The organism is Asanoa sp. NPDC049475, from assembly GCF_040676915.1.
GTDB lineage: Bacteria > Actinomycetota > Actinomycetes > Mycobacteriales > Micromonosporaceae > Asanoa.
In genome coordinates this window covers 380057-437727 of the sequence record NZ_JBFAPY010000004.1, presented here as the reverse complement: position 1 = coordinate 437727, position 57671 = coordinate 380057, and the positions used below count along the sequence as shown (strand labels likewise).

The following is a 57671-nucleotide window of genomic DNA, read 5'->3' as shown; positions in this document are numbered from 1 at the left end:
GCGGCGGACCAGCGGCGGCGCTTCCACGTCGTCGAGGCACCGGCGCACCGCGTCAACCGGGCGGGCGCACATGGCCGCGTCGACGTACTGGATCGCGGCCAGCCCCACGACCGGCCAGACCGGGTCGGCGATGATGGTCATGCTCACAGGACGAGAGCGCCCGGCGAGATGTGACATAGGTTCGTCGGTGTGCGGTGGGTGATCGTGGGTGCGGGCGCTGTCGGCGGAGTGGTCGGCGGTCGCCTGGCAGCGGCAGGGCAGGACGTGGTGCTGGTCGCGCGCGGCGCGCACCTGGACGCGATCCGCCGAGACGGCCTGAGACTGCACTCGCCGGAGGGCCGGCAGACCCTGCGACTGCCGACGGTCGGCGCGGTCACCGAACACGAGTGGCGCCCCGGTGACGTGGCGGTGCTCGCGGTCAAGGGCATGGACACTCCTGACGTGCTGCGCCCGCTGGCCGCGGTCGCACCGCCGGAGACCCCGGTGCTGTGTCTGCAGAACGGCGTGGCGAACGAGCGCGCCGCCCTGCGGCTCTTTCCCAACGTCTACGGCGTGTGGGTCATCCTCCCCGCCACCCACCTCGCGCCGGGCGTGGTGGTGGCCCACAGCGCGCCCACCCCCGGCGGCCTCGACCTCGGCCGTGTCCCCGGCGGCGTGGACGACACCGCCACCGCGTTGGCCGCCGGCCTGCGCGAGGCGGGGTTCGTCTCGGAGCCGCGGGCCGACATCATGCGCTGGAAGTACGTCAAGCTGCTGATGAACCTGGGCAACGCGATCCAGGCCCTCTGCGGCCCCGAGGCCGAGGGCATCGACGAGGTGGACGCCCTGCTGCGCGCGGAGGCCACCGAGGTGCTGCGGGTGGCCGGCATCGACGTGGCCACCGCGGAGGAGGACGCCGAACGCCGCAAGGGCCTGCTCACCATCAAGCCGGTCGAGGGCACCCCGCGCGGAGGTGGGTCGAGTTGGCAGAGCCTCGCGCGCGGCACGGGCACCGTGGAGGCCGACTACCTCAACGGCGAGATCGTGCTGCTGGGCCGCCTGCACGGCGTCGCGACGCCGGCGAACGAGCTGGTCCGTCAGCTCGTCAACCGCGCGGCGCGCGAAGGCACCCGCCCGGGCGCCCTGACCCCCGCCGAGTTCCTGGACCTAGTCGGCTGACACCGCGTAGGTCAGGTAGGCGAACGGGCCGACCTGCTCCGCCGCCGTGAGGCTCAGGCGGCGCGAGGTTAGTCGGCGGGGTAGCAGCGGTGCGCCGCTTCCCAGGGTCACCGGTGTCACGCCCAGGATGATCTCGTCCAGCAGGTTGGCGTCGGCGAACGCGCCGACCAACTCGCCGCCGCCGACCAGCCAGATGTCGCGGTCGCCGGCCGCCGCTGTCATCGCCGCGTGCACCGGACGGACGTCGCCCGAGACGAAGGTGAGATCGACGCCCGGGACCTTCGGTAGGTCACGGTGCGTGAACACCCAGGCCGGACGGTCCGCATACCACTCCTGCCATTTCGACGGGTTCTCGAGCAGCTTCTCGTGGTCGAGCATCCACTCGTAGGTCGTCGAACCCATCGCCATCGCGCCGATCTGGGCGATGAACGGGCCGAAGCGGTCGTCGCGGTCCGTGACTTCGAAGAGCCAGTCGAGCGAGTTGTGCTCGTCGGCGATGTAGCCGTCGATGGAGGTCGCGGTGTAGTAGCGGGTAGCCATGCGGACACGACATCACAGGGGTACGACAAGAAATGCTCAGAGCGGCGAGGGGTCCGACCGCAACCGGCTGTAGAGGTAGCCGTTCCGCCAGGCGCCGTCGCGGAACTCGCATGCCCGGACCACGCCCTCGAGCTGAAAACCGGCCTTGACCAGCGAGCGCTGCTCGGCCAGGTTCTCCTCGTGCGTGCCGGCCTGGATCCGCTGCACCGGCGAGTGGGCGAACAGATAGTCACAGAGCATCGCCTGGGCCTGCCAGCCGATCCCGCGGCCCCGGAAGTCCGGGAGCAGCGCGATGCCGATCTCCCAGTAGGGCCCGCGCCCCGCGTACAGGCCCTCGGTGAAGCTCACGAACCCGGCCCGCTTGCCGGCGGCGTCCACGACCAGCCGCCCGTCGCGCTCCCCCAGGAAACCGTCCTCGGCGTACCGCTTCGCGACGCCCTGGACGTCCCGGAAGCCCCGCCAGTCGAGCCCGATCAGCCCCGGCTCGACGCAGAACCGGCGCAACATGTCGAGGTCCTCTTCGCCGGCCACCGGCCGCAGCCGGATCGCGATGTCGGTCACCACCATCCGGCCATCCTGCCGGCCGGTGACGCACTTGTGTGACCCTGCACGCGTGGAGGCATGGCTGCAGCGCGGGTACGGGGTCCGGTTCGACTGGGGTCCCGAGGGGGCACGGAGGCTGGCGCCGGGCAGCACCTGCGCCGTGGTCGTCGACGTGCTGTCGTTCACCACCTCGGTGTCGGTGCTGGTCGACGCCGGCACCAGGGTGCGTCCCCGCGCCTGGCACGCCGACCCCGACGAGAGCGACGTGGGCGTGCCGGTCGCCGTCGGGCGCCGCGCGGTCACGCCGGACCGTCCCTGGTCGCTGTCGCCGGCGGCGTTGCGCCGCGCCCCGCGTACACCGGAGCTCGTCCTGCCCTCACCCAACGGCTCCGCCATCGCGGCCGCGATCAAGGACCACTGCGGCCTCGTCGCCGGCAGCCTGCGCAATGCCGCCGCGGTCGGACGGTGGTTGCGGCGATCCGGCGTGGGTACGCCCGAGCGCCCGCTGACCGTGATCGCCGCGGGGGAGCGGTGGCCGGACGACAGCCTGCGGCCGGCGGTGGAGGACCTGCTCGGCGCCGGCGCGGTGATCGCCGCCCTGGGCGCAGCCTCCCTGTCGCCGGAAGCGGAGACCGCGCTGCGGGCGTACGCCGGAGCCGACCTGACCCGCACCATCATGGACAGTGCCTCGGGCCGCGAGCTCGCGGCGATCGGCTTCGAGGAGGACGTCGCGATAGCGGCGGAGGTCGACGCCTCGGACGCCGTGCCGGTGTTCCGGGACGGCGCGTTCAGCGCAGCAGACCCCGGATCGGGTGCGGGCTGAGCTTGACGCGGATGTCGCGCATCGCGGTGCGGCGGGTGGCCGGGTCGAGGCGGTCCAGGAACAGCACGCCGTCGAGGTGGTCGGTCTCGTGCTGCAGGCACCGGGCCAGCTCGTCGGTGCCGACCACCTGCGCCGGCCGCCCGTGCTGGTCGACGCCGTGCCCGACCGCGTGCAGCCGCCGCGTGGTGTCGTAGTAGAGCCCCGGAATCGACAGGCAGCCCTCCGGGCCGGTCTGCCCCTCTGAGGAGGGGAAGTCCAGGGTGGGGTTGACCAGATGTCCGCGTACGCCGTCGACGTCGAACACGAACACTCGCAGCGGCACCCCGATCTGCGGCGCGGCGAGGCCGGAGCCGCGCTGGTCGCGCAGGGTCTCGCTCAGGTCCCGGACCAGCGTGCGCAACGACTTGTCGAAGTCGGTGACCGGGTCGGCCGCCATCGTCAGCACCGGATCACCGAAGAGCCGCACCTGCCGCACGGTCACGGTCGCCACCATCCCTCGCTCTTGACTTTGCAAAGCTTTGCAAACAGCAGGGTACGATGCGATGCGTGATCGGGCAAGAGACGGAGATGGCGTTGCGACACCCGCTGCGGGTGGCGCTGATCGACCTGTTGACCACCGCGGGCTCGGTGACCGCCAACGAGGCCGCCCGCCTGCTCGGCGAGAGCTCGGGCGCCTGCTCGTTCCATCTGCGACAGCTGGAGCGCTACGGCTACGTCGAGCCGGTGGCGGGCGCGCATGGGAGGGCACGCCCGTGGCGCCTGACCACACCGCCTCCCGCGCCGAAGCCGACCCAGGGCCTCGGGTCGCTGGCCCGGGAGCTGGAGGACGAGGGCTACCACCGCTGGCTGGCACGCCGCCACACAGCACCGGAACGCTGGCGCCGCGACGAGGCGTTCAGCGAGGTGCTGCACCTGACCCCTGACGAGCTCGCGATAGTCGCGGCCCAGATCAACGCCGTGCTGGCGCCCTACACGGCCCGAAAACGCCCCCGGGGCAGCGGCGCGGTCGGCGTGGTCGCCCGCGTCTTCCCGCTGCTCCCGGAGCCGGACGCGTGACGCACCTGAAGGCACGCGACCGGGAGCCGGACGCGTGATCGAGCTGACGCACGCCGGCGCGGCCGTCCCCGCGTCTCGGTCGCATGCCGAGGCGGGCTCGTGATCGACCGGGCGGTCGCGCGCCACCGGCCCGACCGCGACAATTGCCGTCCGCTGTTCGCTTCGGAGGTGCCGGCGTGATCGAGGTTCTGCATACGAGCGCTGCCGGTGCGGCCGCGTTGGGTGCGGCGTACCGGTTGCTCGAGGAGGTGTTCGCAGGGGACTTCGGCGCCGAGGACTGGGAGCATTCGCTCGGCGGGATGCACGCCTTCGTGTGGGAGCGGGACACGCTTGTCGCCCACGGGAGCGTGGTCCAGCGCCGCCTCGTTCACAACGGGCGGGCGTTGCGGTGCGGATACGTCGAGGGGGTCGGCGTGCATCCGGAACATCGCCGCCGCGGTTATGGCGGCGACGTCATGGCCGCGCTCGAGGCGGTCATTCGCGAGGCGTACGACCTGGGCGCGCTCGGGACCACCGACGAAGGGGAGCCCTTCTACCGCTCCCGCGGCTGGCTGCCCTGGATCGGCCCGCTCGCCGCACTCACCCCCGACGGTGTGAAGGACACCCCCGACGAGCAGGGTGCCGTCTACGTCTTCCCAGGCGTCATGCCGCTCGACCTGTCCGCCCCGCTCACCTGTGACTGGCGCGACGGCGACGTCTGGTAGCCACCCTCCAGATAGAACCCACCCCCGCTGAGGGACGCGGCGGCGCGCACCCTACGGGCCAGCCGCGGCCGCAGGTGCCCGTCCAGGTCGGCCAACGCCACGAAGGCGAAACCCGACAGCTCGTCGGGCGGCAGCACGATGCGGGCGAGACCGACGCCGACAGCGTGCCGCCGTCGTACAGGAACATCAGCCCCGCGTCCCACGGTGGGTCCGCCGCGACCCAGTCGACCACCAGCAGCCGGCCCACCGGGAAGTCGAACCCCAGTTCCTCGCGCACCTCGCGCCGCGGCCAGATCGAAAGTCACCCCGAAATTCTCACGGGGCATGTCGAGAACAGCCTCGCAGCCACTACGTACCGGGTAGAGACGATGACAAGGAGAGTGTGATGTCCGAGCTTCGTACCCTGGTGTCCGGTGTCGCGATGGGTGAGTCGCCGCGGTGGCGGGACGGGCGGCTGTGGTTCTGCGACTGGGGCGCCGGCCAGGTGGTCCGCGTCGAGCCCGACGGCGCCACCACCGTCGTCGCCGAGATCGACGACATGCCGATCTGCATCGACTGGCTGCCCGACGGCACGCTGCTCGCCGTGTCGAGCCGCCAAGGCCTGCTGCTGACAGTCGAGGACGGCAAGACCGAGCAGCACGCCGTCCTCGGCGAAGGGCGGTGGAACGAGATCGTCGTCGACCGGCGGGGCAACATCTTCGTCAACGACATCGGGTACGACTTCCCGGAGGGCGAGTTCCGGCCCGGCCGCGTCTGCGTGCTGACCCCCGGCGCGGAGAAGCTACGCGAGGCCGCGGGCGGGCTCGCGTTCCCCAACGGGATGGCGGTCCGGGGCGACACCCTGATCGTCGCGGAGTCACACGCCGGCCGGCTCACCGCGTTCGACATCGCCCCGGACGGTGGGCTCAGCGGTCGACGGGAGTTCGCCGCCGTGGAGGGCTCGGCTCCCGACGGCATCTGTCTCGACGACGACGGGTCGGTGTGGTTCGCCGACGTGCCCAACCAGCGCTGCGTGCGGGTCGCCGAGGGCGGCGCGGTCCTGGCCACGGTGGACGCCGACCGCGGCTGCTTCTCCTGCGCGCTCGGCGAGAACGACACCCTGTTCATCACCGCGAACCGGTGGGGTGCGGACGGCGCGGCCGACGGCGTCGTCTACGCGACCGACGTCAACAACCGGGCGAGCACGTCCAGCGCCGCGGGATAACGGCTCTCGCTCGGCGTCCCGTACCCGACGATCAGCCCTTGTGGGTGGTCACCGGGTGCGTGCCAGTGGCTGCCGAGGTCGCCCAGCGCCAACCCGCGCCGGGCGGCCTCGGCCAGCACCTCCGACTCAGACGAAGACGAAGACGAAGGCAGCGGCACCAGCGCGTGCAGCCCGGCCGCGACACCGCGCACCGGGGCGCCGCGCAGGCGGGCCAGCAGCAGGTCGCGCCGCGCCCGGTAGCGGGACCGGGCCGCGCGCACGTGCCGGTCGTACTCGTGGCTGGTCAGCAACGACGCCAGGGTGAGCTGGCCGATCACCTCGCTGTGCAGGTCGATGTGCCGCTTGGCCTCTACCACCGGCTCGACCAGCCGCTCCGGCAGCACCACCCAGCCCAGCCGCAGCGCCGGCCCGAGCGTCTTGGCCGCCGTGCCCACATAGGCCACCTGCTCAGGCGCCATCCCCTGCACCGCACCCACCGGCTGGCGGTCGTAGCGGAACTCGCCGTCGTAGTCGTCCTCGATGACCAGCCCACCCCAGTCCACGACCGTCCGCCGCCGCGCCGGGGCGAGCGCCGCGCCCAAAGGGAACTGGTTGGCCGGCGTCAGCACCACGGCATCCACAGTGGACTCCAACAGGTCGGTGCGCGCGCCGAGCGCGTCGACCGGCAGCGGGACGACCCGCGCACCGGCCCGCCGGACCACCGCGCGGTGGAACGCCAGCCCCGGATCCTCCATCGCCACCACCCGGTGCAGCCCGGCCAGCAGGGCGAGTGCCTGCACGTAGCCGGACGTGACCACGATCCGGTCGGGATGGGCGAGCACGCCGCGTACCCGGCCCAGATAGTCGGCCAGCGCGCCCCGTAGCGCGGGATGGCCGCGCGGGTCGCCGTAGTCGTAAGTGGCGGGCGGCGTACCCGACAGCGCCCGCCGGGTGGCCCGCAGCCAGGCCGCCGTCGGGAAGAACGACACGTCGGGGCTGCCGGGCCGCAGGTCGAACCGGGGCGGCACCTCGGGTGCCAGCGCCGGGGCGACGGGGGAGGGCGGCGGCAGCGCGGCCACGGTCGTGCCGGACCCGGTTCGCGCGGTCAGATAGCCCTCGGCGACGAGCTGGTCGTAAGCGGCGGCGACCGTGTTCCGGGCGATCCCGAGCTCGGCGGCCAGTGTCCGGGTGGCTGGCAGTCGGCTGCCCGGGGCGAGCCTCCCCGACCGGATCGCCGTGCGGAGGGCGCGCTCCAGGCCGGCCCGCCGGCCGCCGGCAGGCACGTCCAGGTGCAGGTCGACGCCCCAATCGGCCCAATCAAACGCCACGGTATTGGACCTTAGCGCGGGTCCAATCCTCGCCTAACGTCATGGACATGACCACGACGACGATCCGCCTCGCGGCCGACAAGCTCGCGCCGCACATGAACAAGGCGATGAACGCCCTCGACGCCGCCTCCCGCAAGACCACGCTGGAAGCGCCCCTGCTGGAACTGGTGCGGGCGCGGGCCTCGCAGCTCAACGGTTGTGCCTACTGCGTCGACACCCACAACGCCGACGCTCGCGCCGGAGGCGAGACCGAGCGCCGGCTCTACGCCCTGCCGGTCTGGTCGCAGACGCCGTTCTTCACCCCCCGTGAGCGGGCCGCGCTCGCGCTCACCGAGGCGATGACCCGGCTCACCGACGGCCCGGTGCCCGACGAGGTCTTCGGCGCGGCCCAGGCCGAGTTCGACGAGACCGAGCTCGCCGAGCTCGTCTGGTCGATCACCGTGATCAACGCCTGGAACCGGGTCGCCGTCACCACCCACGCCTGGCCCCTGTCGTGACCCGTGCCGACGCGCTGCGGGCGCTGCACCGGCCAGGCGATCCGCTGGTGCTGCCCAACGCCTGGGACGCGGCGTCCGCGCGTGCGGTGGAGGCGGCGGGCTTCCCGGCGGTCGCCACGAGCAGCGCCGCGGTGGCGCTCAGCCTCGGCTACGCCGACGGCGAGGCCACCCCGGTGCAGGAGATGCTCGACGCGGTCGCCCGGATCGCCCGCGCGGTCGGTGTCCCGGTCACCGCCGACGTCGAGCGGGGGTACGGCCTGCCACCCGCGCAGTTCGCCGAGCGCCTGCTGGCCACCGGCGCAGTGGGCTGCAACCTCGAGGACTCGAACCCGCGTACGAAGCGACTGGTCGATGTGGACGAACACGCCGACTTCCTGGCCGCCGTGCGGGAGGCGGCCGGCACCGACCTGGTCGTCAACGCCCGGGTGGACGCCTACCTGCGCGTCCCGACAGGTCCGCTGCCGGTGGCACTGGAGCGCGCGCGAAGGTTCCTGGCCGCCGGCGCCGACTGCGCGTACCCGATCGGCGCCACCACGAACGAGGACATCGCCTCGCTGAGCGGGGCCGGCCCCGTGAACATCCTGTTCACCCCGGCCACCCCGCCCCTGGCCGAGCTCGCCGCCCTCGGGGTCGCCCGCGTCAGCTTCGGCGACGGCATCCACGAGGCGCTGGCCGCCGAGCACACCCGCATGCTCGGCGCGATCGTGGCAGGGGCGTCGCCGTACCCGGGATGAGCGTTACGGTGGCTGGGTGACCGACGTGCGCGAGCCCCGGCATGACCTGGCCGACCCGAAGCTCCTGTTGTTGGACTTCCTCGACTACTACCGGGTGGTCGTCGGGCGCAAGGTGGTCGGCCTCGCGCCGGAAGATCTCAGCCGCAGCCGGCTGCCGTCCGGGTGGACCCCGCTGGAACTGCTCAAACACCTGGTCTACATGGAAGAACGCTGGATGCGCTGGGGTTTCGCGGCCGAGCCGGTGCCGCACCCGTGGGGCGACCAGGACGCGGACGGAAAGTGGCAGGTCGGTCCGGAGGAGACGGTCGACCTGCTGCTGGCGGCGATGGACCTCGCCGGTGCCCGCACCCGCGAGATCGCCGACCGCGCCGCGCTCGACGACCGGGCCGCGGTCGGCGGGCGGTTCACCACCGAGGCCGAGTGTCCCTCGCTGGGGTGGATCCTGACGCACGTCCTCCAGGAGTACGCCCGGCACGCCGGTCACCTGGACGTCGCGCGCGAGCTGATCGACGGCTCCGTCGGCGAATAGGACACTTTAGAGGGCCGTCGTCGGCCGGCCGACACCACAGCGCGCGCCGCGGTCGTACCGTGCGGTGCGTGACCCTCCGGCTGGCGACGTTCAACGTCGAGAACCTGTTCGCGCGCGCCAAGGCGCTCGATACCGAGGAGCGCGAAGAAGGCCAGCCGGCCCTCTCCGCCTTCGAGACCTTCAACCGCATCGCGGCCAACCCGGTCTACTCCGACCAGGACAAGGCCGAGATGATCGTGGCGCTGACGACCCTGCGCGTGCTGATCGAGACCCCGCAAGGGCTGCGCCTCAACCCGAACCAGTTCGACGACGCGTGGGCGCTGCTGCGGGAGAACCGGGGCGACTTCCTCGCCGCGCCGGCCAACGCGCCGCCGCGCATCGTCGCCAACGGGCGGGGCGACTGGCTGGGCTGGGTCGAGCTGACCGTCGAGCCGGTCGACGAGACGTCCACCCGGATGACCGCCAAGGTGATCACGGACCTGGCGCCCGACCTGCTCTGCGTGGTCGAGGCCGAGAACCGCCCCGCCCTGGCGAGGTTCAACGACGAGCTGCTTGGCGGCCGGTTCGCGCACTGCATGCTGGTCGACGGCAACGACCCGCGCGGCATCGACGTGGGGCTGTTCTGCACCGACAAGGTCAAGGTCCGCTGGGTGCGCAGCAATGTCGACGTGCCCGACCCCAAGCGCGAGGGCAAGCGCCTGTTCAGCCGCGACTGCCCGATCTACCAGCTCCGGCTGCCCGGCGGGGAAGACCTGTTCCTGCTGCTCAACCACCTCAAGAGCCAGTCGTTCAGCAGCGGCGACCCGGATCCCCTGCGCACCCGGCAGGCGCAGGAGGTGCGGTCGATCTACGACGGCCTGCGGGCCGAGGGCGCCGACTTCGTGGCGGTGCTCGGCGACCTCAACAAAGGCCCCGACGGTGACCGGCACCCGACGTTGGAAGCCCTGATCGGACCCGAATCGCCGTTGGTCGACGTGTACGGCCACGAGAAGTTCAGCCAGCTCTTCGGCGACAAGGACCTCGACCACGAGCGGCCGGGCAGCTTCCAGTCGTGCTCGCTGAAGAACCGGCTCGACTACATCCTGCTCTCGCCGGAGCTCGCCGCGAAGGTGTCCGACGGCGGGGTGTTCCGCAAGGGGCTCTGGGGTACGCCCAGCAACCTGAAGCCGCCGAAGCTCTGGAGCGTCTACCCGGAGATCACGGCGGGGCGCCATGGTGCCTCGGACCACGGAGCGGTCTGGGTCGACCTCGACCTCTAGAGATCTTCGGCCAGGTAGCGCTGGATGGTCGGGGCGACCCAGGCGACGAGCTCGTCGCGGCGTAGGGCGACCACCGGAGCGAAGCGGAGCACGTACCTGGTGAGTGCCAGCCCCAGGATCTGACTGGCGGCCAGGCCGGCGCGTTGCTCCGCTGTCGGTCCGGTGGCACCGCGCGCCGCGCGGGCGACCACCGGGCCGAGCTGGCTCGCGAAGATCTCGCGCATGCGCTCGGCCGCTGCCGGGTTGGTCGTGCCGGCCCGGAGCAGCGCGATGAGCGTCTCGTCGCCGTCCCACCGGTCGAAGAAGTGCGCGACCACGATCTCGCCGAGCGCGTGGTGGGGAAGTCCGGCGAGGTCCGGCAGCCGCAGGTCGAAGTCCGCCGCGGCCGCGAAGAGCCGCTCCTTGTTGCCGTAGTAGCGCATCACCATCGACGGGTCGATGGCGGCGTCCGCCGCGATGGCCCGGATCGTAGCCCGCTCGTAGCCGTCGGCCGCGAACCGCTCCCGGGCCGCACGCAGGATCGCCGCCCGGGTGGCGTCGGAGCGCCGCACGCTGTCCGTCATGCCAACAAGCGTAGGCCAACACCTGTTGACCCCGGGCACCACCCCGGCGTACCGTTGCCAACAGGTGTTGGCCAACGGTTGTTGGCATTGATGGAGGGGGTTGTCGTGCTGCCGAACGAGACTGACGTGCTGGTGGTGGGTGCCGGCCCGGTGGGGCTGGCCACCGCGGTCACCCTGGCGATGCGGGGGATCAGGACCACCGTCGTCGACCGGGCCGCAGCGGGTGCCAACACGTCCCGGGCGGCCGTCGTGCACGCGCACACGCTCGAGGAGCTGGATCGGATCGGGGCGGCCGAGCCATTGGTCCGGCAGGGGGTGCGGGCGCCGCGGTTCACGATCCGCGACCGCGACCGGACGCTGGTGCCGGTCCGCTTCGACGACCTGCCGACGCGTTTTCCGTACGCGTTGATGGTCCCGCAGTCCGTCACCGAGGCGGTGCTGCTCGACCGGCTCACCGACCTCGGCGGTCGCGTGCTGCGCCCGCACCAGGTGGTCGACCTGACCGTCGAGGACGGGGGCGCGAAGGTCGCCTTCGCGGACGGCACGAGCTGCCGCGCGCGCTACGTGGTCGGAGCTGACGGCATGCACAGCACGGTCCGGCGGCTCGCCGGGATCGGCTTCGGGGAGGCGGGCGAGGCGGGGGAGTCGTTCACCCTGGCCGACATCCGGGTCGACACCGACCTGCCGCGCGACGAGGTGGTGCTCTTCTTCTCGGGCACCGGCATGGTGGTCTGGGCGCCGCTGCCGGGCGACGTGGTGCGGATCGTGGCCGCCGTGGAAGAGGCGCCGGAGGTTCCGGACGCGGCCTACATCCAGGCCCTGCTCGACTCGCGTGGCCCGGCCCGGAAGCGCTCCGTGGTCCGCGAGGTCGTCTGGGGATCCCGTTTCCGGGTGGACCACCGGGTCGCGGACCGGTTCCGGTCCGGCCCGGTGCTGTTGGCCGGCGACGCGGGCCACGTGCACAGCCCGGCCGGTGGCCAGGGAATGAACCTGGGCCTGCACGACGCGATCGCGCTGGGCGAGAGCCTGGCCCGCGTGCTGGCCGGCGAGCCGGAGTCGGTGCTGGACGACTACGCGACGGCCCGCCGACCGATCGCGGAGGAGGTGGTCACGTTCGCCAACCGCCTGACCCGCCTGGCAACGGCGCCGGCACCGGCGCGCCCGATCCGCAACACGGTCCTGGCCGCACTTTCAGCCCTTCCCGTGTTCCGACGCAAGCTGGCCTGGCGCCTGTCCGGCCTGGTCTACCGCTGAAAAGGCCGACGGCAACACCGAGACCCCGGCGCGTGCCTTGGATGTACGGGCCGGACACTCGGGCCGCGGCGGAAGGAGCGGATCCGCAGGCTGCGGCGGACAGGGGCCAGACCCAGGCGGGCTGCGGCGGCCAGCGGCGGCACCCAGGCGGGCTGTGGTGAGGGGTCAGACCCGCGCGGGCGCTGCGGTGAGAGATCAGGGCCGCGCGGGTCGCGGTGAAAGGTCAGAGCCGCGCGGGCGCCGCGGTGGGAGGGCAGGCCCGCGCGGGTCGCGGTGGAAGGGTCAGGCCCGCGCGGGCGCTGCGGTGGGAGGGCAGGCCCGCGCGGGTCGCGGTGAAAGGGTCAGACCCGAGCCGGCTCCGCGGCCGGCTCCTCGGCGACGGTGGTGGCGGCGGCGCGGTTGGCGGCCAGGTGGGCGCGGACCGAGTAGGTGACCGCGGCCGCCCAGGTCAGCCAGATGACCGCGTAGATCGAGTAGCGCACCCCGTCCGAGGCGTCGATCCAGTCGCTGCGGAGCAGAGTCCGGACGTTGGTCAGGATGATCACACCGCCGACCGCGGAGCCGAGTACCCGCGGCGGTACGTGGCGGACCAGCCAGGCGGCGATCGGCGCTGCGATCACGCCGCCGGCCAGGAGGGCGCCGACCCAGGCGAAGTCGATCTCTTCGGAGCCGATGCCGATGATGAAGCCGATGCTGGCCGCGATCGCTACCAGGAACTCGCTCGTGTCGATCGAGCCGATCGTCTTGCGGGGCTCGAGCCGGCCGCTGGCCAGGATCGCCGGCGTGCCGACCGGGCCCCAGCCGCCGCCGCCGGTCGAGTCGACGAAGCCCGCGACCAGGCCGAGCGGGGTCAGGAAACGCTTGCGGAGGGGCTTGCCGAGGTTGGTCTTGGGTAGGCCCGAGACGGTGAACCGGGTCAGGATGTAAAGGCCGAGCGCCAGCAGGATCAGCGACATGACCGGTGCGGCGGTCTCGGTCGACAGCTTGGACAGGAACGTCGCGCCGGCGAAGGCGCCGATCGCGCCCGGGATGCCGATCTTGGCGACGACCTTCCAGTCGACGTTGCCGAAGCGCCAGTGGGACGCGCCCGAGACGAGCGTCGTGCCGATCTCGGCGAGGTGGACGGTGGCCGACGCCGCGGCCGGGTTGGTGCCGATCGCCAGGAGGAGGGTCGTCGACGTGACGCCGTAGGCCATGCCCAGGCTGCCGTCGACGAGCTGGGCACCGAGCCCGACCAGCGCCAGGAGGACCAGCTTGCGCACCGCGGCCACCGCCTTTCCCTAGTATGTCGATAGAGAATATGTGTCCCATCGAGAAACGAGCAAGGTACGTCCCAGGGAACAGGAAGAGCCCCGCCGCAGGCGCCCCGAAATCCGCGCCGAGGCCCGATGATGGGCAGATGGGTGCCTACGCCGACGCGTACCGGACGAGCCTCACCGACCCGAGCGCCTTCTGGAAGGCCGCCGCCCACGACATCGATTGGTTTCGACCGCCGGTCACCGTGCTCGACGACAGCGCGGCGCCGTTCTACCGCTGGTTTCCCGACGGCGTGCTGAACACCTGCTTCAACGCCGTCGACCGGCACGTCCGGGCGGGACGCGGCGACCAGGCGGCGATCGAGTACGACAGCCCGGTCACCGACAGCCGGCGCACCCTGACCTATCGCGAGCTCCAGGACCAGACCGCGCGCTTCGCCGGCGTACTCCGGCATCTCGGTGTCGACCGCGGCGACCGCGTAGTGATCTACATGCCGATGGTGCCCGAGGCCGTGGTCGCCATGCTGGCCTGCGCCCGGCTCGGCGCCGTGCACTCCGTCGTGTTCGGCGGGTTCGCGCCGCGCGAGCTCGCCGCCCGGATCGACCACGCCCGACCCAAGGTGCTGGTCACCGCCTCGTGCGGCATCGAGGTCAAGCGGGTCGTCGAGTACCTGCCGATCGTCGAGCAGGCGCTCCGCGAAGCCACCCACGCGCCGCGCAGCGTGGTGCTGCTCCAGCGCCCGCAGGGGCCGGCCACCCCGCGGGCCGGGCGCGACGTCGACTGGCACGACGCGCTCGGCGAGGCGGAGCCGGTCGACTCCGTGCCGGTGGCCGCCACGGACCCGCTCTACATCCTCTACACCTCGGGCACCACCGCCCGGCCGAAGGGCGTGGTGCGCGACAACGGCGGCCACGCGGTGGCGTTGCGGTGGAGCATGCGACACGTCTACGACACCCATCAGGGCGAGACGATGTGGACCGCTTCAGACATCGGATGGGTCGTCGGGCACAGCTACATCGTGTACGGGCCGCTGCTCGCCGGCTGCACCTCGGTGCTCTACGAGGGCAAGCCCGTCGGCACCCCGGACGCCGGCGCGTTCTGGCGGGTGGCGTCGGAACACCGCGTCAAGACGATGTTCACCGCGCCGACCGCATTCCGGGCGATCCGCCGCGCGGACCCGGACGGCGCCTTCCTCGACCGCTACGACCTGAGCCGGCTCCGCTATCTGTTCCTGGCGGGCGAGCGGCTCGATCCGGACACGTACAACTGGGCGCGGGAACGGCTCGGCATCCCGGTGGTCGACCACTGGTGGCAGACCGAGACCGGCTGGCCGGTCGCCGCGAACCCGATGGGCCTCGAACCCCACGAGCCGCGCCCCGGATCGGCCACGGTCCCGATGCCCGGGTACGACGTGCGGGTGGTCGACGACGACGGTCGGCCGGCGCGGGAGGGGCAGATCGTCATCAAGCTCCCGCTGCCGCCCGGCACGCTGCCCACGCTGTGGCAGGACGACGAGCGCTACCTGGCCTCCTACCTGAGCACCCACCCCGGCCACTACCTGACCGGCGACGGCGGGTACGTCGACGACGACGGCTACCTGTTCGTCATGGGCCGCACCGACGACGTGATCAACGTGGCCGGCCACCGGCTGTCCACCGGCGCGATCGAGCAGGTCGTGGCCGCCCACCCGGCGGTCGCGGAGTGCGCCGTGATCGGTGTCGCCGACCAGCTCAAGGGTCAGGTGCCCAGGGCGCTGGTGGTGCTCAAGGCCGGCGCCGAGCCGGCCGACCTGGACGCCGAACTCAAGGCCCTGGTGCGGCAACGGATCGGCGGGATCGCCGCGCTGAGCCGGGTCGACGTGGTGGCCGCCCTCCCGAAGACCCGCTCCGGCAAGGTCCTCCGCAAGACCATGCGGGGTCTGGCCGACGGTGTCGACGAGCCGGTGCCGGCGACGATCGAGGACCCCGCGGTGCTCGACGCCCTCCGCGCGATCCTGAAAAACGGCTAGCGCGTCGAGCGGGCCGGCGTCGGCGGACGGACCGGCAGCTCCGGCGCCGCGTTGTTGAGCGGGACCTCGGGGCCGCGGATCAGGCCCAGCTGCACCGCCTGGCGGGGGAGGAACGCGTGCAGCAGCCAGTCGCCGACCACCCGGATCCGGTTGCCCGGCAGCGACAGCAGGTGGTAGCCGCGGGTCACCACCATGCCCGGGATGCCCGAGACGTGGATGCCGAGCGGGTTGGCGGTCGCGTCGACGCCGCCGAGGTCGACCACGAAGCCCAGGTCGCGGTGCCGGTAAGGCTTGCGCTTCCCCGTGCCGTACTCCGCGGCGATGTTCGCCGCGACCTGCTTGCCGTGCCGCACCGCGTGCTGTGCCGTCATCGGGGTCGCCCGTCCCGGGTGCTGCGGGTCCGGCACCGCGGCCGCGTCGCCGATGGCGTAGACGCGCGGGTGGCCGGGCACGTTGAGGTATTCGTCGACCACGATCCGGCCCTTGTCGGTGGGCAGGCCCAGGTCCTCGACCACCGGGTCGGGACGCACGCCGACGCACCAGATCAGCGAACGGGTCGGGATGTAGCGGCCGTCGGTCAGGCGCACGCCGTCGAAGAGCGCCTCCTGCACCGAGGTGCCCAGGACCACCTCGACGCCGCGCTCCTCGAGCACCCGGTGCGCGTCCTTGGACATCCGCTCGTCGAGCTCCGGAAGCACCCGTTTGGCCAGGTCGAGCAGCATCCACTGGGGCTTGATCGGGGTCTTCTTCTGCTTGGCCAGCAGGTCCGTGAACTGCACGCCGTGCGCGGCCACCTCGGTGCCGGTGTAGCCCGCGCCGACCACGACGAACGTGCAGCGGGCGGTGCACTCTCCGGGATCGGCCTCGGTGAGAGCCATCTCGAGCTGGCGGACCATGTGGTCGTGCAGGAACAGCGCCTCGGGCACGCCCCGGAAGCCGTGGGCGTGGTCGGCGACGCCGGGGATCGGCAGCAGCTTGTTGACGCTGCCGAGCGCTATCACCAGCCGGTCGTACTTGACGTGGCCCTCGCCGCCCTCGGGGTTGGTGTAGTGCACCCGGTTCTCCCGCAGGTCGAGGGCGTTGGCCTCGCCGAGCACGAGCCGGACCCCGGGCAGCTTGGCGGTCAGGGAGACCGCGATCTGCCGAGGCTCCAGCACCCCCACCGCGACCTCCGGCAGCAGGGGCACGTAGAGCAGATAGTCCGTCGGGTTGATCAGCGTGATGTCGGCGCGGCCGCGGGCCAGCCTGACCAGCTTGTGCGCTGCGTGATACCCGGCGAAGCCGCCGCCGACGATGACCACCCTGGGACGAGCCATGCCACCCACGTTAGTGGCCCTTGGGAGGTCCGGCACGCTATGTGCCTAAATCGGCCCGCGTGCTGATACCTCCGATGTCTTACGGCCGGGTAATACAGAACGCTCGGGAAAGACATCGATGCTCGGGGATTGACGGCCGAAGACATCCAATGTTAAATCCTTGTCACAGATGAAGGTCGATGCCCATTTCGGCGGATGGGCACCGGACGAAACGATCTAGAAGGGATCGTGTCGGATGAAGGTGCGTTCGCCGATCTGGCGACCGACGCTGCGCGCCAGCGTGCTCCTCCTTGTGCTGACCGGCGGCCTCGTCGTCGCCGGGCCGGGTCCCGCTTCCGCGGCACCCACCGACGCCGCGTACAACGCGGGCACCGGTGCTCTGAACGTCGACTATGCGAACTACCTGTCCAAGCACGACATCGTCTACAACCGGCCCAACACCAACCCGCTGCACGGCCTGACCGTCGGCAACGGCCGGACCGGCGCGATGATGTGGAACCAGAACGGCCTGACCGCTCAGGTGTCCGGTGTGGACCTGGCGGAGCAGTCGACCTACGCGGCCGGCAACCTCAACCTGTTCACCTCGCCGCAGTTGGACGCCGGCTACACCACGTTCCAGCAGCGCCTGTCGCTCTACGACGGCACGCTCACCACCAGGTACGACAGCAACCGCACGGTGACCGTGCTCGGCGCGCCCAACTCCGAGGTGATGGGCATCCACGTCGAGGACTCGCGGCCCGGCGTCACGAGCATCGGGCTGGACCTGTCGCTCTGGGACATGAACACCGTCCAGAACATCGCAGACGTGCCCAACCTGACGACCTGGAGGACCGTGAGCACGTTCGCGGACTCGACCGGCGTGGGTCTGTCGCGCGGCCAGGCCGACCCCAACAACTTCGGCTACACGTTCGCGGCGACCGTCGAGGGCGCGGCCTACACCTCGCAGACCGTCAACGGCACCCGGGTGCGGCTGAACATCACGCCGACGTCGAGCTACACGATCTGGTTCACCGCTGCCAGCCGGATCAACTCGCCGAGCTTCAACTCGGTGCAGCAGGCGAAGAACCAGCTGGCCGCCGTCAAGGCCACCGGATACACCAGCACGCTGAACGCGTACAAGAACTGGTGGCACGCCTTCTGGGCGAAGTCGTTCGTGCAGTACGGCGGCAGCGCGGACAACGACTACCTGGAGAACGCCTACTACCTGTTCACCTACATGATCGCGGCCGGCGGCTACGGGAACTACCCGGTGCACTTCATCAACGGCAACTTCCGGGCCACGCAGGACAACTCGAAGTGGTCCAACGGCTACTGGTACTGGAACCAACGCGACGTCTACAACTCGTTCTACAGCTCGAACCACACCGACCTGATGCGGACGTTCAACAACCTCTACTCCCGCAACTACGGTGCGATGAAGAGCTACACGCAGACGCGGTACGGCACCGACTCGCTGTGGGTCCCGGAGACGATGGGCTGGGACGGCAACGCCCGCGGCACCATCAACAGCGACTACGTCAACGACACGTACTCGACGGGCACCGAGGCCGCCTACAACATGTACCTGTACTACCGGTACACCAATGACACGGCCTACCTGCAGAACGTGGCCTACCCGTTTATGCGTGACGCGGCGCGGTTCTACCAGAACCGGCTGTCCCGCAACGGAGCGCAGTACTACATGGCCAGCTCCAACGCGCACGAGACCTACTGGGACGTGAAGAACGCGCTCACCGACCTGGCGGCGATCCGGCTGCTCTATCCGTTGACGATCCAGGTGTCCACCCAGCTCGGGCTCGACAGTGGACTGCGGGCCGGCTGGCAGGACGTGCTCAACAACCTGGCTCCGTACCAGATCTCGAACGGCGCCTATCTTCCCCACGACCCGCCGAGCGCGCAGGTCCGCAACGGCGAGAACGTGGCGCTGGAGCTCGTCTGGCCGTACGACCAGAGCGGCATCGGCTTCCCCGACCAGCAGACCAGCGTCAACACCTGGAACGTGCGGCCATTCCCGTACGGCAACGTCTGGGCCAACGACCACGTGCACGCCGCCCGGCTCGGCCTCGGGCCGCAGGCACAGGCCGGCATGAGGACGATGCTCCAGAAGTACCAGAACTACCCCAACGGCATGACCAACAACACCAACGGGGTGTACGAGTACATCGGCATCCACCTCGCGGCGATGAACGAGTCGCTGATGCAGTCGTACAACGACAAGATCCGGGTGTTCCCCGCGATCCCGTCCGACTCCGGCTTCGTCGGCAAGTTCACACTGTTGGCCAAGGACGGCTTCCTGGTCAGCGCGGAACGCGAGGCGCAGGAGACCAAGTACGTCGGCGTCCGCAGCCTGCACGGCAAGCAGGCGCGGGTGGTCAACCCGTGGGGCACCCAGCAGATCCGGGTGCGCCGCACCAGTGACAACGCCATCATCACCACGGTCTCGGCGGCCGAGGTGACGTGGGCGACCGCGGCGAACACGAGCTACGTGGTGGAGCGGGTGGCCAAGCCGCTGACGTCCTACTCGGCGACCACGCTGACCGGCACCGCCAACCAGGGTGCGAAGTCGCTGTCCGGCACCGCCTCCACGTTCGGCCTCGGGCCGGCCGGGCAGGGCGGTCTGGTCAACGACACCGACCTGACCTACGGCGCGAACTGGTACCACACCACCGCCCGCGGCTACGGCGACTACAACGACGACACCCACCACAGCAACACGGTCGGTGCGGAGGCGTCCTACACCTTCACCGGCACGGGGGTGGAGTACCTCTCCGAGCGGTTCAGCGACATGGGGAACGTCGACGTCTACCTCGACGGCACGTTCCAGGACAACGTGAACCTCAACGTGAGCGGTGCACGGCAGGCGCAACAGGTGGTGTGGAGCCGCACCGGGTTGACCAGCGGCCAGCACACGATCCGGATCGTCAACAAGACGACCTCGGTGGGCATGATCGACGCCCTGCGGATCATCACCGGTGGTGGCTCCAACCCGACCGGGGGCACGGCGTTGCGGGCGGGGGCCAACAACCTCTACGTGACCGCCTCGGGGACGACCCCACTGATCGCCAGCGCGGGGTCGATCGGCGGGAACGAGCGGTTCGACGTGGTCGACCTCGGCGGTGGCAACGTGGCGCTGCGGTCCCGGGCCAACAACCAGTTCGTCTGCGCGGAGAACGCCGGCGCCAACCCGCTGGTCGCGAACCGGCCGTCGGCTGGTTCCTGGGAGACGTTCGCCCGGGTCAACAACGCCGACGGCACGATCAGCCTGCGGGCCACCGTCAACAACAAGTACGTCGTCGCGGAGAACGGCGGTGCGGCCAGCCTCATCGCCAACCGTGACGCGATCGGACCGTGGGAGAAGTTCACGCTCGTCGCGGGCTGAACCCACTGCGGGGGCAGGGGAATGGCACACCCTGGCCCCACCACCCGTATCAACCCACTACCCGTCCCAGTCGAGCATCGGCGGCCCGGCTCCTAGCCAACCCATCGCACATGGAGGAGCAGAGTGTTGAGACGTTTGGTGGCAGCCCTCGCCGGGCTTGCCGTGGTGCTGGTCGCCGCGTTGTACGCGGCGCCCGCCTCGGCGGCGCCGGTGACCAAGGTGCTCGTGTTCTCCAAGACAGCCGGTTTCCGGCACTCGTCGATTCCCAACGGCATCGCGGCGATCCAGACTCTCGGGTCGCAGAACGGCTTCACGGTGACGGCCACCGAGGACGCCGCCCAGTTCACCACCAGCAACCTGGCGCAGTACCAGGCGGTGGTCTTCCTCTCCACGACCGGTGACGTGCTCAACGCGACGCAGCAGACCGCGTTCCAGTCGTACATCGCGAGTGGCAAGGGCTACGTGGGCGTGCACGCCGCGGCCGACACCGAGTACGACTGGGCCTGGTACGGCGGCCTGGTCGGCGCGTACTTCTCGTCGCACCCGGCGATCCAGCAGGCCAACGTGCTGCGCCAGGAGACGGGCCACCCGCTGACCTCGTTCCTGCCGGCGACCTGGACCCGCACCGACGAGTGGTACAGCTACCGGACCAACCCGGAGCCCAACGTGCGGGTGCTGCTCAAGCTCGACGAGAGCAGCTACTCGGGCGGGACCATGGGCGGCAACCACCCGATCACCTGGTGCCAGAACTACGGCGGCGGCCGCGCGTTCTACACCGGGCTCGGGCACACCGAGGCCTCCTACACCGAGGCCAACTTCACTCGGCTGCTGCTCGGCGGCATCCAGTGGGCGGGCGGCGCGACCACCGCGGACTGCACACCGCGGTCGGCGCCGCCGGTGAGCGGCACGGCAGTGCGGGCCGGGGCGAACAACCTGTTCGTCACCGCCGGCTCCGGCAACCTGATCGCGAACGCCTCCGCGGCGTCCACCAACGCGCAGCGCTTCGACATCGTCGACCTCGGCGGTGGCAACGTCGCCCTGAAGTCGCGTGCCAACGGCATGTACGTCTGCGCGGAGAACGCCGGCGCCAACCCGCTCATCGCCAACCGGGCAGCGGTCGGTGGCTGGGAGACGTTCGCGCGGGTCAACAACTCCGACGGCACGGTCAGCTTCCGTGCCCAGGCGAACGGCCGTTACGTCGTGGCCGAGAACGGCGGTGCCGCGGCCCTGATCGCCAACCGCACCACCATCGGCGCCTGGGAGAAGTTCACCCTCGTCACCAGCTAGCCCTCATCCACGGACCCACGGTCCGCACGGCCGATGATCGGCCGTGCGGACCGCGGTCCGCGACTGCTCCGTACCCCTACCCAGCACGGGAGCATCCACATGCGACGTACGTCCCTGCGCCGCAGACCGCGCCTCTTGAGCGCGCTCGGCGCCGCCCTGCTCGCGGCGGCCAGCCTGACGGCGTTGACCGTCACTTCCACACCGGCGGCCGCCGCGCCGCCCGCGACGAGCCTGTTCGAGAAGGTGAAGCTGGACGGCGGCACCTCGATGGGCGAGCCGATCGAGCTCGCCGTCGCGCCGGACCAGAAGGTCTTCTACATCAACCGCGGCACGTCGTCCGGCGGCGGCCAGGTCCGGCTCTACAACCCCACCACGCGGACCACGACGGTGGCCCTGACGATCGCCCTGGACGCCCGCTTCGAGGACGGCCTGATCGGCATCACGCTCGACCCGGCCTTCGCGACCAACCGTTGGCTTTACCTCTTCTACTCGCCGGCCCAGTCGACGCTGGTCAACCGGATCTCGCGGTTCACCTTCAACGCGAGCACGAACGTCATCGACCCGGCGTCCGAGGACATGATCATCGAGTGGCCCACCGAGCGGCGACTGTGCTGTCACTCGGCCGGCTCGATGACCTGGGACACCGCCGGCAACCTGTACTTCGCGGTCGGCGACAACACCAACTCCGGTGGCGACTCGGCCGGCATGGCGCCGATCGACGAGCGCACCAGCCGCGACGCGCAGTACGACGCCCAGCGCACGTCGGGCAACACCAACGACCTGCGCGGCAAGATCAACCGGATCAAGCCGACGACATCGGGCACGTACACGATCCCGAGCGGCAACCTGTTCGCCCAGGGCACCGCGGGCACCCGGCCCGAGATCTACATCATGGGCACCCGCAACCCGTACCGGATCTGGGTCGACAAGAAGGCCAACAACACCCTGTACTGGGGCGAGGTCGGTCCGGACGCGGGCGCGACGATCGCCAACCGGGGTCCGGCGGCCTACGACGAGTTCAACCGGGCGACCGCGCCGGGCAACTACGGCTGGCCCTACTGCGGCGGCCCGAACGTCGCGTACAACGACTGGGACTTCGCGGCCAACGCGCCGCGGGGCTGGTTCCCCTGCGGGGGCTCGACCGGCCCGGTCAACAACTCACCGCGCAACACCGGGCTCCAGCAGTTGCCGCCGACCAAGCCGGCGCTGGTCTGGGAGCAGCACGGCGGCAGCAAGGAGTGGCCGGCCCTGGACAACCCCGGCGGCTGCGGCTCGCCGAACCACACCGAGGTCTACCACTACGACCCGAACCTGGTCTCGGACGTCAAGTGGCCGGCCTACTACGACAACAAATGGTTGATCTCCGAGTACTGCCGCAACTGGATCAAGGAGGTCCAGTTCAACAACGGCAACCCGTCGACCGGCACGCCGACGGTCATCGAGCCGGTGCTCGCCGGGATGCAGCTCGTGCACCCGATCGACATGGAGTTCGGCCCGGACGGGTCGCTCTACTTGCTCGAGTACGGCAACGGCTACTTCTCCGGCGACGTCGCGGCCGGGCTCTACAAGATCAATTATGTCGCCGGTGGACGCGCGCCGGTCGCCGTCGCCTCCGCCAACCGGGACAACGGCCTGGCGCCGCTGGCCGTCACCTTCTCCAGCGCTGGCAGCACCGATCCTGACGGGGATCCGCTGACCTACCAGTGGGACTTCGACAACAACGGCACCGTCGACTCGACCGCAGCGAACCCGTCGTACACCTACACGACCAACGGCGACAAGCGGGCGCGGCTGACCGTCAACGACGGCACCGGCCGCACCGGCACCACGCTGCTGCCGATCGTGGTCGGCAACAACCGGCCCACGGTCACGCTGGGCGGCCTGCCGGCCGGCGGCATGATCTCGTGGGGCGAGAACGTCACCTCGACCGCGACGGCGACCGACGCGCAGGACGGCACGGTCCCCTGCGCCAACGTCGTCATCCGGGCGGCGCTCGGCCACCAGGAGCACGCGCACGAGGAGGGCCAGGGCACCGGCTGCGGGTTCACCGTCAACACCGGCCCGGTGCACGCCGGCCCTGACTCGACGCTGTTCTTCGTGCTCCGGTCCAGCTACACCGACCAGGGTGCGTCCGGCAGCGTCCCGCTGACCGGCGAGAAGGAGATCACCCTCTGGCCCAAGCAGTGGCAGGCCGAGCACTACGTCACGCTCAACGGCCCGCAAGTGATCAACGCGTCCGGGGCCGAGGGTGGCAAGCGGCTCGGTGACATCCAGAACGGCGAGTACGTGCGGCACCACGCCGTCAGCCTCAAGGGGATCACCCAGCTCCGGGCACGGGTCTCGTCCGGAGGCGCCGGCGGCACGATCTCGTTCCGCTACGACTCGACCAGCGGCACCGAGGTGGCCCGGGTCGCGGTGCCGAGCACCGGCAGTTGGGACACGTACACGGACATCACCGTCCCGGTGAACAAGCCCGACGACAACACCCACGACCTCTACATCGTGTTCACCGGTGGCAGCGGGGCGTTCCTCGACCTCGACAGCTACACGTTCCTCGGTGCCGGCGTCTCGACGCCGGTCAGTGGCGGGCCGCGCACCGGCGCGATCCGGGCGCTCGGCAAGTGCGCCGACGTCAACGCGGGCGGCACCGCCGACGGCACGAAGATCCAGGTCTGGGACTGCAACGGCGCGACGAACCAGACCTGGACGGTCGGCACCGACGGCACGATCCGGGCGCTCGGCAAGTGCATGGACGTGCAGTCCAGCGGCACGACCAACGGCACGAAGATCCACCTCTGGACGTGCAACGGCACCGGCGCCCAGCAGTGGGTCACCGGCGCCAACGGCAGCCTGCGCAACCCGCAGGCCAACAAGTGCCTGGACATCCCGGGGTCGAACACCACCAACGGAACCCAGCTTCAGATCTACGACTGCAACGGCACCGGCGCCCAGAACTGGACGCTGCCGTAAGGCCGGAGCGCACAGCCGCGCGGGGTCCGGTCGCGCCGACGGCCGGGCCCCGCGCCCTACCCCCTTTGGAGTAAGCATGCGCATCCGCGCCCTCGCCGCGGCAGCGGCGCTCGCCCTCGTGGCGGGCCTCGCGGTCGCCCCATCGGCGGCCCAGGCCGCACCCCTCACCAAGGTCCTGGTGTTCTCCAAGACCGCCGGCTTCCGGCACTCGTCCATTCCCAACGGCATCGCGGCGATCCAGTCGCTCGGCTCGCAGAACGGCTTCTCGGTGACCGCGACCGAGGACGCCGCCCAGTTCACCACCGCCAACCTCGCGCAGTACCAGGCGGTCGTCTTCCTCTCGACCACCGGTGACGTGCTCAACGCGACCCAGCAGACCGCCTTCCAGTCGTACGTGACCGGCGGAGGCGGCTTCGTCGGTGTGCACGCGGCCGCCGACACCGAGTACGACTGGCCGTTCTACGGCGAGCTCGTCGGCGCCTGGTTCGCCTCGCACCCGGCCAACCAGACGGCGACGATCCGGGTCGAGGACCGTGGCAACGCCTCGACCGCCCACCTGCCGGCGACCTGGTCCCGGCTGGACGAGTGGTACAACTACCGCACCAACCCCCGGTCCACCGCCAAGGTGCTGGCCAGCCTGGACGAGTCCTCGTACTCCGGCGGCGCGATGGGCGGCGACCACCCGATCACCTGGTGCAAGAACGTCGGGAGTGGACGGTCCTGGTACACCGGGCTCGGGCACGTCGAAGACGCCTACACGGACGCGAACTTCACCCGGATGCTGCTCGGCGGCATCCAGATCGCGGCGAACAACCGGCCGGCCGACTGCCGTCCGGAGACCGGCTACACGGCGTTGTTCGACGGCACCCAGGCCAGTCTCAACAACTGGCGCCAGATCGGTGCGGGCAGCTTCACCCTGGCCAACGGGACGCTGAGCTCGGTCGGCGGGATGGGCCTGCTCTGGTATCCGGTGCGGACCTTCGGCGACTACTCGCTGAAGCTCGACTGGATGATGCCGGGCGACGACAACGGCGGCGTGTTCATCGGCTTCCCGGATCCCGCCGGCGATCCGTGGAACCCGGTCAACCAGGGTCACGAGATCCAGATAGACGCGACCGACGCCGACCCGACCCGGACCACCGGCAGCGTCTACAGCTTCCAGGGGCCGAACTACGCGTCGCGTGACGCCGCGCTCAACCCGTCGGGGTCGTGGAACACCTACGAGATCGGCGTGCACGGCCAGCGGGTCGAGATCTGGCTCAACGGCGTGAAGATCAACGACTACGTCTCGCCGCGAGCCATCGCGAACGGCTACATCGGCGTGCAGAACGACGGCGCGGGGCTCGACATCAACTACCGCAACATCCGTGTCAAGGCCGAGGGCGGCAACCCGCCGGCAACCGACATCGCCCAGGGCAGGCCCGTCTCGGTATCCAGTGTGGAAGGACCCAACCTGGCCGCGTACGCCACCGACGGCAACTCGGCCACACGGTGGGGCTCGGCCTACTCCGACCCGCAGTCGATCACGGTCGACCTCGGGCAGTCCTACAACCTCACCCGGGTCCGGCTCAACTGGGAGGCCGCGTTCGGGCGGGCTTACCAGCTCCAGACCTCGCCCGACAACTCCACCTGGACGACGGTCTACTCCACCACGACCGGCGACGGGGGAGTCGACGACGTCACCCTCTCCGGCACCGGGCGCTACGTGCGCATGAACGGCACGCAGCGCGGCACCCAGTGGGGTTACTCGCTCTGGGACTTCAACGTGTACGGGACGCCGGCCTCGTCGGGTCCCACGCTGCTGTCCCGCAACCGGCCGGTGACGGTCTCCAGCGTCGAGCCCGGGTCACCGCACGCCGGCGCCAACGCCGTCGACGGCAACACCGCCACCCGCTGGGGATCGGCCTACAGCGACCCGCAGTGGATCACCGTCGACCTGGGCTCGGCGCGGACCGTCAACCGCGTCCGGCTCCAGTGGGAGGCGGCCTACGCGCGGGCGTACCAGATCCAGACCTCGACCAACGGATCGACCTGGACCAACGCCTACGCCACCACGACCGGTGACGGCGCCGTCGACGACGTCACCCTCTCCACCCCGCCCACCGCCCGCTACGTCCGCGTCAACGGAACGCAGCGAGCCCTGACCCAGTACGGCTACTCCCTGTGGGAGCTCGAGGTCTACGGATCCTAAGGAGAAAGAATGCGCCCTACCCCTCGGCGCTGGTCGCGGCTGCTCGCCGTCGGCCTGCTCGGCATCGCCAGCTCCACGCTGGCGGTGACCGCGACCGCGGCGCCCGCCGCCGCGGCAGACATTCCGGCGTCCGACTACCAGGCCGTCCAACTGGCCGTCGGCTCCGCCGAGATCGGCGAGGCGATGTCGCTGGCCGTGCTGCCCGACCGCACGGTCATCCACACCGCACGCAACGGCACGGTCCGGGTCACCGACCCGGCCGGCAACACCAAGGTGGCCGGCACCATCCCCGTCTACACGCACGACGAGGAGGGCCTCCAGGGCGTCGCGGTCGACCCGAACTTCGCAACGAACCGCTACGTCTGGCTCTACTACTCGCCGCCGTTGTCGACGCCGTCGGGTGATGCGCCGACGACCGGCACCGCGTCGGACTTCAACGCGTGGAAGGGGCACCTGAACCTGTCGCGGTTCACCCTCAACGCCGACAACACGCTCAACATGGCCAGCCAGGTGGTCACGCTGACCGTCGACAACGACCGGGGCCAGTGCTGCCACGTCGGTGGTGACATCGACTTCGACGCGGCCGGCAACCTCTACCTGACCACCGGCGACGACACGAACCCGTTCGAGAGCAACGCGTACACCCCGATCGACGAGCGGACGAACCGCAACCCGCAGTTCGACGCACAGCGCTCCTCGGGCAACACCAACGACCTGCGTGGCAAGGTCCTGCGGATCAAGCCGACCGCGGCCGGGGGCTACACCATCCCGTCGGGCAACATGTTCGCGCCCGGCACGGTCAACACGCGGCCCGAGATCTACGCGATGGGCTTCCGGAACCCGTTCCGGATGAGCGTCGACAAGCCGACCGGCATCGTCTACCTCGGCGACTACGGCCCGGACGCGGGCGCGGCGGACGCCAACCGTGGTCCCGGCGGCCAGGTCGAGTTCAACAGGATCACCGGGCCGGGCAACTACGGGTGGCCGTACTGCACGGGCAGCAACTCGACGGCCGAGACCTACAACGAGTACACGTTCCCGAGCGGGCCGTCCCTGGGCAAGTACAACTGTGCGGGCGGACCGACCAACAACTCGTTCCGCAACACCGGCCTGACGACCCTGCCCGCGGCCAAGCCGGCGTGGATCCGGTACGGCTTCGACTCGACCCCGCCGGAGTTCGGTGGCGGCTCCGAGTCGCCGATGGGCGGCCCGGTCTACCGCTACAACGCCTCGCTGAACTCCGCGGTCAAGTTCCCGCAGTCGCTGGACGGCCGCTACTTCGCCGGTGAGTACGGCCGGCAGTGGATCAAGGCGATCGCGGTCAACTCGAACGGCACCTACGGCGAGATCTCCGACTTCCCGTGGAACGGCACGCAGGTCATGGACATGGCCTTCGGACCGGACGGCGCGCTGTACGTGCTCGACTACGGCACGGGATCCAACAACCAGGCGCTGTACCGGGTCGAGTACATCGGTGGCGGCAACCGCAGCCCGGTCGCGGTGGCCTCGGCCAACCGGACGTCCGGACCGGCGCCGCTGAGCATCACGTTCTCCTCGGCCGGCTCCTCGGACCCGGAGGGCGGCGCGCTGTCGTACCTGTGGACGTTCGGCGACGGGACCACGTCGACGGCGGCCAACCCGACCAAGACCTACAGCACCAACGGGACGTACACCCCGACGCTGCGGGTCACCGACCCGACCGGGCTCTCCGGCACCGCGAGCCTCGTCGTCACGGTCGGCAACACCGCTCCGACGGTCAACCTCAGCGCCCCGGCCGATGGGACGCTGTTCAACTTCGGCGACACGATTCCGTACACGGTGAGCGTCTCCGATCCTGAGGACGGCACCATCAACTGTGCGCGGGTGTCGGTCACCTACTTCCTCGGCCACGACAACCACTCGCACCAGATCACGTCGAAGACCGGCTGCTCCGGCACGCTGACGGTGCCCACCGATGGGGAGCACGACGCGGCGGCCAACATCTTCGGCATCTTCGTGGCGTCCTACACGGACAACGGCGGCCTGACCACGACCAACCAGAAGACGCTGCAGCCCAGGCACCGCCAGGGTGAGCACTTCGCGGCGCAGTCCGGTGGCGTGCAGATCGCCAACCACGCGGCGGCCGAGGGCGGCGCGACCGCCGGCTACATCGACAACAACGACTGGATCTCGTTCCGGCCGTACAACCTCTCGGGAGCTTCGAGCATCACCGCCCGGGTCGCCTCCGGCACCGTCGGCGGCACGATCGAGGTGCGCAGCGGCTCGCAGACCGGCACACTGCACGGCACGCTGACGGTCAGCCCGACCGGCGGCTGGGAGACCTACGCCAACGTGACGGCCAACCTGTCGAACCTGCCGTCGGGCTCGACACAGCTCTTCTTCGTGTTCAAGGGCGGGTCGGGCAACCTGTTCGACCTCGACGCCTTCACCATCAACTCGAGCGGCACGCCGCCGACCGGGGGCTCGACGCTCAAGGCGCTGGTGAACAACCTGTTCGTCAGCGCCGCCAACAGCACGACGCCGCTGATCGCCAACAAGACGACCGCGGGCACCACCGAGCGGTTCGACGTGGTGGACCTGGGCGGTGGCAACATCGCGCTGCGTTCGCGGGCCAACAGCATGTTCGTCTGCGCGGAGAACGCGGGCGCGGCCGCCCTGGTGGCCAACCGGGCCGCGGCCGGCTCGTGGGAGACCTTCACGCTGGTCCGCAACTCGGACGGCAGTGAGAGCCTCCGGGCGACCGTCAACGGGATGTACGTGGCCGCGGAGAACAGCGGGGCCGGCTCGTTGATCGCCAACCGGACGGCCATCGGGCCGTGGGAGAAGTTCGACCTGGTCTAGCTCGCGTCTCGGATAGATTGGATGAATCGCCTCGGCGACGGGGCGATTCTTCCTTTGTGGAGAGCGAAAGTCTTGCCATACATCCGACCACCTGGTAAACATCGGATCTATGAATGCGCGTGAGGATCGTCGATGACCGCCCGCTTCGTATCGCTGGACACCTACGACGTGCGGTTCCCGACCTCGCGTGAGCTCGACGGCTCGGACGCGATGAACCCCGACCCGGACTATTCGGCGGCCTACGTGGTGCTGCGGACCGACGAGGTCGATGGGCACGAGGGTCACGGGTTCGCGTTCACCATCGGGCGGGGCAACGAGGTGCAGACCGCGGCGATCGCCGCGCTGCGGCCGTACCTCGCGGGTCGGCTGGTCAAGAGTGTCCTCGACGACCTGGGCGCGTTCTGGCGCGAGCTGGTGCACGACTCGCAGCTGCGCTGGCTGGGTCCCGAGAAGGGCGTCATGCACATGGCCATCTCGGCCGTGGTCAACGCGCTGTGGGACCTCAAGGCCAAGCAGGCGGGGCTGCCGCTGTGGCAGTTGCTCGCCTCGATGCCGCCGGAGGAGATCGTCTCCCTGGTCGACTTCCGCTACCTGACCGACGCGCTCACGCCGGGCGAGGCGCTCGAGCTCCTCCAGCCCGGCGCCGCCGGCCGCGAGGAGCGGATCGCCGAGCTCCTGGCGCACGGCTACCCGGCCTACGCCACCTCACCGGGCTGGCTCGGCTACGACGACGCCAAGCTGCGCCGGCTGTGCCAGGAGGCCCTCGAAGCCGGCTTCACGCAGATCAAGCTGAAGGTCGGCGCGGACCTCTCCGACGACATCCGGCGGCTGCGGATCGCCCGCGAGGTCTGCGGCCCCGACATCCGGATCGCCGTCGACGCCAACCAGCGCTGGGACGTCGGCCAGGCGATCTCGTGGGTCGGAGCGCTGTCGGAGTTCGACCCGTGGTGGGTGGAGGAGCCGACCAGCCCCGACGACGTGGTCGGTCACGCCGCCATCGCCCGGGGCATCGCACCCGTGCCGGTGGCCACCGGCGAGCACGTGCAGAACCGCGTGGTGTTCAAGCAGCTCCTCCAGCTCGGCGCGGTGTCCTATGTGCAGCTCGACGCCGCCCGGGTGGCGGGGGTCAACGAGAACATCGCGATCCTGTTTCTGGCGGCCAAGTTCGGCGTGCCGGTCTGCCCGCACGCGGGTGGCGTCGGCCTCTGCGAGCTCGTGCAGCACCTCTCGCTCTTCGACTACGTGGCGGTGTCGCGGTCGATGGACAACCGCGTCATCGAGTACGTCGACCATCTCCACGAGCACTTCCTCGACCCCGTGCAGATCCGCGCCGGTCGCTACCTGGCACCCCAGGCACCCGGCTTCAGCTCGACCATGCGCCCCGAAAGCCGGGCCCGGTTCGCCTTCCCCGACGGACCGGCCTGGTCGCGCACCGTCTGATCCCCCCGCATAACCCCTACCCACCACAGAGGACTGCGATGATCCTGAACAGACGCGCCGTCGTCAGCGTGGCGGTCGTGGCCGCTTTCGCCGCGGCGACCGCTGGTTGCAACTCGTCCGACACCGGCTCCACCGGAGGCAGCGGCACCGACGCCGGTGCTGCCAAGGCGCCGATCGCGGTCGACCTGCCCCGGGCCGACTCCGACTTCTGGAACTCGTACGCCAAGTACATCCCGGAGTACGCGAAGGAAAGCGACATCAACCTGATGACGCCGACCAACTCGCAGAACGACATCGCCAAGCTGGTCGCCAACGCGCAGGCCGTCACCGCGCAGGGTGCCAAGGCGATCGTCATGGCGCCGCAGGACACCGGCGCGATCGCCTCGACGCTGACCATGTTGGAGAGCAAGAAGATCCCGGTCGTCTCCGTCGACACCCGCCCGGACAAGGGCAAGGTCTTCATGGTGGTGCGGGCCGACAACCGCGCCTACGGCCAGAAGGCGTGCGAGTTCCTCGGCGAGAAGCTGGGCGGCAAGGGCAAGGTCGTCGAGTTCCAGGGCTCGCTCTCGTCGGTCAACGGCCGCGACCGGTCCGAGGCGTTCGCCGAGTGCATGAAGACGAAGTTCCCCGGCATCACCATCTTCGAGGAGCCGACCGAGTGGGAGGGCGCCAAGGCGTCCGCCGCGCTGCAGACCCGGCTCGCCCAGCACCCTGACATCAACGGCATCTACATGCAGGCCGGCGGCGTGTTCCTGGCGCCGACCCTGCAGCTGCTGAAATCCAAGAACCTGCTGAAGCCGCCGACGGACCCGAAGCACATCTTCATCGTCTCCAACGACGGCATCCCGCAGGAGTTCGAGGCGATCCGCAAGGGCGAGATCGACGCCACCGTGTCGCAGCCGGCCGACCTCTACGCCAAGTACGCGATCTACTACGCCAAGGCCGCGGTCGAGGGAAAGACGTTCACCCCTGGACCTACCGACCACGACAGCACCATCATCGACGTCGGCAACGGCGTGCTCGAGGACCAGCTGCCGGCGCCGCTCGTGACGAAGGACAACGTCGACGACGCGTCGTTGTGGGGCAACCAGATCGGGAAGTGATGACCGACGTACTCACCGACGCGGCCGGGAGCGGGGCTGCCGCCCCGCCCCCGGCCGTCTCGGCCCGCGAGATAACCAAACGCTTCGGCGCGACCACAGCGCTGTCCGAGGTGAGCGTCGCGATCCAGGCCGGCACGACCCACGCCCTCGTGGGACGCAACGGCGCTGGCAAGTCGACGCTGGTCTCGGTGCTCACCGGGCTGCACCGCGCGGACGAGGGGACCGTCTCGTTCGGTGGCTCGCCGGCGCCGGCGGACTCCGACCGGGACGGGTGGCGGCGCCAGGTCGCCTGCGTCTACCAGCGTTCGACCATCATCCCGGCGCTGTCGGTGGCGGAGAACCTGTTCCTCAACCGGCAGACGTCCGGTGGCCCGATCAGATGGGGCGGGCTGCGTCGCCGGGCGGCGGCGCTGCTGGAGGAGTACGGCGTCGACGTCGACCCGGGCGCGCTGGCCGGCGACCTCAACGTGGAGCAGCGCCAGCTCGTCGAGATCGCCCGGGCACTGTCCCTCGGCACCCGGTTCATCATCCTCGACGAGCCGACCGCGCGCCTGGACGCCACCGCGATCGAGCGGCTGTTCGGCCGGATGCGCACGCTCGCCGCGGGCGGGGTGACGATGATGTTCATCTCGCATCACCTGCGCGAGGTCTACGAGGTGTGCGACACGGTCACCGTGCTGCGCGACGCCCGCTGGGTGCTCACGGAGCCGGTGTCGGCGGTCAGCCACGACGCGCTCGTGGCGGCGATGACGGGCGAGGCGGTCGGGCTCACCGAGGTCGCGCCACGGTCGGTGCCAGATGCTCCACCGGTGCTCTCCTTGCGGTCACTGACGCTGGGCGACGCGTACACCGGGATCGATCTTGATGTTCGGCCTGGCGAGATGGTCGGCGTGACCGGTTCCGGGAGCAGCGGCAAGGTGTCGTTGGCGGAGACCGTCGGCGGGCTGCGGCGCGCGGACAGTGGCACCGTGTCTGTCTCCGGCGTCGCGGTCGGTGCTGGCGTGCCTTCGGCGCTTCGTGCGGGGATCGGGCTCGTGCCGGAGGACCGGCACCGTGAGGGGCTTGTGCCGTTGCTGTCGGTGGCGGAGAACGCGACGATGCCGATCGGCGACCGGCTCGGGCCGGCCGGTGTCGTGGTGCCCCGGCGGCGGACCTCCGTGGCCGAGGAGATGATCCAGCGGTACGACATCCGCACCGAGAGCGCGGCGGCCCCGGTCGCCAGCCTGTCAGGTGGCAATGCGCAGAAGGTCGTGCTGGCCCGCGCGCTGTCCACCGACCCGCGGGTGCTCGTGCTCATCAATCCCACCGCCGGCGTCGACGTGCGCTCCAAGGAGTCGCTGCTCGGTGCCGTGCGTTCGGCGGCCGACCAGGGCACGGGTGTGCTGATGGTCTCCGACGAGCTCGACGACCTGCGCCACTGCGACCGGGTGCTGGTCATGTTCCACGGCCGCGTGACGGCCACGCTTTCCCGCGGCTGGGACGACGCGCAGGTGGTCGCGGCAGTCGAGGGTGTTTCTTCCGAAGGAGCTTCTTCATGACTACGACAGCGCCGGTCTCTCCGCCGGAGGCGCCGGTCGCGCGGCGGCGGTTGACCGGGCCGCGCCTGGCGCGGATGCGGGACCTGGCGCTCGTACCCGCGATCGTCGTGTTGGTCCTCGTCGGTGCGCTCATCGATCCGGTGTTCCTGAGCAGCGCCAACATCACCAACGTCCTGCAACAGCAGACCGAGCTGTCGCTGCTGGTGCTGGCCGAGGCGATCATCCTGATCGGCGGCCGGTTCGACCTGTCGCTGGAGTCGACCGTCGGTCTCGCGCCGGCGTTGGCCGTGGCGCTGGTCATCCCGGCCGCCAGCAACGGGATCGGCACCGAGTGGGCCTCGTACCTGGCGATCCCGCTCTGCCTGCTCGTCGGTCTGGCGGTCGGTGCCTTCAACGGGCTGCTGATCCTGCGGTTCGGGCTGTCGGCGTTCATCGTGACGCTCGGCATGCTGATCGTGCTGCGCGGGCTCCAGATCGGCATCACCGGCGGCCAGAACCTGTTCGAGCTGCCGATGTCGGTTCTCTACCTCGGCAACGCGGTCTGGCTCGGCCTGCCGGCCTCGATCTGGATCTGCGGGATCCTCTTCGCGATCGGCATCGCGGTGCTCGGTTTCTTCCGGCACGGGCGCGCGGTGTACGCGATCGGCGGCAACCGGGACGCGGCGCGCGCGGCGGGCATCCGGGTGGACCGGGTGATGTGGATCGTGTTCATCGTCGGCGGTCTGCTCGCGGCGCTGGCCGGTCTGCTGATGACGGGGCGGCTCGGCTCTGTGGCCGCCGCCCAGGGCGACGGCATGATCTTCACGGTGTTCGCGGCCGCCGTGATCGGTGGCGTCAGCATGGAAGGCGGCAAGGGCACGCTCTTCGGCGCGCTCTGCGGCGTCATCGTGCTCGGCCTGATCAACAACATCCTCACGCTGGCCGGCGTCTCCGCGCAGTGGATCCAGGCCATCTACGGCCTGATCATCCTGGTGGCGCTGATGCTCGCCCGGTTGACGACAGGCAAGGCCCAGGACTGAGGGTTGAGGTGACGGCGTGGCGTTGACCGACGAGGCCATCGACAAGATCAAGGAGATGATCGTCTCCGGGGCCCTCGGCCCCGGGGACCGGCTCCCCAAGGAGGCGGATCTCGCCGAGCGGCTCGGGTTGTCCCGCAACTCGCTGCGCGAGGCGGTCAAGGCGTTGTCGATCATCAAGATCCTCGACGTACGACAGGGTGACGGCACGTACGTCACCAGCCTGTCGCCTGACCTGCTGCTCGAGTCGCTGAGCTTCGTTGTCGACTTCCACCGCGACGACACGGTCCTCCAGTTCCTGGAGGTGCGCCGGATCCTCGAGCCGGCGGCGACGGCGCTGGCGTCGTTGCGGATGTCGCCGAGTGACGTCGGGGCGCTGCAACGGGTGCTCGACGAGCTCGGTGCGTCACCGTCGGTGGAGGCGCTGGTCGCCAACGACCTGGAGTTCCATCGGGCGATCGCGGCCGGGTCGGGCAACGCGGCGCTCTGCTCGCTGATCGACGGGCTCTCCGGGCCGACCACGCGGGCACGGATCTGGCGGGGTCTGACCCAGGAGGGCGCCGTCGACAAGACGCGCGAGCAACACCAGGCGATCGTCGACGCGATCGCGGCTCACGAGCCTGAGCTGGCGCGGTCGTGGGCCACGGTGCACATCGCCGGTGTCGAGGAGTGGTTGCGACAGGCGCTCTGATACGTCCTGTGACGTACTGACGGATACTCCCCGCCGAGTACGAACCTGTCGTACGCCGGCCTTACAGTCATCCCGTCCAACACAGACTCTTCAGACGGGGTGCATCCGATGCGTTCGCTCTACATCTGGTTGTCCAGGTTGATCGCGCTCGGCGTGGTGGTGCAGGTGCTGGTCATCGCCTGGAGCGCGTTCGACATCCAAAACAAGGCCGGCGACGGCGTCCCCTTCACGGAAGACACCGAAGCCAACATCGGCGCGATGCTCCACTCGGTGATCGGCATGATGGTCATCCCGGTGCTGGCCCTACTCTTCGGCATCGTCTCGTTCTTCGCGAAGGTACGCGGCGGCGCAGCCATGGCGTGGGGTGTCGTCGGGCTGGTGGTCCTACAGATCGCACTCGCCTTCGCCTCGTTCGCGGCGCCGGTGGTGGGCACTCTGCACGCGCTGAACGCGTTCGCCGTGGCCGGCCTGGCCGGCGTGGCGGGGTCGCGCGCGACCAAGGCCGATCCCTCGGTTGCCGCTCCTGCCAGGAGCGGTGATTCCGGGATCCCCGCGAGCGCATGACCGTCGCCGACGACTCGGCCGAGCGCACCTCCAGCCCGGCCGAGTCGGACAGCCATGCCCAAATGACGCCCGACTTTTCTCCCGAGAGCTCCACAACCTCCTCGGAGGCCTCGGCCTCCGCGGGTTCTGCGGCTTCTTCGGGCGCCTCGGCCTCCACGGGTGCAGCGCCCTCGTCGTCTGGCGGTGCGGAGGCCGCCGGGTGGCGTTCGTGGTTGCGGTGGGGTGCGGTGGTCCTGTCCGTGGTCCTGGTCGGGACGCTTGGCTATCTCTGGTATGACAGCCGCGTTCCGTCGACGGTGTCGGTCATGGAGATGGGCTATGCCGACTGGGGTGGCGGTGCGGTGCCTTCCGGTGGGCATCAGCATGCCGGTGGGATCGACATCGCGGGCCTGACCGGGCCGTCCGGGAAGCCGGCCGTGTCCGTCTCGCTGACGGCGCGCGCGGAGACCTTCACGCTGGCCACGGGGGAGAAGGTTGCCGGTTACACGCTCAACCACGTGTCGCCGGGTCCGGAGATCCGGGCGCGGGTCGGTGACCTGGTGCAGGTCGAGCTCGTCAACGAGTCGGTGCCCGATGGCGTAGCGCTGCACTGGCACGGGGTGCGGGTGCCCAACGCCGAGGACGGGGTCGCCGGGGTCACGCAGGACGCGGTGCCGGTCGGTGGGCGCCACACCTACCGGTTCGTGGTGAGCGATCCGGGGACCTACTGGTACCACTCCCACCAGATCTCCCACGAACAGGTGAAAGGCGGGCTGTTCGGGGCATTGGTGGTCACGCCGGCGTCCGGCGCCGCGGAGCACGACGTGGTGGCGACCGTGCACACCTATGACGGTCGGCGGACGGTCCAGGGCGCGACGGGGGAGCGGTCCGTGCCCGCGCCGATCGGGGTGGCGACCCGGGTGCGGGTGGTCAACACCGACAACGGGCCGTTGCGGGTGTCGGTGACCGGTGCGCCGTACCGGGTGGTCGCCGTTGACGGTCATGACCTGCACGAGCCGTCCGACGTGACTGATCGGGGTCTCGCCATCGCGGCCGGTGGTCGGGCGGACCTCCTGATCACGCCTCGGGATGGCGCGGTCCGGGTCGATCTCGGTGCGGGATCCTCGCTGGTGGTCGGCCCTGCGGGCGCATCGGCTCCGGCCGCGGTGACCCCCGCGTCGACGCTGGACCTGCTGTCCTACGGGACGCCGGCCCCGGTCTCGCTGGATACCGGGCATTTCGACCGCGACTTCGAGCTGACGATCGACCGGCGGCCCGGCTTCCTGGACGGGCGGCCCGGTCTGTGGTGGACGATGAACGGCCACCTCTATCCCGACGTGCCGATGTTCATGGTCCGCGAGGGCGACGTCGTACGGATGACGATCACCAACAACTCGGGCGAGGTGCACCCGATGCACCTGCACGGCCACGTGGCGCTGGTGTTGTCCCGCAACGGGGTCGCGGCCAGCGGAAGCCCATGGTGGACGGACTCCCTCGACGTCGACGAGAACGAAAGCTACGTGGTCGCGTTCCGTGCCGATAATCCGGGCATTTGGATGGACCACTGCCATAACCTGCCGCATGCCGCGGACGGTATGGTCGCGCACTTGGCCTACGAGGGCTACACAACTCCCTATCTGATCGGCGGAAGGGCCAAGAACGAACCCGAGTGACCAACCAGTCAACGTGAATGACCTTGCATTTTTCGTACATCCCGGTACCGTTGCCTGTCGATCAATGATCGAGGAACGGGCAGGTTATGCACGTCGACGTCGAGAAGGTCCTGACCGGCAAACGACGCGAGGAGGCCTGGCACCTCTATACGACGGCATTCGAGGAACTACGCTACGCGGCGGTCCAGCGGCACCTCATGCACCGCGCGGAGTTCGACGAGGTCATGGCCGACGACCGGGTCGAGAAGTACATCGCCCTGACGGCGGAGGACACGCTGGCGGGCCTGTCGACGTTCACGAACGACCTGGACGCGATGCCCCTGATCTCCCCGGACTACTTCGCCCACCGCTGGCCGGACCGCTACGCGGAGCGCCGCATCTGGTACCTGGGATTCATCGCGATCGAGGCCGACCAACGCCGGTCGGGCGTCTTCGAAGAGATGATCGAGAGGATGTGGCGGGTAGTCCGGGCGAACGCCGGAATAGCGGCCCTGGACCTGTGCGCCCGCAACGAGTCGCGGCAGCTTGACGCCGCCATCACCCGGACGCTGACGTCCCTGACCCCGGACGTGGTAGCCACCCGCCTGGACACCCAGGCCTTCTGGTCCTGGGAACTCCCGATCGCCTCCTAACCCGCCGACCGGAATCAACCTTCAAACAGAGCCCGCAAGAGGTCTCCGCCGCAGTCATCCGACCCCTCGCTTGGGCTGTCTTGCGGCGGTTTCCGGTGCTGTCTTTCGGCGGGGCCCTTCGCCGTCTTCCGGCCCCTCGTTCATCCGTTCCGCGGCAGGCGGTGGCGAAGGTCAGTTCTCGTCGCGGTCGCCTGTGTTGGCGTCCGTCAGCGGGTCTGAGGTTTCGAGCGGTGTGCGGGCGACGCGGTGCCCGACTTCGATCTCGTCGACGCGTTCGGCGCCCCCGCCGTTCGTCGACTCCGTGACCGGTCGGGCGCGCTGCACGTCGTGCGTTGACCGACGGCGGTTCTTGACCGGGACCGGCGGCACCGCGGTCACCGGCTCATGACCGTTGTCCTCGCGCCCCGGTGACGACGACCCGTTCGGTGAGGTGGTGTCCGCCTGGGACCCGAGCACCCGACCATTGGTGCCGTCCCCGGCCCGCCCCGCGTCCGCAGCGCCGGCGGCATCCGGTGACTCGCCCCCCTCGGCGGTGACCTCACGCATCCGGCCGTTGACCGTCCACCTGGGACCGACCGTGGACCCGTTCGCCGCCATTGCCTCGCTCCCGAGCGACCGGTCCGTTTCGTCGCTCGCCTGCTCCGCGTCCCGCGGTCCAGCGCCCGCCAGGTCCGCTCCACCGTCGCGGTCGGCCCTGTACGCCGTCCCAGGACCGCCGTTGCCGACCTGCGGTTCGACTCCGTTTCTCCCCGGCCCGCGGTCAACACCGTGCGTCTGGCCGGCGGACGTCGCCGAGCCGGCGCCGCTCGTGGGTCGAGGCGGAGCAAAGGCGGCGCCGTTCTCGCCCGACACGGACTTGGGCCCGGTGGCCGGACGGACCGGCGCCACAGGCGGCTCGCCCGGGATCGGGTCGAGCAGCCGCCGCGCCGCCTCGGCCTCGTCGCCGTTCGCCGCGGGAGGAGGCCCGAGTCGAGGGAATCCCTCGACCACCGTCGACCGCTTCGGCTCCTCCGGGGCCGGCCGTTCGGCGCGAGCCAGGTCGCCACCCCGACCGATGGCCGCCGGCCGGCGCAACCGGGCGAAGGTCTCCGGGTCCTGCGGGCGGCCCCACAGCCAACCCTGCCCGTAGACGACCCCGAGCGCCTGCAGCACGTCCCGCTGCGACTGGGTCTGCACGCCCTCCGCGACCACCGTCAGCCCGAGCGCCGAGCTCATCGCGACCACGGCCCGGACGATCTCCTCGTCCTCCGGGTTGGTCCCGAGGCCACCGACGAACGACCGGTCGATCTTCACCCCGGTGACCGGGTGGCGCCGCAGGTAGCCCAGCGCCGAGAACCCCGTGCCGAAGTCGTCGACGACGAGCCGCACGCCGAGACCGCGGAGATCCGCCATCACCTGGTCGGTGACCTGCGAGCCGTCGACCATGACCGACTCGGTGATCTCCAGCATCACCGAACCGCCGGACAGGCCGTTCTCCGTCAGGGCCTCGGCCAGCTCGCCGGGCAGGCGCGGGTCACGCAGTTGCCGCGGCGAAACGTTGATCGACAGCCAGAAGTCCTCGGTGACCACGTCGTTCCTGCGCCATTCGGCGAGCTGCCGCAGGGCCTCGCGCATCACCCAGCGGCCCAGGTCGGTGATCAGTCCGGTCTCCTCGGCGACCGGAATGAACTTGGTCGGCGCGATCGTGCCCTTCGTCGGGTGCTCCCAGCGGATCAACGCCTCGACACCCGTCAGGCGGGCGCCACCGAGGCGGACGATCGGCTGGTACGCCAGCCGGAGCTGGTCATGCGCGAGCGCGTGGCGCAACGAGAGCTCGAGCTCGATGCGGTCGCGTACCCGGTCGTGCATGGTCGAGTCGAACAGCACCCAGCGGCCGCGCCCCTCGGCCTTGGCCTGGTACATCGCGGTGTCCGCGTCCCGCAGCAACCCCTCGGCGGTGATCAGCGCGTCGTCGGCCTTGGCGACCGCCGACCCGGCGATGCCGATCGACCCCGACACCACCACGTCCGACGCGGTGGCCTGCAGCGGCAGGGTGAGGCTGGCCAGCACCCGCTCGGCGAGCGCGATCGCCTCGTCAGCGGTGGACACGTGCGCGATCACGAACTCGTCGCCACCGACCCGGGCGACCGCGGCCCCGGCCGGCACCGTGCGGCGCAGGCGCCGGGCCACCTCGACGATCACGCGGTCGCCGGCGTAGTGCCCCCACGAGTCGTTGACCAGCTTGAACCCGTCGAGGTCGAGGAAGAACAGCCACAGCGGACGGTCCGTCTCGGTCGGCCGCGCGAGGATCTGGCCGACCTGGTCGACGAGCAGCGCGCGGTTCGGGAGGGCGGTCAGGTGGTCGTGCGTGGCCTGGTACTCGTACTCGCGCTGCGCGGCCGCGTACGCCTGCACCGCCGACACCGACCGCAGCAGCAGCAACGCGACCATCAGCGCGCCACCGACGGCCAGCACGATCCGGTCGAGCCGGCTCAGGTCGGGGATCGCCGCCGTCAGCACGAACGGCACCGCGAGCGCCGGGATGAGCAGGAGCAGCCGGCGCCAGGACCAGGCCTGGACCGGCAGCGGCGTACGCCTGCCGATGTGTCTCATCGACGGATGCAGCGCGCACGCGCCGATCAGCACGAAACCGAGGAGGAAGGGCAGGTCGATGAGCCGGCTGCCGTTGAGCGTGCCGTTGACGCCGATGATGGCGTAACCGATGTCGCCGACCAGCAACAACACCATCGAACCGATGAGCATGAGGTAGCTGGGGCCGCGGATCGCGGTGGTGAAGGCGACGTTGGCGACGAGCAGCACCAGCACCAGGTCGAAGATGGGGTACAGCCCGGCCACGGTGGACACCGCCGCGGAGCGGTCTTCGATGCCCGCCGCCGGCATGCTGAACAGCAGCGCGAATATCAGCCCCGCGCCGAGCCCGAGCAGCATCCCGTCGATGACGGCGTGCCGTTTCGGCCCGTGCTTGACCGTCAGGAAGCCGACCAGGGCCGCGAACATCAGCACGTAACCGGGCAGGGTGAACGCGTCGCCCGTGAGCTGGACGGCCCCGCGTTGCTCGGTGGACCAGGGCCGCACGACGGCGCCGGCCACGAACAACACGGAGGCGGCCCCGAGCAGGAGCCAGGGCCACCGAGGTCGAGCGCCGTTGCGGCGTGACCCGAGGACCAGCGACGCGGCCGCGCCCCCACCGACGACCGCGAACGTGATGCCGCTGGCCGTGGTGCTGTCGACGAGGAGATATGCGATAGCCGCGGCCAGCCCCACCAGCACGAAGAGCCCAGCCCAGAACGCCGGGGCCTGCGACTTCGCGACGGCCGAGACCGCACGTGGCATTTCATCGCCCCCTGCGCGGACTTCCGGCGACATTTTCCCAAGCGAACCACGACTGTAGCAGGGTTGATCGGCGCTAAGTGACTGTTCTTCGTGTTTGTCGGCCAGATTCGGAATGGGAGCGCTATCGATGTCGAATTGACTGGAATGATCGCCGTCCTAGTCCCACCGACAGGACCCATTCAGGACAGTTCGCGACCCCTGATGACCCGGGTTCGCGTGGGGCACGACCGTCGCTCCCGCCGGGGATCGCTCGCTGACGCGTCACTGGCCAGGCCCGCGGCGGGTCACCCTCAACCCCTTGCCAGCCGGTCGGCAAGCTCGCGCGGACTCAGCCCCGTACAGCGGTGACAGCGGTGTCGAGCAGTTTCGCGAGGGGCTTCGTGCCGCCGCTGCGAGCCCATTCGTCCACCGCGTTGTTGAGGCAGACCAGGGCGGCCCCGACGACCGCGCGCGCGGCCAGGTCGCGCCGCGCGGGCGGCACCTTCAGCCTGCGCGCGATGTCGGGGACGAGCGCCTCTTCCCACCTGGCGCGTTTCGCGAGGAGTGCCCCGCGCAGCGCCGGGGTGTCGGCGAGCATCACGGCGGTGGCGATTTTGCGGTCGCTGTCACGGATGAGGTCGTCGAGGTGCGGGGTCATGGCGTGACGCAGGGCGACCCAGGCGGACTCGTCGCGCGGCCGGGTGGCGAGCGCCGCCGCCAGGCCGTCGCCCACGCCGTCCAGCAGCCCGACCACCATGTCTTCCTTGGTGGGGAAGTAGCGGAACACGCTGCGGCTCGAGATGCCGACGGCGGCAGCGATCTCGTCGACGGTGGTCTCCTCGTAGCCGTTGGCGACGAAAAGCTCCATCGCCGCCTCGGCGATCTGCGTGCGCACCGCGCGCCGGGTCAACTCCCGCAATCCCACGAGCTCGACGGTAGCAGCATGTGTCGACTGCGACAGGCTTGGCCTTGGATGTCAGCTACTGACAGATTTAGCATGGGCCGCAAGCACGCGTGCTGACGACGAGCAGGAGGTCCCGCATGAGAGTGATCCTGGTAGGCAGCGGAGCGATCGGCGCGGCGGTCCGCGAGACCCTGCAGACCCACGGCCACGAGGTGGTGACGGTAGGCCGCACGTCGGGCGCACACCAGGCGGACCTCACGGACAAAGCCAGCCTCGACGACCTGTTCGCCCGCCTGGCCCCGTTCGACGCGGTAGCCAGCGCGGCCGGCGAAGTCTCTCCCGGCCCGCTGGCGGAGGCGTCGGACGCCCAATGGGCGGACTCGATCGCGGGCAAGGGCATGGGCCAGATCAACCTGGTGCGAGCGGCGCTGCCCCACATCACGGACGGCGGCTCGTTCACGCTGGTGTCGGGCGTGCTCAGTGACGAGTACACCCACCACAGCACCCTCGGCAGCACCGTCAACCACATGGTCGAGGGCTTCGTGAAAGCGGCGGCCACAGAACTACCTCGCGGCCTGCGAATCAACTGCGTGAGCCCCACGGTGCTGACGGAGTCGACGCACTACCACCCGTTCTTCCCGGGCTTCGCGACGGTGCCGGCGGCCGAGGTGGGCCTGGCCTACCTGCGAGCGATCGCCAACCCGATCACCGGCCGCATCCTCAAACTCCACAAAACCAACTCGTAGGCGCCTAACCGCGTTGCGGCGGTCGGGAAGATGGGGGCGTGATCCTCCTCGTTCCCGCCGACCCGCTGCGGCCGCGCCGTCCGGACGACCATTTCGCGCCGGAGGCCGCCGCCGCGCGAGCCGCTGGCCTCGGCCTTCACCCCTGACCTCGACGACGCTCCGGCCGCCTGGCGGGTGGCGCAGCGATTCCGAACTGCGTGGGGAGGAGGTGGCGGGCGGTTTCGTGCTGCGACGCGGCGAGCGGTTCGAATCAGCGGAGGTCCGCACTGGTGGGTCGACGGCGTCTGTGTGCTCGGTCGGCGCGACCCGGACACCCCGCCGCAGCCGGGGCACAGGAACTCGATCACGCTTCGATGATCCGGACCTCGGCCGACGGGATGCCCTTTGTCCACCAGTGGCGGTAGCGGCGGTAGACGGTCGGGTCGCGGTCGGCGAGGAAGGTCGTCAACGCGCGCGCCTCCGTCGCGATGCCGGACCACGTGGCCGGGTCCAGCCGGTGGAAGGCGGTCACCTCGATGCCAGCGCCGTCCTCCGCGGGGCGCCATACGCCCGCCACGTAGCCGTCCACCAGCAGCGTCGGCAGCACGTCTCCGTTGCGGCGCACCACGACGGTGCGGTAGTCCGCCGGGATCACGCGCGTGCGGTCCGCGTACGCCAGCAGGACGTTGTCCCACATCGGCAGCAGCCGCGGTGGTGCCGCGACGTCCTCCGGTGGCAGCGTCGCGTCCGCCAGGTCCAGCAGGCCGTCGCTGACCGTCAGCTCGGCGCCCAGCCCCGCCACGGCCGCCTTGACGCGCGCGCTGTTGAGCCGGGTGAACGCCATGATGTCCGATGTGGAGGCCGGGCCGAAGGCGGCCAGATAGCGCCGCACCAGGGCGCGCACCGAGTCGTCGTGCGCGGCGGCACCCGGCGCCGTCACGAACGAGGCCGGGTGCCGGAACGACCAGGGACCGCCCGTCGGGCGGTAGTGCAGCGGCGCGAACGTGCGCAGCGCCCACCACATCTTGGCCGGGTCGTCGACCCGGCCCTCCAGCATCGCCTGGATCTCCGCTCCGGACCGAGGCTCGGTCGCGAAGGCCGCCAGGTCGTCGAGCGCCGCCAACGCCGAGGCGTCGGTCAGGTCGCTTTCCAGCCAGCGGTAGTCGGCCAGCCGCGACGCCCGCAGCAGCGGCGTCATAGCCGCGTGCAGGGCGGCCCAGTCGCCGCCGTGTACGGCGTGCAACGTGACCCGCATCAGGCTGGAGCGGACCACCGTACCGTCGGCGAACGCCCGGTCGACCTCGGCCGCGTCGAGTCCCGCCACCCGGTTCCACAAGGCCAGGTACGGCGACGCCGGCTCCTGTGCCTGCAACGCCAACAAGCGCCGCACGGCCTCGCCCACCCGCAGCGGCTGCCGCCCGAGAAGGAGCTGGCGGTCGAGAGTCGCCCGGTTGAGTCGGCGTGCGGTGGCGGTCGGCGGCGGCGCGAACACCATGCTCAGCTCTCGGAGCGACGGGCCAGGTAGACGACGTCCGGCTCACCGTGGGAGACCTCGGTCAGCAGGGTCTCGACCGGGCCGATCGTGGCCGTCAGGCGGGCCAGGTAGGCGGCCGAGGCGTTGGCGCTCCAGACCGCCAGCACGCCGCCCGGGTCGAGGTGGCCCCGCAGCAGCTCGGTGCCCGCGTCCTCGTACAGGGCCGCGTTCTCGCCGAAGACCGTCCAGTCCGGACCGTTGTCGACGTCGAGGCAGATGGCGTCGAAGCGCTCGTCCGTGGTGGCCAGCCAATGACCCAGGTCGGCGGTGACCACGCGGACCCGCGGGTCGGCCAGGGCCCCGTCACTGAAGGGCTTCAAGTAGGACGAGTGCCAGGCGACCACGGCCGGCTCGATCTCGACGACCACGATCTCGGCGGGCGTCTCGGATCTGACGGCCTCGGCCAGGGAGAAGCCCACGCCGAGGCCACCGATCAGCAGGCGGGCACCGGGGGCGGCGGCGGACAGCGCGGCCTGGACCAGCGTGCGCTCCGAGGCGCCGGTGCGGGTGTCCATCAGGAACACGCCGTTGCTGATCAGCTCGTACTGCCCGCCGTCGCGGCGCAGGACGAGCTCACCGCGTTCGGTGACGACACGCTCGACGGTCTCCATCAGACAAAGACTACGACCGGGTCATTTCGCCGGGGCCACCGCGCTGTCGCGGACGATGAGTTCCGTGGCCAGCTCGACCCGCGGGCTCTCGATCTGCTCGCCGCGGGCGAGGCGCAGCACCGTGCGGGCCGCCAGGAGCCCCATCTCGGCGAGCGGCTGGCGGACGGTGGTCAGCGGCGGCGAGCACCAGCGCACCTCGGGCAGGTCGTCGAAGCCGACCACACTGATGTCGTCGGGCACCCGGAGCTGGCGCTGCCGCACCGCCTCGTACACGCCGAGGGCCATCTGGTCGCTGGAGGCGAAGATCGCGGTCGGCGGGTCGGCCAGCGTGAGCAGCTCGGTGCCGCCCGCGAACCCGGCCTCGTGATAGAAGTTGCCCGGCCGGATCAGGTCGTCGTCGATCTGGATGCCAGCCGACTCGAGTGCCGCCCGGTAGCCGTCTAGCCGGGCACGGCTGCACATCAGCTGCGGTGGGCCGCCGATGAAGCCGATCCGACGGTGCCCGAGCCCAAGCAGGTATTCGGTGGCGTGCAGGCTGCCGACCCAGTTGGTCGCGCCGATCGTCGGCGACTCCTGAGGCGGCACGCCGGCCGGGTCGACGATCACCACGGGGATGTTGAGCCGGCGCAGCTCGCTCTGCAGCGGAGGCTCCAACGTGGAGGTGACGAAGATAACGCCCTCGGTCGAGCGGGTGCGGATGTTGTCGAGCCACTGCTTGGCCGACGACGTGCGGCGGTGGATGGCCGACACCACGGTGCCGACGCCGGAGGCGTGCGCGACGTCCTCGACGCCACGGATGATCTCGACCGCCCACGGGCTGTCGATGTCGTTGAAGACCAGGTCGACCAGCCCCGAGTTGGCTCGCATGCTGGGCGGTCGGCGCCGGTAGCCGTGCTGGCTGAGCAGGTCTTCGACCCGCTTGCGGGTGTTCGGCGAGACGTCGGCGCGGCCGTTGAGGACGCGGGAGACGGTCGGCACCGACACGCCGGCCAGGCGTGCGATCGCCGCGATTGTCACGGTCCTCTTGTCACCTGCGGCAGTGCCACCAGACACGGATCGCCCTTTCGTCATGGGTGGAGCCTACGGACGTCGATCGGTCCGTCAACCCGCCGAAAGTTTCAGATCGATTTCCGGTATGCCGGCGACGGTACGACGACCGCAACTGCCGGTCAAGGAACTGTCGGATCTCGATATAAGCCGTTACCGTGTTCGGAACGCTCGCCGATCCCACGGGGGAGCGGCTTCCGGAAGTCCCCGGAAGCGGACCTGAAGGGAAGCTGCCCATGTCGACCGAGACCGCAGCCACCGTTACCGCCGCCCGGTCGATCCAGAACCCGGTCCTGCGCGGCTTCAACCCGGACCCGTCGCTGCTGCGGGTGGGCGCCGACTACTACCTGGCGACCTCGACCTTCGAGTGGTACCCCGGGGTGCGCCTCCACCACTCGCGCGACCTGGTGCACTGGCGCGCGATCGGCGGCATCATCACCGACCGGCGCCTGCTCGACCTGCGCGGCAGCGGCGACTCCAACGGGGTGTGGGCGCCCTGCCTGACCTACCACGACGGTCGCTTCCACCTGATCTACAGCGACGTGGCCAGCTTCGCCAGTGGCTACTGGGACCCGCGGAACTTCCACACCAGCGCGCCGTCGATCGACGGGCCGTGGGACGACCCGGTGCAACTGCACGGCCACGGCTTCGACGCGTCCCTGTTCCACGACGACGACGGCAGCACCTGGCTGCTCAACCTGAGCGCCGACTGGCGTCCCGGCCGCGAGCGCTTCGCCGGCATCGAGATCCAGCGGTACGACCTGGCGAAGCGCGAGCTGGTCGGCCCGTCCCGGATCATCTTCACCGGCACCGCCGCCGGGATGACCGAAGGGCCGCACATCTACCGCCGCGACGGCTGGTACTGGCTGGTCACCGCCGAGGGCGGGACGAGCTGGGAGCACCAGGCCACGGTGGCCCGGTCGCGGGAGCTGTTCGGCCCGTACGAGCCGGACCCGAACGGGCCGCTGCTCACCTCGTACGGCCGCCCCGAGCTCCGGCTGCAGAAGGCCGGCCACGGCAGCCTGGTCGAGGTGCCCGGCGACGGCTGGTACTTCGCGCACCTGGCGGCCCGCCCGGACACCCCGCTGGGCAAGTGCGTGCTCGGCCGCGAGACGGCGATCCAGCGGGTCGACTGGGAGCCCGGCGGCTGGCCCCGGATCGCGGGCGGCATCCCGGCCGACGAGGTCGCCGCTCCCGCGCTGCCGGCGCACCCCTGGCCCGACGAGCCGGCCACCGACGACTTCACCGAGCCGCGGCTCGGCCCCTCGTGGTCGACGCTGCGCCGGCCGGCGACGCCGGACTGGGTCGACCTGACCACCCGCCCGTCGCACCTGCGGCTGCACGGCGGCCAGTCGCCGGTCGGCCGGCGGTCGCCGAGCCTGGTCGCCCGGCGGGTGGGCTCACTGCACTGTGAACTGTCCACCGTGGTCGAGTTCGAGCCGCGCGACTTTCGGCAGTTGGCCGGCATCACCGCCTACTACAACTCGCTGAACTGGCACTTCCTCTACCTGACCCGCGGCGACGACGGCCGGGTGGTGCTCGAGCTGCTCAGCAGCGACCAGGGCAAGCGCACCGCGCACCCGGAGCTCACGGTCGACCGTGGCGACGCGACCCGGGTCGGCCTGCGCGCCGTGTTCGACGGCACGGTCGTGCGGTTCGGCTACGACCTCGGTGACGGCTGGCAGGAGCTGCCGGTCGCGCTGGACGCCACGATCCTCTCCGACGAGCACGCCGCCCTGGTGGTCGACGGCGAGCCGGCCGCGTGGGGGTTCACCGGTGCGTTCCTCGGCCTCTGGGTGCAGGACCTGGGTGCCGACGGCGGCTACGCGGACTTCGACGAGGCCACGTACCTCGAAAGATGATCCGAAACTTCCGGTGGCCCACCGCCGTCGGAACCGCGTGCTCTCGTCCGATTTCCGGAACTCTTTTGGATTGACGGGGAGCGATCTCGACGGCTACGTTTCCGGAAAGTTACGGAACTCGATCCGCAACTATCGGCGTCGCTCGCGATCGGCACCCCCGGTCATCCCGAGAGGAGCGCACATGAAAGTGAATCGATGGTTCGCCGCCGGCGTGGCGGTGGTCGCGGCCGCCGCCGTGGCGGGCGCGGCACCCGCCACGGCGAGCCACCCGGTCGACCCGACCCAGCAGAGCCTGCGCCAGTTGGGCCTGCGGCACGACCTTTACATCGGCACCGCCGTCGACATGGCTGCCCTGGCCGACACCTCCGACCCCCAGTACCGGGCCACCGTGTCCAAGGAGTTCTCCTCGGTCACCGCCGAGAACGTGATGAAGTGGGAGAGCCTCGAGCCCACCCGCGGCACGTACAACTTCGGTCCGGCCGACGAGCTGATCGACTTCGCCAAGCGCAACAACCAGAAGGTGCGCGGCCACGTGCTGGTCTGGCACAACCAGTTGCCCGCCTGGCTCACCACCGGCGTCAGCGACGGCTCGATCAGCAAAGCCGAGCTCCGCGACATCCTGCGCAACCACATCACCACCGTGGTCAAGCACTTCAAGGGCAAGATCTGGCAGTGGGACGTCGTCAACGAGGCGGTCAGCGACCCCTGGGACAGCCCGCCCACGCTGCACTACAAGGGCTTCTGGGCGGAGAACCTCGGCCCTGGCTACATCGCCGACGCGTTCCGCTGGGCGCGCGCCGCCGACCCCAAGGCGCTGCTGTTCTACAACGACTACAACATCGAGGCGTTCGGCTCGGGTGACCCGGCCAACGACAAGACCCAGTTCGTCTACGACCTGGCCAAGTCGCTGCTGCGGGACCGCGTCCCGATCGACGGCATCGGCAGTCAGGGACACCTCGGCACGCAGTACGGCAACTATTCCACGCTCCAGGTCGCCGCGGCGCTGAAGAAGTTCGCCGGGCTCGGGCTGGCCACCGCGTTCACCGAGGTCGACGTGCGCAGCCAGCTGACGGCGGGTGTGCAGGCCGGCGACTCCAACGAGATCAACCCGCGCCTCCAGGCGTCGGCGGCCAACTACAGCGCGCTGCTCCAGGCCTGCCTGGCCGACCGGCACTGCCTCTCGTACACGGTCTGGGGCTTCACCGACAAGCACTCCTGGGTGCCGACCTGGTTCACGAACCCGCCGGAGGGCCTGGCCACGATCATGGACGAGAACTACCAGCCCAAGCGGGCGTACCACGAGCTGAAGGCAGACCTGATCTACAGCGGTCCGCCGTACGTGCTCCCGCGCGTGCCCCAAAAGCCCCGGCGCTGACGCGCGGGCGGTGAGAAGGCGGAAGGGACCCTATCGGCCAGGGCCCCTTCCGCCCACCGTCGGATAGACCCGGTGCGCGTTCTCGGTGGTCCGTCGGACCAGGTCGGCGTCGGCCGCGGCACGGAACAGCACCGCACCGAGGAAGTGCAGCTCCGGCAGGGCGTACCCGTCGGAGGAGTAGAGGAACTTGCCGTACGGGCAGAGCTCCAGCGCTTCCGCGAGCACCGCGGGCGCCCGCTCGCCGACGTTGTGCGTGGCCAGCCCGAGGTCCATGTGGACGGTAGGGAAGACCTGGGCCAGATAACCGGCATTCCGTTGGTACGGATAGCAGTGCAGCAGCAGCACCGGCACCTCGGTCGACTCGGCCGCCCGCAGCCACGGCGCCAGCAACAGCGGGTCACCCAGACGCAGGTCGGTGTCCCGGTCGCCGAGTCCGGTATGGAACTGCAAGGGCAGCCCCGTGTCCAACGCCGCGAAGGCCAGGAACCGGTGCAGCACCTCGTCGGCGACCCGCCCCGCACCGTCGGCCAGCCAGCGTCCCGCGGCCTCGCGGACATCGGCCTCGCTCGGACGCTCGTCGCCCAGCGCGAGGCCGACCCGGTAGGCGACCACCGACTTGAACGCGACGGTGTCCGGCCGGGCGGCGGCAGCGGCGAGCGCCTCCTGCACCGCACCCGCGAACCCTCTGGCGGTGCCGACCTCGAGCTCTTCGGCCAGCGCTTCGAGCCGGACCACCTCGTGCGCCGCCGCGTCCGCCGCCGCCGCGAGCTCCGCGGGCGTGGTCAGCGGCTCCGGGGCGAAGCCGGTGTCGACCAGGACCGCGGCGAGTCCGGCGGCCCGCAGGAGTCGCCGCGTGACCTCCTCGTGCCCGAGCTCCGCGCGCCGCGCCAGATAGTCGTCGGGGGTGGCGGTCGCGGCCAGGTCGAGCACCGGGAAGCAGTGCCGGCGCAGCGCGTCGCCGAGCGCCGAGTCGAACAGCGTCGTGCCCGGGGCGGGCCGGTCGGCCTCGGAGAGCCGGGCCTCGAACTCGGCCCGGTCGAGATCGCGCCGCACGACGCCGTGGCAATGATGGTCCACCAGCAGGTCCATCGTCATAACCTAGGTCCGTGGACGCCATGCAGCGGGATCGCCGTGCCGCGCAGGCCCGCGCCGCCGCCGACCGGCTCGTCGCCGACGGCATCGACGGCGTCGCCCTGACCTGGGTGGACACGAGCGGCGTCACGCGGGTCAAGGCCGTGCCGGTGGCCCGGCTCGCCCACGCCGCGCAGTGGGGCGCGGGGGCCGCGCCGGTGTTCGACACCTTCCTGGTCGACGACGGCTCGGTGCGCGGCCGCTTCGCCGGCGGGCCGGTCGGCGACCTCCGACTGCACCCCGACCTCGACAGGCTCGTGCCGCTGGCCGCTTCGCCCGGCTGGGCCTGGGCGCCGGCCGAGCGGTTCGACCAGGCCGGCGAGCCGCACCCGCTGGACGGCCGTTGGCTGCTCCGCCGGGAGGTCGACCGGCTGGCGGCCGACGGGCTGACGGTGCGCGCCGGCTTCGAGGTCGAGTGGTGCGTGTCCCGGGGCGCCGGCGACGACTTCGTCCCGGCCACCACCGGCCCGGCGTACGGGATGATCCGGCTGGTCGAGCTCGCGCCGTACCTGCGGGCGATCCTCGCGGCGTTGGCCGCGCAGGGGGTCGTGGTCGAGCAGATCCATCCCGAGTACGCGCACGGCCAGTTCGAGGTCTCGCTCGCGCCGGAGGACCCGGTCGGCGCCGCCGACACCGTGGTGCTCGTGCAGGACACGGTCCGCGCGGTCAGTGCGGCGCACGGCCTGCGCCCGTCGTTCGCGCCCGTGGTCAGCGCCGGGAAGGTCGGCAACGGCCGGCACGCGCACCTGAGCGTGCTGCGCGACGGGGTGAGCGCGATGGCCGGCGGGTCCGGGCCGTTCGGGCTCGACCGCGCGGGGGAGGGATTCGCCGCTGGCATCCTGTCCCGGCTGCCGGCCCTGCTCGCGCTCGGTGCCCCGTCGGTGGCCTCGTACCTGCGGTTGGTGCCCGAGCGCTGGGCCGGCGCGTACGCCTGCTGGGGTCTGGAGAACCGCGAGGCGGCGCTGCGGATGATCGCGGGTCCGAACGCCAACCTCGAGGTGAAGTGCGTCGACGCGGCGGCCAACCCGCACCTCCTGCTGGCCGGTCTGCTCGCGGCGGGCCGGGCAGGTGTGGCGGCGGAGGCGTTGCTGCCGGATCCCGTGCCGGTCGACCCTCACGACGTGGACGGCATCGAGCGGCTGCCGGCATCGCTGACCGCGGCGGTGGCCGCGTTCGAGGCCGACGAAGTGCTCACCTCGGCACTCGGGGCGGCGCTGGTCGACACGGTCGCGGTGGTCCGGCAGGGCGAGATCACGCTGTTCGAGGGGGCCGACGACGAGACGGTGGTGGGGGCTACCCGCTGGCGCTACTGAACCCGCAGCGGCGCCGGGCTGCTGTCCCACATCGGCATCGTCCAGGTCAGGCCCGCGTCGCGGGCGGCCCGGCGCACCTCGTCGAGGAACACGGTGATCCGGCCGCCGATCCACTCGAGGTCGGCGGGGCCGAGCAGGGCCACCGTGCTCACCCGGGTCTCGGCCAGCACGCACGGGCGGCCGTCGCGGGCGACCTGGCGGATCGACTCACCGGTGCGGTCCAGGTGCGTGAGGACGACCGGGACGATGAGCTCCGCCACCATCGCCGTCCATCGCGGGTTGGCCAGCAGGCCGTGGTGGGTCAGCGCCCGCAGCGGACAACCGTCGCCGACCACCCGGGCGGCAAGGAGACCCGCGCCGCCGCGCACCCCGGCGTCGAACCGGTAGACGCAGGTCAGTTGGCGGATCCGGGTCGCGCGAAGCTTGTCCATGATTCCCCTCCGGGCCGTTCACGGTGGACGGTGCTAACCGCGTAGGGCCGGACACCGTTTCCGGTGCCCGGCCCTTCCGCAGCGGTAGTGCTCGCGTAACTAGCGGGTGACGACGATCCGGACCGAGTCGAACGCGGGGATCTGGTTGGCCCGCACCATCATCGGGATGCGGTGCGAACCGTCACCGGCCCACGCGGCGCACTGGGCGACACCGGTCGCGGCCAGACCGGGCACGGTCACGGTCACGGTGTCGGGGGCAGCGCCGCCGCCGCCGTCCTCGACCGCCTTGAAGAAGGCCGGCACCGGAGCCGGGTCCTGGGCGCCCCGGCCGCTCAGCAGGCGGCAGGCCATGTGGAAGTGACCGCGGAGCAGGCCCTCCTCGGTGAGGAAGGAGCTCTCCTTGTAGTAGCCACCCGCGCCGGCCGGCAGGAACCGGTCACGGACCAGGTTGCGGGTGCTGACCTGGATGTCGAACGGCTGGTTGACCCGGGCCCGGGCGGGCGCGCGGCTGATCAGCAGCGTCGGGTTGTTCTCGACGGCGCCGACCTCACCGAACTGGGTGGTGACGCAACGCGGGCCGTTCTGGAAGCCGTCGTGCTCCTGGAGGCTGCTGTTCTCGCAGGTGTTGCCCAGCGACTCCGGCAGCGCCGGGGGAGCGGCGGGCGAGGTCGGGCTGGTGGTGGGAGCACCGGTGGTGGGGTCGGTGCCAGTGCCGGTGCCCGGCGACGTCGTGCTGCCGGGGCTGGAGCCGCCGCCGTTGCTGCCACCGCCGTTGGAGCCACCGTTCGAGCCGCCGCTGGAGCTGCTCGGCGTGGTGGTCGGGCGGCAGTTCCTGTTGTCGTTGCTCTGCCGACGGCGCTGCTCGGCCTGGGCCTTCGCGGCGGCCGACGCCGTCGCCTTGGCGGCCGCGGCGTCCTGCGCGTCGGGCGCGGTGGCGTCGCCCGACGTGCCGTCGCCGGCCGCACCGGCCACCTCACCGGCCGGGGCGTCGGCCGGCGGCGTCGCGTTCGGGTCCTGGTCGGTGCTGTGGTCGTGCGCCGCGGCCGCGGCCGTCGTCGGCTGACACCACGGCAGGTTGTTGCCGCTGTTGTGACCCCGGCGGCTGCCCGCGAGCGACACCTGTGTGACTGCGACGAGGCCGGCGAAGACCGCCAGCGTCGCGAACACGGCGATGTACCGCCGGTTCTTGCGGGGGGCCTGCCTACTTCTGGTCATTACGTGTCACCTTCCATGTGGACACACACCGATGCGGTTTGTTGTTTTCGTGGTGTTACCGAGGACGCGTTACGCGGATCATGGTGATGAGGCCCGCGACGAGGGCGGCTCCCAACACCAGCCAGATCACTGTCGGGCTGACGCCGCTCTTGATGTAGCCCGCGGCGGGAACGGGGCCGTCGGCCGGCTCCGGAGGAAGCGGTAGGTGCTGCCAGTCGACCAGGGACGTGCTCTCCAACAGCGTGAGGTGCGTGCCCACGAACTGGTTGGACTGCTGCGCCAGCTCACGGACGAGGTCGTTACGGGTGCCCGCGCGAACGAACGCGATGGCGGAGAAGACCTTGCCGTGTGCGGCGCGAAGCCGGTCGACGAAGATCTGGTCGAACTCGTCGCCCTCGGCATCGCGCATCTCCTGCAGCCAGAACTGCTGGTCGCGGTTGGGCTCGTTCGGGATCTGGATGCCAAGACGCTGGGCTGCCAGCACGTCGAGCTTGTCGAGCACGGCGTGCTGCTCGGCAATCATCTTGCCGATCTCCTTGACCCGCGGGTTCTTGCCCTTCTCCACGGCCATCTGACCGGCGGGCTGTTCCCACAGGCCGGCGAGCCGCACCTTGACCACCAGGTCGACGTCGGACGGCCCGACGGGGCCGTATTTGCCGTTCTCGGCGACCGCGACGTCCGGAGGCACCGGAATGGGGAACTTCTCCGGCCCCGGCGACGGCGCGAGATAGCTGAGCTTGCTCGTGTCCCGCATGGCATTCATCGCGGCCATGTGAGCGGCGTGGTTGGCGTTCCAAGTGGCCTGGTTCATCGCCGCCATGTGGGCCGCGTGGCTCATCCCCGCCACGTGGCCGGGATGGTTCATGGCGCCGCCGCCCACGGCCGGGGCCGCCGCACGGTAGTGGTCGTTGGCCAGGGCCGCGGACGCGGGCACCAGCGCCACCAACGACGCCACCGCGATCACTCGCGCTCCCAACCCGACCAGCTGCCGGACTTCCACTTTCACTCCTCCGGGGTCGGCGGCCGTAGCCGCACCTCGACACGCAGAGAGACGATAAACGTCTGTCAATTAGAGAAGGCTTAAGTGAAGGAAGGCCTAGGGCACGTTTAAAGCAAATTTATAGTTCGCCAACCGACCGTCCGGTGACCGTTCCACAGCGTGTTGGCCATCGAAAACTCCCCCCGAAACGGGCGACGACACCAGATTGACAATTCGTCGCGCCGCACCATACTTGCGTTGTCCCCACATCCCCTCACGAACATGGGAGGAACCGCCGTGCGCAACGCACAGGAGAGCGTGCACATCGTCGCGGCCACAGTTGGGTTCGTGTCGCTCTTCCTGCTCTGGCTGGCGGTCCTCTGGGGACTCATGCTCCGCAACGGTTGGGCTCAGAGCCGGATCAAGCACGCCACCGTGTACGGGATCCACCAGACGATCGCGCTGCTCGGCCTCACGCTCGGCGTGGTGCACGGCTTCACGCAGCTCGCCGGCCCGATGGGCACGGTCAGGCTGGTCGACGTGGTCGTGCCGTTCACCAACCCGTACGACCCGATCGGCATCGGTGTCGGGGTCATCTCGCTCGAGCTCTTCGCGGCCTGCACCCTTTCGGTGCTGATCCAGAAGAAGATCGGCTACACCCGCTGGCGCGCGTTCCACGCGTTCAACTACGTCGCCTACATGCTCCTGGTCGGACACGTGCTGATGTCCGGCTCCGAGATGGCCACCGGCGTCCGCTGGGGTGCCGTCCTCGGCTCGTTCGTGATCACCCTGCTGCTGTGGGGCACGACGACGCCCTGGTACCTCGGGTGGCGCCAGGAACGCACCAACCGCCGCAACGGCAACGCCGGCGTCGGCGACGAGCTGCTGGTCAACGTGGACGGCAACCGCTGCGCGCGGTTCGGGTTCTGCGAGCACGAGGCGCCCAAGGTGTTCGCCCTGCGGGGTGACGGGCGCCTGGCGTACAAGGCGACCGTGCCGCCGGATCTGGCGAACGACGTGATCAGAGCCGTGGAGGTGTGTCCGGCGCGAGCGATCCAGCTCAACCGGACCGCGACCACGGTGGTTACCCAGAAGAAGACTGAGCCGGCCGAGGAACCACTGACCGGCCCCACACGGATTCCGGCGGGCTCGGGCGCCGGACCACGTCGACGTAGCAGGGGAGACCGATGACGCGGCGGAAGAGGCGCGCGGACTACGGCCGAATTCTGATCGTCGGAACGGGACGCGCTGGCGTCGCCGCGGCCGAAGAGCTCCGGCGCCAGGGATACCCGGGCGAGATCGCGATGGTCGGTGCGGAGAAGGAAGGCCCGTACGACCGTCCGTCGTGCTCCAAGGGCATCCTGACCGGCCACAAGCGCCCGCAGGACACCCGGATGCCGTTCCACGACGAGGATCTGACCTGGTACCTGGGTCGGACGGCCGTCGACCTCGACCCGGACAACCGCCGGGTGGAGACCGACACGGGCGAGTCCTTCGCGTACGACGGCCTGGTCATCGCCACCGGCTCGTCGCCGACGATGCCCAAGTGGGCAGCGGAGCCGGGCGTGCACCTCCTGCACAACCTCGAGCACGCCTGGTCGCTGCGCCGTGCCCTCCGCGACGCGGAGCGCGTCATCATCGTCGGCGGCGGCATCACGGGCAGCGAGGTCGCCTCGGCGGTACGGTCCATGGCCCGCAACTGCGTGGTCATCGACTCCAAGCAGCAGGTCATGGTGCGGGCGCTGGGCGAAGAGGTCGGCAACCACGTCACTGATGTCATGCGCGACGAGGGCGTCGACTTCCGCCTGGGCCACCGGGTGGCCACGGCCAACCGCTTCCGCGACGGCTGGATGGTGCAGCTGGACGACGGCGAGAACCTGGTCGGCGACGTCGTGGTCGCGACCACGGGCGGCCGACCGGACACGGCCTGGCTCGAAAACGCCGGAATCGACGCCTCCAAGGGCGTCGTCTGTGACGAGAGCCTGCGGGTGGTCGGCCTGGAGGACGTCGTCGCCTGTGGAGCGGTCGCGACCTGGCCCAACCTGCGGTACGGCCCGCAGCTGCGCAAGGCCGAGCACTGGATCAGCTCGCTGGAGCAAGGACGAGGTGCGGCCCGCACGCTGCTCGCGGAGGACGGCAACCCTGGCCCGGTCACGGTCATCCCGCGTTTCTGGACCGAGCAGTGGGGCCTACGCATCCAGGTCTGCGGCGAGCTAGTGCCCGACGGTGAGGTCTCGATCAGCGAGATGAAGCGCCACCGCCGCGACACCGCCCGGTCGGGGGTCGTGGTCGGCTACCACCGCGACGACCGCCTCGTGGGCCTGGTCTCGGTGAACGCGGCCCACGCGTTCACGTCGCTGGCGCGAGCGATGATCGCGACGCCGCTGCCGGCGGTGCAGGCAACCCCGATGCCGCTGCACACCGACCGCCCGCTCGACACCGAAATCGCAGAGCCGGCCCCCCGCCGCCTCGCCTCGGTGGCCTGATCCGCGACAATGTGAATTGCTAGCACTACGATCGGTCACTTAAGAGAAAAATAAGCAAAAGAAATGGTTGGCCGGAGCATTTAGCCCCGGCCAACCATTTCTTTCCGTGCCGGACGACGAGCCTGAAAGCGCGCGGCCGCTTGGGCCTTTAGCGTGTTTCCGCTGCTAGCGCCACGCAGGCCACGCGGAATGGTGGCGGACGTGGCCGCTCGCAATCTTTTCCGATCCGGATGGTGAGCGTCCGCGGCGGCCAGCCCGCGACCGAGCCGGGTGGCGGCGGACGGATGCGCGGCCGACGCCCGGCGCTGGGCGGGCCGCGAGGCGGCTGCGTAGCAGCGGCAGCGGCCGCGATCCGCCACGCGGCACTGCAGGTGGCCGCGAATGGGCCGCTCGTGGGGTTCGGCTGCCGCCGCGATGCAGTTCCACCGCGGTGGTCATGGCCCGCGAACGCGCAACGCGGCGGCGGGCCGGTTGCCGCAAGCGGCCCAGGCCAGCGCGGCGGTTGCCGCAACGGGGCCACGGCTGCGCGGGGTCGCCGCAACGTGGCGAGGGCCGAGTCGGGGTTGCCGCAACGCGGCGAGGGCGGCTTGGCGTTGCCGCAACGCGGCGAGGGCGGCTTGGCGTTGCCGCAACGCGGCGAGGGCGGCTTGGCGTTGCCGCAACGCGGCGAGGGCGGCTTGGCGTTGCCGC

The 57671-nt window shown here is 70.6% G+C and carries 47 protein-coding genes (1 of these 47 cut by a window edge); 30 read left to right on the top strand and 17 right to left on the bottom strand.

What is annotated here, in order from left to right; all coding sequences use genetic code 11:
• Window positions 1-141, bottom strand: partial view of a DoxX family protein gene (locus AB0J88_RS17540; protein ID WP_364343359.1) — the start only. The gene continues 210 nt to the left of window position 1, outside the view; only the first 141 of its 351 coding nucleotides appear in the window; the start codon lies at window positions 139-141; its stop codon lies beyond the left edge, outside the window.
• A gap of 48 nt (window positions 142-189) precedes the next feature.
• Here AB0J88_RS17540 and AB0J88_RS17535 point away from each other — a divergent pair, with 48 nt between their 5' ends.
• The gene (locus AB0J88_RS17535; RefSeq protein WP_364343361.1) at window positions 190-1158 is read left to right on the top strand and encodes a 2-dehydropantoate 2-reductase; all 969 of its coding nucleotides are present in this window, start codon (window positions 190-192) and stop codon (window positions 1156-1158) included.
• On the opposite strand, the gene AB0J88_RS17530 is transcribed toward AB0J88_RS17535, so the two are convergent.
• Window positions 1147-1698: a dihydrofolate reductase family protein gene (locus tag AB0J88_RS17530; protein WP_364343364.1), complete on the bottom strand. Its 552-nt coding sequence runs from the start codon at window positions 1696-1698 to the stop codon at window positions 1147-1149. The genes AB0J88_RS17535 and AB0J88_RS17530 overlap by 12 nt on opposite strands.
• Window positions 1699-1734: 36 nt before the next feature.
• The gene (locus AB0J88_RS17525; RefSeq protein ID WP_364343366.1) at window positions 1735-2265 is read right to left on the bottom strand and encodes a GNAT family protein; all 531 of its coding nucleotides are present in this window, start codon (window positions 2263-2265) and stop codon (window positions 1735-1737) included.
• 46 nt (window positions 2266-2311) lie between these two features.
• Between AB0J88_RS17525 and AB0J88_RS17520 the strand changes: the two genes are divergently transcribed.
• Window positions 2312-3064 carry a 2-phosphosulfolactate phosphatase gene (locus AB0J88_RS17520; RefSeq protein ID WP_364343369.1) on the top strand — a complete coding sequence of 251 codons (753 nt, stop codon included), beginning with the start codon at window positions 2312-2314 and terminating at the stop codon, window positions 3062-3064.
• Here AB0J88_RS17520 and def read toward each other — a convergent pair.
• Window positions 3030-3545: a peptide deformylase gene (gene def, locus AB0J88_RS17515; protein WP_364343372.1), complete on the bottom strand. Its 516-nt coding sequence runs from the start codon at window positions 3543-3545 to the stop codon at window positions 3030-3032. The genes AB0J88_RS17520 and def overlap by 35 nt on opposite strands.
• A gap of 65 nt (window positions 3546-3610) precedes the next feature.
• Between def and AB0J88_RS17510 the strand changes: the two genes are divergently transcribed.
• The 3 genes from AB0J88_RS17510 (at window position 3611) to AB0J88_RS17500 (ending at window position 6028) form a co-directional block, all read left to right on the top strand.
• On the top strand, window positions 3611-4120 hold the full coding sequence (locus AB0J88_RS17510; RefSeq protein WP_364343375.1) for a helix-turn-helix domain-containing protein: 510 nt from the start codon (window positions 3611-3613) through the stop codon (window positions 4118-4120).
• A gap of 176 nt (window positions 4121-4296) precedes the next feature.
• Window positions 4297-4824 (top strand): GNAT family N-acetyltransferase, encoded by a 528-nt coding sequence (locus AB0J88_RS17505; RefSeq protein ID WP_364343378.1) that lies wholly within the window; start codon window positions 4297-4299, stop codon window positions 4822-4824.
• A 385-nt stretch (window positions 4825-5209) separates the two neighbouring features.
• A complete protein-coding gene (locus AB0J88_RS17500) occupies window positions 5210-6028 on the top strand; it encodes an SMP-30/gluconolactonase/LRE family protein (RefSeq protein ID WP_364343381.1) in 819 nt (272 codons plus the stop codon).
• Here AB0J88_RS17500 and AB0J88_RS17495 read toward each other — a convergent pair.
• Entirely contained in the window at window positions 5977-7335 is a 1359-nt protein-coding gene (locus AB0J88_RS17495; RefSeq protein ID WP_364343384.1) for a PLP-dependent aminotransferase family protein, read from the bottom strand. The genes AB0J88_RS17500 and AB0J88_RS17495 overlap by 52 nt on opposite strands.
• 47 nt (window positions 7336-7382) lie before the next feature.
• On the opposite strand from AB0J88_RS17495, the gene AB0J88_RS17490 reads away from it, so the two are divergent.
• The 4 genes from AB0J88_RS17490 to AB0J88_RS17475 all read left to right on the top strand — a co-directional run bounded on the left by AB0J88_RS17490 (window position 7383) and on the right by AB0J88_RS17475 (window position 10354).
• Complete coding sequence (locus tag AB0J88_RS17490) at window positions 7383-7832, top strand: carboxymuconolactone decarboxylase family protein (protein WP_364343387.1); 450 nt, start codon at window positions 7383-7385, stop codon at window positions 7830-7832.
• Window positions 7829-8566 carry an isocitrate lyase/phosphoenolpyruvate mutase family protein gene (locus AB0J88_RS17485; protein ID WP_364343390.1) on the top strand — a complete coding sequence of 246 codons (738 nt, stop codon included), beginning with the start codon at window positions 7829-7831 and terminating at the stop codon, window positions 8564-8566. The genes AB0J88_RS17490 and AB0J88_RS17485 overlap by 4 nt, the downstream gene beginning before the upstream one ends.
• A gap of 16 nt (window positions 8567-8582) precedes the next feature.
• On the top strand, window positions 8583-9095 hold the full coding sequence (locus AB0J88_RS17480; RefSeq protein WP_364343393.1) for a DUF664 domain-containing protein: 513 nt from the start codon (window positions 8583-8585) through the stop codon (window positions 9093-9095).
• Window positions 9096-9163: 68 nt separating this feature from the next.
• Window positions 9164-10354: an endonuclease/exonuclease/phosphatase family protein gene (locus AB0J88_RS17475; RefSeq protein WP_364343396.1), complete on the top strand. Its 1191-nt coding sequence runs from the start codon at window positions 9164-9166 to the stop codon at window positions 10352-10354.
• Here the strand turns inward: AB0J88_RS17475 and AB0J88_RS17470 are convergent.
• Window positions 10351-10917, bottom strand: coding sequence for a TetR family transcriptional regulator (locus tag AB0J88_RS17470; protein WP_364343399.1), 567 nt, complete (start codon window positions 10915-10917; stop codon window positions 10351-10353). The two genes, AB0J88_RS17475 and AB0J88_RS17470, sit on opposite strands and share 4 nt — an antisense overlap.
• Window positions 10918-11007: 90 nt before the next feature.
• Here AB0J88_RS17470 and AB0J88_RS17465 point away from each other — a divergent pair, with 90 nt between their 5' ends.
• Window positions 11008-12171, top strand: a complete 1164-nt coding sequence (locus tag AB0J88_RS17465) for an FAD-dependent oxidoreductase (RefSeq protein WP_364343402.1) — start codon at window positions 11008-11010, stop codon at window positions 12169-12171.
• A gap of 341 nt (window positions 12172-12512) precedes the next feature.
• On the opposite strand, the gene AB0J88_RS17460 is transcribed toward AB0J88_RS17465, so the two are convergent.
• Window positions 12513-13433: a sulfite exporter TauE/SafE family protein gene (locus AB0J88_RS17460; protein WP_364343405.1), complete on the bottom strand. Its 921-nt coding sequence runs from the start codon at window positions 13431-13433 to the stop codon at window positions 12513-12515.
• A 137-nt stretch (window positions 13434-13570) separates the two neighbouring features.
• Between AB0J88_RS17460 and AB0J88_RS17455 the strand changes: the two genes are divergently transcribed.
• On the top strand, window positions 13571-15436 hold the full coding sequence (locus tag AB0J88_RS17455; RefSeq protein ID WP_364343408.1) for an AMP-binding protein: 1866 nt from the start codon (window positions 13571-13573) through the stop codon (window positions 15434-15436).
• Here AB0J88_RS17455 and AB0J88_RS17450 read toward each other — a convergent pair.
• Window positions 15433-16752 (bottom strand): NAD(P)/FAD-dependent oxidoreductase, encoded by a 1320-nt coding sequence (locus tag AB0J88_RS17450; protein ID WP_364343411.1) that lies wholly within the window; start codon window positions 16750-16752, stop codon window positions 15433-15435. The two genes, AB0J88_RS17455 and AB0J88_RS17450, sit on opposite strands and share 4 nt — an antisense overlap.
• 235 nt (window positions 16753-16987) lie before the next feature.
• On the opposite strand from AB0J88_RS17450, the gene AB0J88_RS17445 reads away from it, so the two are divergent.
• The 13 genes from AB0J88_RS17445 to AB0J88_RS17385 all read left to right on the top strand — a co-directional run bounded on the left by AB0J88_RS17445 (window position 16988) and on the right by AB0J88_RS17385 (window position 38056).
• The gene (locus AB0J88_RS17445) at window positions 16988-20131 is read left to right on the top strand and encodes a carbohydrate-binding protein (protein WP_364343414.1); all 3144 of its coding nucleotides are present in this window, start codon (window positions 16988-16990) and stop codon (window positions 20129-20131) included.
• Between the two features lie 123 nt (window positions 20132-20254).
• On the top strand, window positions 20255-21418 hold the full coding sequence (locus tag AB0J88_RS17440; RefSeq protein ID WP_364343417.1) for a ThuA domain-containing protein: 1164 nt from the start codon (window positions 20255-20257) through the stop codon (window positions 21416-21418).
• Window positions 21419-21517: 99 nt separating this feature from the next.
• Window positions 21518-24388: a ricin-type beta-trefoil lectin domain protein gene (locus AB0J88_RS17435; protein WP_364343420.1), complete on the top strand. Its 2871-nt coding sequence runs from the start codon at window positions 21518-21520 to the stop codon at window positions 24386-24388.
• Between the two features lie 76 nt (window positions 24389-24464).
• On the top strand, window positions 24465-26579 hold the full coding sequence (locus tag AB0J88_RS17430; protein ID WP_364343423.1) for a ThuA domain-containing protein: 2115 nt from the start codon (window positions 24465-24467) through the stop codon (window positions 26577-26579).
• A gap of 9 nt (window positions 26580-26588) precedes the next feature.
• On the top strand, window positions 26589-29420 hold the full coding sequence (locus AB0J88_RS17425) for a PQQ-dependent sugar dehydrogenase (protein WP_364343426.1): 2832 nt from the start codon (window positions 26589-26591) through the stop codon (window positions 29418-29420).
• A gap of 132 nt (window positions 29421-29552) precedes the next feature.
• The gene (locus tag AB0J88_RS17420) at window positions 29553-30860 is read left to right on the top strand and encodes an L-fuconate dehydratase (RefSeq protein ID WP_364343429.1); all 1308 of its coding nucleotides are present in this window, start codon (window positions 29553-29555) and stop codon (window positions 30858-30860) included.
• Window positions 30861-30898: 38 nt separating this feature from the next.
• Window positions 30899-31963: a sugar ABC transporter substrate-binding protein gene (locus tag AB0J88_RS17415; RefSeq protein WP_364343432.1), complete on the top strand. Its 1065-nt coding sequence runs from the start codon at window positions 30899-30901 to the stop codon at window positions 31961-31963.
• The gene (locus AB0J88_RS17410; RefSeq protein WP_364343435.1) at window positions 31963-33501 is read left to right on the top strand and encodes a sugar ABC transporter ATP-binding protein; all 1539 of its coding nucleotides are present in this window, start codon (window positions 31963-31965) and stop codon (window positions 33499-33501) included. The genes AB0J88_RS17415 and AB0J88_RS17410 overlap by 1 nt, the downstream gene beginning before the upstream one ends.
• Window positions 33498-34520 carry an ABC transporter permease gene (locus AB0J88_RS17405; protein WP_364343438.1) on the top strand — a complete coding sequence of 341 codons (1023 nt, stop codon included), beginning with the start codon at window positions 33498-33500 and terminating at the stop codon, window positions 34518-34520. Before AB0J88_RS17410 ends, AB0J88_RS17405 begins: the two co-directional genes overlap by 4 nt.
• Before the next feature lie 16 nt (window positions 34521-34536).
• Window positions 34537-35208: a FadR/GntR family transcriptional regulator gene (locus AB0J88_RS17400; RefSeq protein ID WP_364343441.1), complete on the top strand. Its 672-nt coding sequence runs from the start codon at window positions 34537-34539 to the stop codon at window positions 35206-35208.
• 108 nt (window positions 35209-35316) lie between these two features.
• The gene (locus AB0J88_RS17395; RefSeq protein ID WP_364343444.1) at window positions 35317-35772 is read left to right on the top strand and encodes a hypothetical protein; all 456 of its coding nucleotides are present in this window, start codon (window positions 35317-35319) and stop codon (window positions 35770-35772) included.
• A 227-nt stretch (window positions 35773-35999) separates the two neighbouring features.
• Window positions 36000-37424 (top strand): multicopper oxidase family protein, encoded by a 1425-nt coding sequence (locus AB0J88_RS17390; protein ID WP_364343447.1) that lies wholly within the window; start codon window positions 36000-36002, stop codon window positions 37422-37424.
• 86 nt (window positions 37425-37510) lie between these two features.
• Window positions 37511-38056 carry a hypothetical protein gene (locus tag AB0J88_RS17385; protein ID WP_364343450.1) on the top strand — a complete coding sequence of 182 codons (546 nt, stop codon included), beginning with the start codon at window positions 37511-37513 and terminating at the stop codon, window positions 38054-38056.
• A gap of 171 nt (window positions 38057-38227) precedes the next feature.
• Here AB0J88_RS17385 and AB0J88_RS17380 read toward each other — a convergent pair whose 3' ends face one another.
• Window positions 38228-41389: an EAL domain-containing protein gene (locus AB0J88_RS17380; RefSeq protein WP_364343453.1), complete on the bottom strand. Its 3162-nt coding sequence runs from the start codon at window positions 41387-41389 to the stop codon at window positions 38228-38230.
• Between the two features lie 328 nt (window positions 41390-41717).
• Window positions 41718-42293: a TetR family transcriptional regulator gene (locus tag AB0J88_RS17375; protein WP_364343456.1), complete on the bottom strand. Its 576-nt coding sequence runs from the start codon at window positions 42291-42293 to the stop codon at window positions 41718-41720.
• Between the two features lie 116 nt (window positions 42294-42409).
• Between AB0J88_RS17375 and AB0J88_RS17370 the strand changes: the two genes are divergently transcribed.
• A complete protein-coding gene (locus AB0J88_RS17370) occupies window positions 42410-43018 on the top strand; it encodes a short chain dehydrogenase (protein ID WP_364343459.1) in 609 nt (202 codons plus the stop codon).
• Window positions 43019-43361: 343 nt separating this feature from the next.
• Here AB0J88_RS17370 and AB0J88_RS17365 read toward each other — a convergent pair whose 3' ends face one another.
• The 3 genes from AB0J88_RS17365 to AB0J88_RS17355 are packed head-to-tail and all read right to left on the bottom strand — an operon-like array spanning window position 43362 to window position 46213.
• Window positions 43362-44492, bottom strand: coding sequence for a winged helix DNA-binding domain-containing protein (locus tag AB0J88_RS17365; RefSeq protein WP_364343462.1), 1131 nt, complete (start codon window positions 44490-44492; stop codon window positions 43362-43364).
• 2 nt (window positions 44493-44494) lie between these two features.
• Entirely contained in the window at window positions 44495-45142 is a 648-nt protein-coding gene (locus AB0J88_RS17360; protein WP_364343465.1) for a spermidine synthase, read from the bottom strand.
• A gap of 21 nt (window positions 45143-45163) precedes the next feature.
• Window positions 45164-46213, bottom strand: coding sequence for a LacI family DNA-binding transcriptional regulator (locus tag AB0J88_RS17355; protein WP_364343468.1), 1050 nt, complete (start codon window positions 46211-46213; stop codon window positions 45164-45166).
• Between the two features lie 212 nt (window positions 46214-46425).
• Here AB0J88_RS17355 and AB0J88_RS17350 point away from each other — a divergent pair, with 212 nt between their 5' ends.
• Window positions 46426-48051 carry a glycoside hydrolase family 43 protein gene (locus AB0J88_RS17350; RefSeq protein WP_364343471.1) on the top strand — a complete coding sequence of 542 codons (1626 nt, stop codon included), beginning with the start codon at window positions 46426-46428 and terminating at the stop codon, window positions 48049-48051.
• A 181-nt stretch (window positions 48052-48232) separates the two neighbouring features.
• On the top strand, window positions 48233-49426 hold the full coding sequence (locus AB0J88_RS17345; protein ID WP_364343474.1) for an endo-1,4-beta-xylanase: 1194 nt from the start codon (window positions 48233-48235) through the stop codon (window positions 49424-49426).
• Window positions 49427-49456: 30 nt separating this feature from the next.
• Here AB0J88_RS17345 and AB0J88_RS17340 read toward each other — a convergent pair whose 3' ends face one another.
• Window positions 49457-50515: an amidohydrolase family protein gene (locus tag AB0J88_RS17340; protein WP_364343476.1), complete on the bottom strand. Its 1059-nt coding sequence runs from the start codon at window positions 50513-50515 to the stop codon at window positions 49457-49459.
• Window positions 50516-50541: 26 nt separating this feature from the next.
• Between AB0J88_RS17340 and AB0J88_RS17335 the strand changes: the two genes are divergently transcribed.
• Entirely contained in the window at window positions 50542-51870 is a 1329-nt protein-coding gene (locus tag AB0J88_RS17335) for a glutamine synthetase family protein (protein ID WP_364344561.1), read from the top strand.
• On the opposite strand, the gene AB0J88_RS17330 is transcribed toward AB0J88_RS17335, so the two are convergent.
• From AB0J88_RS17330 to AB0J88_RS17320, 3 genes are all read right to left on the bottom strand, one after another.
• Entirely contained in the window at window positions 51864-52301 is a 438-nt protein-coding gene (locus AB0J88_RS17330) for a hypothetical protein (RefSeq protein WP_364343479.1), read from the bottom strand. The two genes, AB0J88_RS17335 and AB0J88_RS17330, sit on opposite strands and share 7 nt — an antisense overlap.
• A gap of 99 nt (window positions 52302-52400) precedes the next feature.
• Window positions 52401-53516 carry a Pecanex-like protein 1 gene (locus AB0J88_RS17325; protein WP_364343482.1) on the bottom strand — a complete coding sequence of 372 codons (1116 nt, stop codon included), beginning with the start codon at window positions 53514-53516 and terminating at the stop codon, window positions 52401-52403.
• Window positions 53517-53571: 55 nt separating this feature from the next.
• Window positions 53572-54516, bottom strand: a complete 945-nt coding sequence (locus tag AB0J88_RS17320; protein WP_364343485.1) for a DUF4142 domain-containing protein — start codon at window positions 54514-54516, stop codon at window positions 53572-53574.
• A 276-nt stretch (window positions 54517-54792) separates the two neighbouring features.
• On the opposite strand from AB0J88_RS17320, the gene AB0J88_RS17315 reads away from it, so the two are divergent.
• Window positions 54793-55686 (top strand): ferredoxin, encoded by an 894-nt coding sequence (locus tag AB0J88_RS17315; RefSeq protein WP_364343488.1) that lies wholly within the window; start codon window positions 54793-54795, stop codon window positions 55684-55686.
• Entirely contained in the window at window positions 55683-56981 is a 1299-nt protein-coding gene (locus tag AB0J88_RS17310) for an FAD-dependent oxidoreductase (protein WP_364343491.1), read from the top strand. The genes AB0J88_RS17315 and AB0J88_RS17310 overlap by 4 nt, the downstream gene beginning before the upstream one ends.
• Window positions 56982-57671: the final 690 nt, after the last annotated feature.

Coding starts and splice junctions, on each gene's coding strand:
- AB0J88_RS17365 (WP_364343462.1), bottom strand. CDS start 44,492: ATGGTGTTCGCGCCGCCGCCGACCGCCACCGCACGCCGACTCAACCGG.
- AB0J88_RS17360 (WP_364343465.1), bottom strand. CDS start 45,142: ATGGAGACCGTCGAGCGTGTCGTCACCGAACGCGGTGAGCTCGTCCTG.
- AB0J88_RS17385 (WP_364343450.1), top strand. CDS start 37,511: ATGCACGTCGACGTCGAGAAGGTCCTGACCGGCAAACGACGCGAGGAG.
- AB0J88_RS17425 (WP_364343426.1), top strand. CDS start 26,589: ATGCGCCCTACCCCTCGGCGCTGGTCGCGGCTGCTCGCCGTCGGCCTG.
- AB0J88_RS17325 (WP_364343482.1), bottom strand. CDS start 53,516: ATGACCAGAAGTAGGCAGGCCCCCCGCAAGAACCGGCGGTACATCGCC.
- AB0J88_RS17455 (WP_364343408.1), top strand. CDS start 13,571: ATGGGTGCCTACGCCGACGCGTACCGGACGAGCCTCACCGACCCGAGC.
- AB0J88_RS17450 (WP_364343411.1), bottom strand. CDS start 16,752: ATGGCTCGTCCCAGGGTGGTCATCGTCGGCGGCGGCTTCGCCGGGTAT.
- AB0J88_RS17445 (WP_364343414.1), top strand. CDS start 16,988: ATGAAGGTGCGTTCGCCGATCTGGCGACCGACGCTGCGCGCCAGCGTG.
- AB0J88_RS17340 (WP_364343476.1), bottom strand. CDS start 50,515: ATGGACCTGCTGGTGGACCATCATTGCCACGGCGTCGTGCGGCGCGAT.
- AB0J88_RS17395 (WP_364343444.1), top strand. CDS start 35,317: ATGCGTTCGCTCTACATCTGGTTGTCCAGGTTGATCGCGCTCGGCGTG.
- AB0J88_RS17525 (WP_364343366.1), bottom strand. CDS start 2,265: ATGGTGGTGACCGACATCGCGATCCGGCTGCGGCCGGTGGCCGGCGAA.
- AB0J88_RS17330 (WP_364343479.1), bottom strand. CDS start 52,301: ATGGACAAGCTTCGCGCGACCCGGATCCGCCAACTGACCTGCGTCTAC.
- AB0J88_RS17420 (WP_364343429.1), top strand. CDS start 29,553: ATGACCGCCCGCTTCGTATCGCTGGACACCTACGACGTGCGGTTCCCG.
- AB0J88_RS17530 (WP_364343364.1), bottom strand. CDS start 1,698: ATGGCTACCCGCTACTACACCGCGACCTCCATCGACGGCTACATCGCC.
- AB0J88_RS17335 (WP_364344561.1), top strand. CDS start 50,542: ATGCAGCGGGATCGCCGTGCCGCGCAGGCCCGCGCCGCCGCCGACCGG.
- AB0J88_RS17380 (WP_364343453.1), bottom strand. CDS start 41,389: ATGCCACGTGCGGTCTCGGCCGTCGCGAAGTCGCAGGCCCCGGCGTTC.
- AB0J88_RS17310 (WP_364343491.1), top strand. CDS start 55,683: ATGACGCGGCGGAAGAGGCGCGCGGACTACGGCCGAATTCTGATCGTC.
- AB0J88_RS17430 (WP_364343423.1), top strand. CDS start 24,465: ATGCGCATCCGCGCCCTCGCCGCGGCAGCGGCGCTCGCCCTCGTGGCG.
- AB0J88_RS17465 (WP_364343402.1), top strand. CDS start 11,008: ATGGAGGGGGTTGTCGTGCTGCCGAACGAGACTGACGTGCTGGTGGTG.
- AB0J88_RS17415 (WP_364343432.1), top strand. CDS start 30,899: ATGATCCTGAACAGACGCGCCGTCGTCAGCGTGGCGGTCGTGGCCGCT.
- AB0J88_RS17490 (WP_364343387.1), top strand. CDS start 7,383: ATGACCACGACGACGATCCGCCTCGCGGCCGACAAGCTCGCGCCGCAC.
- AB0J88_RS17500 (WP_364343381.1), top strand. CDS start 5,210: ATGTCCGAGCTTCGTACCCTGGTGTCCGGTGTCGCGATGGGTGAGTCG.
- AB0J88_RS17350 (WP_364343471.1), top strand. CDS start 46,426: ATGTCGACCGAGACCGCAGCCACCGTTACCGCCGCCCGGTCGATCCAG.
- AB0J88_RS17370 (WP_364343459.1), top strand. CDS start 42,410: ATGAGAGTGATCCTGGTAGGCAGCGGAGCGATCGGCGCGGCGGTCCGC.
- AB0J88_RS17435 (WP_364343420.1), top strand. CDS start 21,518: ATGCGACGTACGTCCCTGCGCCGCAGACCGCGCCTCTTGAGCGCGCTC.
- AB0J88_RS17345 (WP_364343474.1), top strand. CDS start 48,233: ATGAAAGTGAATCGATGGTTCGCCGCCGGCGTGGCGGTGGTCGCGGCC.
- AB0J88_RS17405 (WP_364343438.1), top strand. CDS start 33,498: ATGACTACGACAGCGCCGGTCTCTCCGCCGGAGGCGCCGGTCGCGCGG.
- AB0J88_RS17470 (WP_364343399.1), bottom strand. CDS start 10,917: ATGACGGACAGCGTGCGGCGCTCCGACGCCACCCGGGCGGCGATCCTG.
- AB0J88_RS17410 (WP_364343435.1), top strand. CDS start 31,963: ATGACCGACGTACTCACCGACGCGGCCGGGAGCGGGGCTGCCGCCCCG.
- AB0J88_RS17355 (WP_364343468.1), bottom strand. CDS start 46,213: ATGACGAAAGGGCGATCCGTGTCTGGTGGCACTGCCGCAGGTGACAAG.